This is a genomic window from Nonomuraea sp. NPDC050451, from assembly GCF_044458585.1.
Genome location: NZ_JBITHZ010000001.1, coordinates 620325 through 677995 on the forward strand (window position 1 = coordinate 620325; position 57671 = coordinate 677995).

Consider the following 57671-nt stretch of genomic DNA (forward strand, 5'->3'; position numbering starts at 1 on the left):
GGCCAGGAGCGATGCCTCTACGTCTTTCCCGTGGAGGAGTTCCAGCGCATTACCGAGGCTCTCAGCACCGCCCCGGTCACCGCCAAGGCGGTGCGTGACTACAGCCGCGTCTTCTTCGCCAGTGCGTCCGACGAGAAGCCAGACAAGCAAGGGCGCATCACGATCCCGCAGAGCCTGCGTCAATACGCGGGCTTGGAGCGTGACTGCGTCGTCATCGGGGCCAACACCCGGCTGGAGATCTGGGACGCGCAGGCCTGGGACACCTATCTCAGCGCGCAGGAGCAGGCGTTCGCCGATCTGTCGGAGGAGGTGCTGCCAGGGATCTTGTAGTGACCACGGTCGATCCGTCGGTGCTGTCGTTCGGCGAGGTCTCCACCCGCAACCACTGCCGGTCAGCTGATGCACCTTCCCCGGTGTCAGATGGCAGGCGTCCACGAAGAGGGTGCGGATGGGGACCTGGCCGGGCGGCGCCGGGTGGGGACTCAGAGGTGGCCGACGATCGATCTATACGCGTCATCCGCGGGCAAGGGCGCGAGAGGGGGGTTGGAGATGCAGGACAACGCTGGCACAGGCGGTCACGTTCCGGTGATGCTCGAGCGCGTTCTGGAGCTGCTCGGGCCTGCGCTGGCCGGCAGCGAGCCGGTCGTCGTCGACGCCAACCTCGGCCTCGGTGGCCACTCGGAGGCCCTGCTCGCCGCCTATCCATCACTGCATCTGATCGGGATCGACCGCGACCCTTTCGCGATCGACTTCTCGACTCGCCGGCTGAGCCCGTACGCGGACCGGATCACCCTGGTCCACGCCTCCTCCGGTGACCTGGCCGAGGTGCTCGCCCGCGCGGGCCGCACCACGGTCAACGGAGCCCTGTTCGACCTGGGGGTCTCCTCGCCGCAGCTCGACGAGGCGGAGCGCGGGTTCGCCTATTCCTACGACGCGCCGCTCGACATGCGGATGGACACCGACCAGGAGCTGACGGCGGAGCAGGTGGTCAACACCTACTCCGCCGCGGAGCTGACCCGCATTCTGCGCGACTACGGAGAAGAACGATTCGCTCCGCGTGTCGCGGGCCTGATCATCAAGGAACGGGCCAAAGAGGCCATAACCTCGACTAAGCGGCTTGCGGACATCGTGCGTGAGGCGATTCCCGCCGCGACCCGGCGCACTGGGGGAAACCCCGCCAAGAGGACTTTCCAAGCGCTGCGCATCGAGGTGAACGCGGAGCTGTCCGCCCTGGAGGCGGCGCTGCCCGCGGCGCTCGACGCGCTGGCGCTGGGTGGGCGAGTCGTCGTGCTCTCCTACCACTCGCTCGAGGACCGGCTCACCAAGCAGGCCCTCACGGCGCGAACCAGGGACACCAGCCCCCCCGGGCTGCCCGTCCCGCTGCCGGCTCACCAGCCGAGGTTCCGCCTCCTGACGAGGGGAGCTGAGCTCCCAAGCGAAGAAGAGCTCGCCCGCAACCCGCGGGCGGCCTCGGCCCGGCTACGGGCGGCAGAGAGGATCCGTGTTGACGACTGAGCAGGAGACCGGCCGGGGAGCGCCCGTCCGCCGCGCGACCCCGAAGACGGGCACGCGCCGGCTCGGGGCGCCGCACCAGTCCAAGCCGCGGCCCCGTCCTGACGTCGAGAGCAAGCTGTCGGCGGCCGAGCGGGCGCGCCTCGACCTCGACGGCAAGCGGCCCGGCGCCGAGCGGGAGCGCGCCGACGGCGCCACCCGCGTGCGCCCGGACAGCCGCCCGGGGACCCGCACGGGCGCCGGCACCGTCGGCAGGCGGATCAGCTCGGTGGGTGCGCAGATCAGGCGGCCGGTGCAGCGGCGCCGGCCCGCACGCAGGCAGCGCGCGCCGTTCGTGCTGCTCGTCGTCGGGCTGCTCTGCGGCGGCCTGGTGAGCCTGCTGCTGCTCAACACCATGCTCGCCAAGGACGCCATCACCGACGCCAACCTGCGCGACGAGATCGCGGTGGCGCGTCAGGAGAAGGAGAAGATCGAGCTGGAATACCAGCTCAAGACGCAGCCCGACGTCCTCGCCACGATGGCCGAGAACCAGGGCGAGCACCGTAACTGGGACAACGTCGACAGCTGGAGCGGTGCGGGCGCCGACGGCCAGAGCGGGCAGGCGGACAGGGAACGGTGAGCAACTCAGGCGGCAGGGGACAGGGTCCCGGCCGCGGCGCTGGCGGCGCCGGCTCTCAAGGAGGGCCCGGCGCCGCTCGTCGTACGCCGGGCGGTCCTGGACGGGCGGGGCGGCAGGGCGGCTCCGCTCGTTCTGATGGGGGCCGTACCGAGGGGACGGGCCGCCCGGCGTCGCCGGAGAACCCGCCACGCCAGCCGCGCAAGCGCCCGCCGGACCCTCTCGACCTGCCGTTCGGCCCCGAGGACCCGCCTCGGGGGCGTCCGCCGCGCGAGTCAGGCGACGAGCCGCGCGGCCGTTCCCGCCGCGGCGACGACGCCGACCGCGCCGACCCGGGTGAGTCCGGCCGTCCCCGCTCCGGCGGCAGCCGCCAGAGCGGTCCCGACCGTGCCCGCCGCGACGGCACCCGCCAGAGCGGCCCGTACCGCGCCCGTCCGGGCACCTCGGGGCGCGGCCGCTCGCGCGGCGACGCCGCTGACGGCACCCGCAGGCGCCCCCGCGACGATGACGACCGCCCAAGGGGCGGCGCAGGCCGCAGCCGCGACGAGGACGACCGGCCCAGGAGCGGCTCGGGGCGAGGCCGCGACGAGGACGACCGGCCCAGGAGCGGCGCAGGCCGCAGCCGTGACGATGACGACCGCCCGAGGGGTTCCACGGGACGCAGCCGTGACGATGACGAGCGCCCGAGGAACAGCGCGGGGCGGAGCCGTGACGAGGGCGACCGGCCCAGAGGGCGCGCTCCCCAGGGGCGCGATGACGCCGACCGGCTCCGCGGGCGCGTCCAGGGAGGCGACGAGCGGGCACGCGGCAGGCAGGATGACGACGCGCCGCGCCGCGGCCGGCCGGAGGACGATCTCCGGAGCCGGGCCAGGGAGGACGGCGCGCTGCGGCGTCCCCAGGCGGGCGGCCCCAGGCCGCAGGCCCCCAGGCCGGAGGCGGCCCGTGGCCGTGAGCGGGTGGCCGCGCGCCGCGGCGGGGAGGTGCCCCCGCCCCGAGGGCCGCGCCGTCCGCCGCCGCGCCCGCCCAGGCCGCCGCTGGTGCTGCGGCTGGGCAACCCGCGCAGGCGCATCAACATCGGCCTGATCGGCATGACGTTCGTGCTGTCGATCTTCGCCGGGCGGCTGATCCAGATGCAGGGCCTCGACTCCAAGGTGTACGAGGCCGCGGCGGTGGGCCAGCGCACGCACACCGAGGAGATCCCCGCCAAGCGCGGCTCGATCACCGACGTCAACGGCCACGGCCTGGCCATCACCGTCGAGGCGCGCGAGCTGTCCATCGACCCGTCCAAGGTCACCCCCCAGACCCGGGCCAAGTGGTCCGCCCTGCTGGCCCAGCAGCTCGGCAAGAGCGAGCAGGAGATCGCCGCCAAGCTGGCCAGGACGAACACCCGCTACCAGCGCCTGGCCACGGACGTCGACCCGGTCGTGGCCACCCGCCTGCAGCAGGCCGGCGTGCCCGCGCTGGCGGCGAAGAAGACCTACCGCAGGCTCTACCCGGCGGGCGACCTGGCGGGCAGCCTCATCGGGTTCGTCGGCGACGAGGGCGCCGGGCTGGGCGGCATCGAGCAGGCCAGGAACACCCTGCTGGCCGGCCAGGACGGCGAGCAGCGCGTCGAGACGGGCCGCGACGGCCTGCGCATCCCGATGACCAGCAGCCAGCACACCGCCCCCGTCAACGGCCAGGACGTGCGGCTGACGATCGACCGCGACATCCAGTGGGCCGCCCAGGAGTCGATCGCCGAGCAGGTCGAGAAGGCCGGCGCCGACAGCGGCACCGTGATCGTCATGGACGTGCAGACCGCCCAGATCATCGCCATGGCCAACGCCCCCGAGCTCGACCTGAACAACTGGCGCAAGGCCCCCGCGTCCACGTACGTCAACAAGGCCGCCGCCGACGTGTTCGAGCCCGGCAGCACCAACAAGGTGATCACGGCCGCCGCCGCGATCGAGGCCGGCGCGGTGACGCCCGACACGGTGTTCCAGGTCCCCGACCGGATCAGGTGCGCCGACCAGGTGCTGCGCGACGCGCACGCGCACAAGGCGGAGTCGATGACGTTCCGCCAGGCCGTGGCCGAGTCCAGCAACGTGGCCACGATCATGGCCGCCCGCAAGGTCGGCAGCGAGCGCCTCTACCGGATGCTGAAGGCGTTCGGGTTCGGCACGCGGCCGGGCGGAGGCGTGCCGAGCGCGGAGGCGGGCCTGCTGCCCGACTACAAGAACTGGTCGGGCAGCCAGAGCTGCACCGTCGCCTACGGGCAGGGCGTTTCGGTGACCGCGCTGCAGATGGCCAGCGTCTACCAGACCATCGCCAACGGCGGCGTCAAGATCGAGCCGCGGATCGTGGCCGGCACGACGGACACGTCGGGCAGGTTCGTTCCCGCTCCCGCAGGTAAGCAGACCAGAGTGGTGAGCGCGACGACTGCCAAGGAGATCACGACGATGCTGGAGAGCGCGGTGAGCGCGGAGGGCACGGGACTGCTCGCGGCCATCCCCGGCTACCGGGTGGCGGGCAAGACGGGCACGGCCAACCGCTACGATGCGAAGCTCGGCCGGTACGAGGGCTACACAGCCTCGTTCGTCGGGTTCGCGCCCGCCGACAAGCCCCGGCTGGTGGTGCTGTCGGTGCTGCAGAACCCGAAGAACGGCCACTTCGGCGGGCAGTTGGCGGCCCCCGTGTTCAAGGATGTGATGACGTTCGCCATCAAGAGCAAGAAGATTCCTCCCACAGGCTCCGCCGCGCCGCCGGTGCGGATGCGCGCGGGACAGTGACCAGGGAAGGTACGCTCTCGCCGTGCGTCCCCCGTCGTCTATGCGTCCTACGACCAGCCCGCCCCGCCCGCTGACCGGGCTCGCGACCATGCTCGACGCCGACTCAGGCACGTCGCGGTCGCCTCATGCCGCCCTGACCGGCGTCACCATCGACTCCCGCAACGTCAGGCGCGGAGATCTCTACGTGGCCTTGCCCGGCAACCAGGCCCACGGCGCCGCCTTCGCCGCCGAGGCGATGGCCAAGGGAGCCGTGGCGGTGCTCACCGACCGCGCCGGCCGCGACGAGGCCGTCGCGACCGGGCTGCCGGTGCTGATCGTGCCCGACCCGCGCGCCCTGCTCGGGCAGATCTCCTCCTGGGTGTACGGGCAGCCGGCCCACGACATCCAGGTCCTCGGAGTCACCGGCACCAGCGGCAAGTCCACCACCACGTTCATGATCGAGGCCGGCCTGCGGGCCGCCGGCCACCGGGCCGGCCTGGTGGGCGGCGTCGAGATCCGCGCGGGCGAGGCGCGTTTCCAGCCCACGCTCACCACGCCCGAGGCGCCGCAGCTGCACGGCCTGTTCGCCCTGATGCGGGAGGAAGGCGTCAGCGCGGCCGTCATGGAGGTCTCCAGCCACGCCCTGGCGCTCGGCAGGGTCGACGGGATCTTCTACGACGTCGCCCTGTTCACCAACCTCTCCCAGGACCACCTCGACTTCCACAAGGACTTCGAGGACTACTTCGCGACCAAGGTGCGGCTGTTCCAGCCGGAGCTGAGCCGGGTCGGCGTGACCAACATCGACGACCGCTACGGGCGGGAGCTGCTCGACCTGGCGAAGGTGCCGATGACCACGTACTCGGCGCTGGGCGACCCGGAGGCCGAGTGGCGGGCGCTGGACGCCAGGCTGGGCGCCGACGGCAGCGCGTTCAGGGTCGTGGGGCCCGGCGGGGTCGAGGCGGACGCCCAGATCTCGCTGCCGGGGCCGTTCAACGTCGCCAACGCGCTCGGCGCCATCGTCACGCTCGTCGAGGCCGGGGTGCCGCTGCACACCGCCGTGCACGGCGTGGGCTCGCTCACCGGGGTTCCCGGGCGCATGCAGCGGATCACGGCCGCGGGAGACGAGTTCCAGGCCGTCGTGGACTACTCCCACAAGCCCGGTGCCGTGGAGTCGGTGCTGCGCTCGCTGCGGTCCGTCACGGCGGGCACGCTGACGATCGTGCTCGGCTGCGGCGGCGACCGCGACAAGGGCAAACGGCCTATCATGGGCGAGCTCGCCGCCCAGCTGGCGGATGTGGCCATTTTCACGAGCGACAATCCGCGCTCGGAGGATCCGCTGGCCATTCTCGTGACGATGATGGAGGGAGCGCTCCGCGTTCCGCAGCACGACCGCGCTCATGTGATCATTGAGCCCGACCGCGCGGCCGCCATCGGCCTGGCGATCGCCCGGGCCGGGCAGGGCGACGTGATCGTCGTGGCCGGCAAGGGTCATGAGCAGGGTCAGTACATTTCAGGCGAAGTGATCCCCTTCGACGACCGTGAGGTGGTCGCGGAGGCGATCGCCGCACGCAAGGAAAGCACGGAAAGCAGGAAGCACTGATGATCCCCTTGCCTCTGGCCAGGATCGCCGAGATAACCTCGGGCGCCCTGACGGGCATGGCCGATCCCCGCGCGGTCGTGCGCGGGCCCGTCGTGATCGACTCGCGGGCCGTAGAACCGGGATCGCTGTTCGTGGCCATCAAGGGCGCCCGCGTCGACGGCCACGACTACGCCGCGCAGGCGATCAGGGCCGGAGCCGTCGCCGTGCTGGCCACCAGGCCGGTCGAGGGACCCGCGGTGATCGTGCCCGACGCCGCCGCCGCGCTGGCCGAGCTGGCCACCGCCCAGGCGGCCGCGCTGCCCAAGGTCACCGTGATCGGCGTGACCGGCTCGGCGGGCAAGACCAGCACCAAGGACCTGCTGGCGCGGCTCACCGCCCGTGTCGGGCCCACGATCGCCCCCGTCGGCAGCTTCAACAACGAGCTCGGACACCCGCTGACCGTGCTGCGGGCCGACCTCGACACCCGCTTCATGGTGCTGGAGCTGGCCGCGCGCAACATCGGCCACATCAAGGACCTGACCCGCATCGCGCCGCCGCAGATCGGCGTGGTGCTCAACGTCGGCACCGCGCACCTCGGCGTCTTCGGCGGCAAGGAGGCCATCGCCAAGGCCAAGGGCGAGCTGGTCGAGGCGCTGCCGCGCACCGGCGTGGCCGTGCTGAACGCCGACGACCCGCTGGTGCGGGCCATGGCCTCGCGCACTGACGCGCGGGTCACGTTCTTCGGCCGGGGTGAGTCGGCCTCCATCCGCGCCGAGGGCGTCACGGTCGACGCCCGCGGGCGGGCCTCCTTCACGCTGCGCACGCCCTCGGGGTCCGCGCCCGTGTCGCTCCAGCTGTACGGCGAGCACGCCGTCGACAACGCCCTCGCCGCCGCCGCGGCCGGTTACGAGCTGGGCCTGCCGGTGGCGACCATCGCCGCCGAGCTGTCGCAGGCCACGCCGCTCAGCCGGTGGCGGATGGAGGTCACCGACCGGGCCGACGGGGTGACGGTCGTCAACGACGCGTACAACGCCAATCCCGACTCGATGCGGGCGGCGTTCGCGGCGTTCGAGGTGCTGGGCCGGGGGCGGCGGCGCTTCGCCGTCATCGCGGCGCTGCGCGAGCTGGGCGAGGAAGGGCCCGCGCTCAACGCGGAGCTGGGCCGGCTGGCCGGCGGCTCAGGGCTGGCCGGGCTCATCGTGGCCGGCCCTGACGCGGGTCCGGTGCTGGAAGGGGCGCGCGCCGCCGCGGCGGAGGCCCAGGCGGCCGCTCAGGCGGCCCTGGACGCCCAGGCGGCGGCCCACGCCGCGGCCGGGGTCCCGCAGGCGCCCGTCTCCCACCAGGGCGCGCCTCAGGGCTGGCACGGGCCTTCCCCGGACCAGGGCTGGCACGGGCCGTCTCCCGACCAGGGCCGGCACGGGCCCTCCCCGGACCAGGGCTGGCACGGGCCGTCCCCCGAGCAGGGGGCGCCGCAGCCGGGCTGGCAGGCGCCGGACGCCGGTGGCGTGCCGCCGCAGGGGTGGCAGGCGCCCCCGGTGGGTGGACCTGTGCCCGGACAGCCGCCGGTGGCCGGGCCTCCCATGGGTGGGCCTCCCTTCGGCGGTGCTCCCGCCGGGCCGCACGCGGGCGGTCCTCACATGGGCGGGCCGGTGGCCGGGGCGCCTCCCGGTGGCGGGGCCGCGTATCCTGCGCAGGCGATGCGAATTGTGCACGTGCCCGATGCCGAGGCGGCCGCGGCCGAGCTGGCCGGATGGCTGCGGCCGGGCGACGCGGTGCTGGTGAAGGGACCGAGAGCCATGGGGCTGGAACGGACGGCCGAGCTCGTGCTCGGAGGTGCCGCCCAGTGACCGACATCATCATCGCCGGTGCGGTGGGCCTGATCCTCTCGATGCTGGGCACCCCGCTGGCGATCCGGCTGTTGTCGCGGCGCCGCTACGGCCAGCAGATCCGCGAGGAAGGCCCGTCGGGACACCACGGCAAGCGGGGCACCCCCACCATGGGCGGCATCGTGTTCGTGCTGGCCGCGCTGCTCGCCTACGGCGCCTCCCACCTGGCCACCCTGGCTCCCCCCACCGTGTCGGGCATGCTGGTGCTGTTCCTGATGACGGGGCTCGGCGCGGTCGGCTTCCTCGACGACTTCATCAAGATCTACAAGCAGCGCAGCCTCGGCCTCCGCAGCGGCGCCAAGGCGCTCGGCCAGCTCATCGTCGGCGCCGTCTTCGCGTTCCTGGTGGTCCGCCAGCCCAACGTCTACGGCATCACCCCCGCCGAGACCCGGGTGTCGTTCCTGCGGGACATCGGCCCGTCGATCGGCATCGTCGGGTTCACCATCTGGGTGCTCTTCATGATCGTCGGGTTCTCCAACGCGGTGAACCTCACCGACGGCCTCGACGGCCTGGCCAGCGGCGCGACCGGCGTCGTGCTCGCCGCGTACGTGCTGATCGGCAACTGGCAGCTGCGCAACAACTGCATCGACCAGCTCGGCCCCAACTGCTACTGGGTGCGCGACCCGCTCGACCTGGCCGTGGTGGCCGCGGCCGTGCTCGGGGCGCTGATCGGGTTCCTGTGGTGGAACGCCCCGCCCGCCCGCATCTTCATGGGCGACACCGGCTCGCTGGCCCTGGGCGGCGTGCTGGCCGGCCTGGCCATCGCCACCCGCACCCAGCTTCTCCTGATCATCCTGGCCGGCCTGTGTGTGATCATCACCCTCTCGGTCATCATCCAGGTCGGGTTCTTCAAGATGACCGGGAAACGGGTGTTCAGGATGGCGCCGTTGCAGCACCACTTCGAGCTGAAGGGCTGGGCCGAGACCACGATCGTGGTCAGGTTCTGGCTGATCGCGATGCTCTGCTCGGCCCTCGGGCTCGGGCTGTTCTACGTCGAGTGGATGCCGAAGGCATGAGCGTGACGTGTGTGGCCGGGCTCGGCGTGTCCGGCACCGCCGTGGCGCGGGTGCTGGCCGAGCGCGGCGAGCGCGTCGTGGTCGTGGAGGCGGTGGAGGGCGAGCGCCAGCTCGCCGCCGCGGCCGAGCTGGCCGCGGTCGGCGTGGAGACCCGCTTCGGCGCGATGGAGCTCCCGCAGGGCGCGACCCGCCTGGTCACCACCGGCTGGGCGCCGCACCATCCGCTGATCGCCGCCGCGCTCGAGGCGGGCGTCGAGGTCGTGGGGGAGGTGGAGCTGGCCTGGCGGCTGCGCCCGGCGCAGGCGGCCCCCTGGCTCGCGCTGACCGGCACCAACGGCAAGACCACCGCCGTGCGCATGCTGACCTCGATCCTGCTGGCCGCCGGGCACAAGGCCCTGGCCGTCGGGAACGTGGGCGTCCCCGTGGTGCGGGCCGTCGCCGAGCCGTACGACGCGCTGGCCGTCGAGCTGTCCAGCTTCCAGCTCCACTGGTCCAGCACGCTGGCCCCGCACGCCGCGGCCATCCTCAACGTGGCCCCCGACCACCTCGACTGGCACGGCTCGATGGAGGAGTACGCCGCCGCCAAGGGCCGCATCTTCGAGCGGGCCGCGCACGTGATCTACAACGCCGACGATCCCGAGGCCACGAGGCTGGCCGCCCCCTATCCGGGAGCGGTCGGGTTCACGTTGCGGGTGCCCAAGCGCGGCGAGATCGGCGTCGTGGAGGACCTGCTGGTCGACCGGGCGTTCGTGGCCGATCCCGTGGAGGCGGCCGAGGAGCTGGCGACGCTGGAGGACGTACGGCCCTTCGCGCCCCACAACGTCGCCAACGCGCTGGCCGCCGCCGCCCTGGCCCGCTCGCTCGGCGTCCCGTCGGAGGCGGTGCGCCAGGGGCTGCGCGACTTCGTGCCCGACCCCCACCGGCTCGCCCACGTCGACCGGGTCGGCGAGGTCGACTACATCGACGACTCCAAGGCGACCAACCCGCACGCCGCCGCCGCGGCGCTGGCCTCGTACCCGTCGATCGTGTGGGTCGCGGGCGGGCAGCTCAAGGGAGCGGACGTCGACGACCTGGTGCGCCAGGCGGCCCCCAGACTGCGCGGAGCGGTGCTGCTCGGGGCCGATCGGGCCAGGATCGCCGAAGCCATCGCGCGACACGCGCCGAATGTCCCCGTCGTGGACATCGCCGATCGGGACACTGGTGCGATGGAAAGAGTCGTCACCGAAGCCGCCCGGCTGGCCTCGCCCGGGGACACCGTGCTGCTCTCCCCGGCGGGGGCCTCGCTCGACATGTTCGCCAACTACCCGGCGCGGGGGGAGGCCTTCGCGCGCGCCGTGCGCGAGCTGAGGCTGCGACGTGAGCGCGAGCGCTGAGGAGCCGCGCGCCGTTGAGGGGCCGGGCGGCTGGGCGCGCGAGCAGCTCGGCGCGCTGAAGGAGCTGCTCGACAAGCCGCTGACGACGTACTACCTGATCATCATGTGCAGCGCGCTGCTGCTCGCGCTCGGCCTGATGATGGTGCTGTCGGCCTCCAGCGTCGAGGCGCTGCAGAAGACCGGCAGCCCGTTCTCGTGGTTCTTCAAGCAGTCGCTGTCGGCCGCGGTGGGCCTGCCGGTGATGTGGGCCTGCTCGCGGCTGCCGGTCAAGTTCTTCCGCTGGGCCGGCTACCCCATGATGGCGCTGTCGATCCTGGCGCTGGTCATGGTGCTGTTCATCGGCTCGTCCGAGCTGGGCGCGCAGCGGTGGATCTACATCGGCCCGTTCACTCTCCAGCCGTCCGAGCCGGCCAAGCTCGGGCTCGTGCTGTGGGGGGCCGACCTGCTGGCCCGGCGGGCGCGGCAGGGCCGCATCGAGTGGCGTCAGCTGCTGATCCCGCTCATGCCCGGCACCGCGATCCTGGCCGTCATGGTCATGCTCGGCCGCGACCTGGGCACCACGCTGGTGCTGTTCATGATCTTCCTGGCGCTGCTGTGGGTGGTGGGGGCGCCGATCAAGCTGTTCGGCGGCATCCTGTCGCTGGCGGTGCTCGCCGCGGTCATCATGATCAAGGTGGAGCCGTACCGGATGGCGCGCATCGGGGCCTACCTCAACCCGTGGGCCGACGCGCAGGGCGACGGCTACCAGGCCGTGCAGGGGCAGATCGCGATGGGGTCGGGCAGCTGGTTCGGGCTCGGGCTCGGCAGCAGCCGCCAGAAGTGGAACTGGCTGCCCCACGGCGAGAGCGACTTCATCTTCGCCATCCTCGGCGAGGAGCTCGGGCTGATGGGCACGCTGATGGTGGTGGCGCTGTTCGGACTGCTCGGGTACGCGGGGCTGCGCGTCGCCGTCCGCGTCAACGACGCCTTCACCCGGCTCGCCGCCGCCGCCATGGTGGCCTGGATCGTCGGGCAGGCGACCGTCAACATGGGCGCCGTGCTCGGCGTGCTGCCGATCACCGGCATCCCCCTGCCGCTGGTCTCGTACGGCGGATCCTCGTTGCTGCCCACCCTCGCCGCGCTCGGCATGCTGCTGTCGTTCGCCAAACGAGAGCCGGGTGCGAGGGAGGCCTTGAAAGCTCGTGGCCCCGGACCGGCCGCCCGGGCCCTAAGCTGGCTTGGCCTGGGGGGTACGTCCAGAGGCCGAGTGACACGTTAGGGAGTGACCGAGATGAGGGTGGTCCTCGCCGGTGGGGGGACGGCCGGGCACATCGAGCCCGCGCTCGCCCTTGCGGACGCGCTGCGTCATCTTGACCGGAGCGTCGGCATCACCTGCATGGGCACCGAGCGCGGTTTGGAGACGAGGCTCGTGCCCGCCAGGGGTTACGAGCTGGAGCTGGTGCCGGCCGTGCCGCTGCCAAGGGCGATCACTCCGAGCCTGCTCACCGTGCCGGGCCGGCTGGCCGGGGCGATCAACGCCGCGGCCGGCATACTCGACCGGGTCAAGGCCGATGTCCTCGTGGGCTTCGGCGGCTACGTCGCGACCCCCGCCTACCTGGCGGCCAAGCGGCGCGGCGTGCCGATCGTCGTGCACGAGGCCAACCCCCGCCCCGGGCTGGCCAACCGGCTGGGCGCCCGGCTCACCGATCACGTCTTCACCGGCTTCCCCGACGCCGCGATGCCCAAGGCCGAATACATCGGCACCCCGCTGCGCCGCGAGATCGTCACGCTCGACCGGCTGTCGGCGGGCGACAAGGCGCGCTCCTGGTTCGGGCTGGAGAACGACCGGCCGACGCTGCTGGTCTTCGGCGGCTCGCAGGGCGCCAGGTCGCTCAACCAGGCCGCGCTCGCCGCCGCGCCCGTGCTGCGCAGCGCGGGAGTGCAGGTGCTCCACGTGCTCGGCCCGAACAACACCGTCGACCACGAGCCCCCGCCGGGCGACCCGCAGTACGTGCTGCTGCCCTACGTCGACCGCATGGACGTCGCCTACGCGGCCGCCGACTTCGCGCTGTGCCGCGCCGGCGCGCTGTCGTGCGCGGAGCTGACCGCGGTGGGGCTGCCGGCCGCGTACGTGCCGCTGCCGCACGGCAACGGCGAGCAGGCCATCAACGCCGGGCGCATCGCCCGGGGCGGCGGCGGCCTGATGGTCGACGACGCCCAACTGTCACCCGAATGGATCATCCACAACGTGCTGCCCATCCTGCGTGACCCCGAGCGGGTCGCCGCCATGTCGGAGGCCGCCTCCAGACTTGGCCGGAAGGACGCCGATATCATGCTTGCCCGGAAAGTGTTGGAGATAGCCCGATGAGTCTCGTCAAGCTGGTCGATCCCGTCGCCGTAGCGGAGCTGGGGCGGGTGCACTTCATCGGCATCGGCGGCGCGGGCATGTCGGGCATCGCCCGCATCCTCCTCAAGCGCGGCGTGCGGGTGTCGGGCAGCGACGCCCGCAGCTCCGAGCTGGTCACCGAGCTGCGCGAGCTGGGCGCCACGGTCCACATCGGCCACGCCGCCTCGCACATCAAGGACGTCGACACCGTGGTCGTCTCGACCGCCATCCGCGACTCCAACCCCGAGCTGGGCGAGGCGCTCAAGCAGGGGCTGCGGATCATCCCGCGGGCCGCCGCGCTGGCCTCCGTCATGGCCGGGCGCACCGGCGTGGCCATCGCGGGCACCCACGGCAAGACCACCACCACCTCGATGCTGACCGTGGCCCTGCAGAAGTGCGGCGCCGACCCGTCCTACTGCGTGGGCGGGCAGCTCGTCACCACCGGGCTCGGCGCCGACGAGGGGCAGGGCCAGGTGTTCGTGGCCGAGGCCGACGAGAGCGACGGCTCCTTCCTCATGCTCGCGCCCGACATCGCCGTGGTGACCAACGTCGAGGCCGACCACCTCGACAACTACGGCGACCCGGACGCCGTGCACGCCAGCTTCGCCCGCTTCGCCGAGCGGGTGGGCTCGCTGATGATCGCGTGCGCCGACGACCCGGGCGCGGCCGAGCTGGCGCGCCGGGCGCGCGAGCGGGGGCTGCGGGTCAAGACGTACGGGCTCGAGGGCGAGGACTACCGCGTGAGCGGCGTCAGGCCCGACGGGTTCGGCACGGTCTTCGGCATCGAGGGCAGGGGCGAGGTCCGGCTGGCCGTCCCCGGGGCGCACAACGCGCTCAACGCCACCGCGGTGATCGCCGTGGCCGACGAGCTGGGGCTGCCCTTCGAGGAGATCAGAGAGGGGCTGGGGGCCTTCACGGGGGCCAAGCGGCGCTTCGAGGCCAAGGGCGAGGCCGGTGGCATCGCGGTCTTCGACAGCTACGCGCACCACCCGACCGAGCTCACCGCCGACCTGAAGGCCGCCCGCGACGTGGTCGCCTCCTACTCCGGCGACGGCCGGGTCATCGCGATCTTCCAGCCGCACCTCTACTCGCGCACCCGGTTCTTCGCCGACGAGTTCGGCGCGGCGCTCGGGCTGGCCGACGAGGCCATCGTGCTCGACGTCTACGGGGCCCGCGAGGATCCCGAGCCGGGCGTCTCGGGCGCGATGGTGGCCGGGAAGGTGCCGCTGCCTCCGGAGCGGGTCGCGTACGCGCCCGACCGGGCCCTGGTGCCCGCGATGGTGGCCGAGCGGGCGCGGCCCGGCGACATCGTGCTCACCATGGGCGCGGGCGACGTCACGGAGCTCGGCCCCCAGATCGTGGCCCGCCTCGCCTGAGATCCCGGACGGCGGGCGAGTGGAGGACGTCCGTCCCCGTTGGGGGGCGTTTGGGCGTGGCGCGCGGGTGCCGGGGCGCGCGTCGGCGTAGGTTCTGTGCCGACGCTCCGGGGCCGAGACCCCGGGGCCGGCATGGGGAGGGCGATGAAGGCGAGGACGGCGTTCCTGGGGCTGCTGACGGCCGGAGTGGTGGGCACGGCCGCCTGGCTGGTGTTCTTCTCGCCCGTGCTGGGCGTGCGCTCGATCGAGATCGTGGGAAATCTCACAGTGCCGAGCGAGCGCATCAAGCAGCAGGCCGGCGTGCCGGACCTCCATCCTCTCGCCACCGTCAACCTCGCCGACGTCGAAAGCCGCGTCCTGGGCATCAGACAGCTCGCCAAGGCGAAGGTCGACCGGATCTGGCCGGGCACCCTCAAGATCGAAGTGGTCGAGCGCGAGCCCGTCGCGGCGATCCCCGCGGGCGGCAAGGTGGCGATCGTCGACAAGCAGGGCGTCGTGATCGAGGTCAAGTCCGCGGCGCCGCCCATGCTGCCGCTGCTCAAGGTCGACAACCCCGCCGTCGGCGACCCGGCCATGATGGCGGCGCTGCAGGTCATCCAGGCGGTCCCGGCCGTACTGGCGCCCAAGGTCAGGGAAGTGCGCGCGGGGACGGCCGAGGGCGTGACCCTGCTGCTGTCCGACGGGCGCACGGTCATCTGGGGCGGGGCCGACCGGCCCAAGGAGAAGGCCCGCATTCTCACATCGCTGCTCAAACGCGAAAAAGCCACGGTGTACGACGTCAGCTCCCCGGACGTGGTGACGCTCAAGTGATCAAGACTGGGCAAGTGCGCGGCAACGGCATCGCCCAGCTTGTGCGAGGTGGGGGTCGCGCCGTGAGAGCCTTAAGTCGTACGTCGGGCAGAGGAGCCCCCGACCAGGCGCGACTTCGGAGCGAAACGGACAGCCCGCGACACGCCGGACGTGCTTGCGGCGCGGTTAGTTGACCCGCCAGGTAGGGGACTCCTACTGTCCGTATCAATCCTCAGGTTGACATAAATCTAAATCTCAACCTGAGGTTGAGAGTTACCCGAAGTGACAAAAAGCGGAGACAATCCGCACCGAAATGGCAAGTCAACGAGCGGAAAGGCCCCTCGTCGTGGCAGCACCGCAGAACTACCTCGCGGTCATCAAGGTCGTCGGCATCGGCGGCGGCGGAGTCAACGCCGTCAACCGGATGATCGAGGAGGGACTCAAGGGCGTCGAGTTCATCGCCATCAACACCGACGCCCAGGCGCTGCTGATGAGTGACGCCGATGTGAAACTCGACGTGGGCCGTGAGCTCACGCGCGGACTGGGCGCGGGCGCCAACCCCGACGTGGGGCGCAAGGCGGCCGAGGACCACCGCGAGGAGATCGAGGAGGTCCTCAAGGGGGCCGACATGGTCTTCGTCACGGCCGGCGAGGGTGGCGGCACCGGCACGGGTGGCGCGCCCGTCGTGGCCAACATCGCCCGGTCGCTCGGCGCGCTCACCATCGGCGTCGTGACCAGGCCGTTCAGCTTCGAGGGCCGGCGCAGGGCCATGCAGGCCGAGGCCGGCATCGAGACGCTGCGCGACGAGGTCGACACGCTGATCGTGATCCCCAACGACCGCCTGCTTTCGATCTCCGACCGGCAGGTGAGCGTGCTCGACGCCTTCAAGGCGGCGGACCAGGTGCTGCTGTCCGGTGTCCAGGGCATCACCGACCTGATCACCACCCCAGGTCTGATCAACCTCGACTTCGCCGACGTCAAGTCGGTCATGTCGGGCGCCGGCTCGGCCCTCATGGGCATCGGCCACGCGCGCGGCGACGACCGTTCGGTGGCGGCGGCCGAGATGGCGGTCTCCAGCCCGCTGCTGGAGGCCAGCATCGACGGCGCCCACGGCGTGCTGCTGTCGATCGCGGGCGGCTCCGACCTCGGTCTGTTCGAGATCAACGAGGCCGCGCAGCTCGTGTCCATGGCGGCCGCGCCCGACGCCAACATCATCTTCGGTACGGTCATCGACGACGCGCTCGGCGACGAGGTCCGCGTGACGGTGATCGCGGCCGGATTCGACGACGTACCGCCCCCGGTGGAGAAGCCGTTGCCCCGTCCGGCGAGCCGTCCCGCCGCCCCGCCGGCGCCGCCCGCGTCGTCCCCTGTGCGGCCGAGCGTCGCGTCCCCCAGCGTGAAGTCGGAGCAGCCCGCGCTGCGCCCTGAGCCGCGCGCTGAGGTGCGTCCGGAGCCGCGTGCGGACTTCCGGCCCGATCCGCGCCCCGAATTCCGTCCTGAGCCCCGTCCGGAGCCGCGGGCCGAGTTCAGGGCCGACCCCCGTCCGGAGCCGCGCGCGGAGTTCAGGGCGGATCCCCGCCCGGAGCCCCGTCCCGAGCCGCCGCGCCCGGAGCCGGTGCGCCCGGTGGAGTCGGCGCAGATCCCCGGGCCCGTCGACGACGAGCCGCCGGCCGACGAGCCGTCCGGCCCCGTCTCCATCCCCCGGCCCACGCCCGAGCCCGCCAACCCTCCCACGCCCATCACCTCCCGCATGTCGGAGCCCGCCAAACGTCCTCGGGTGATCTTCGAGGAACAGGAAGAGGAGCTCGACGTCCCCGACTTCCTCAAATAGCCCGGTAGCCTGACGCCGCTCCCCGGCAGGGATCCGGGAGCGGCGCCGTCGTGCGTGAGAGGCGTACCGCACGGGCGTGTAGTGAAAGGGAGAGCCACGTGAGAAGGGACGAGATCGCGGCCGGGCTCGCCGAGGTCGACACGCGCATCGCGGCGGCCTGTCGCGCGGTGGGGCGCGACCGCGGCGAGGTCACGCTGATCGCCGTCACCAAGACCCGCCCGGCCGAGGACGTGCGGATCCTCGCCGAGCTGGGCGTGCGCGACGTCGGCGAAAACCGGGACCAGGAGGCCGCGCCCAAGGCGCACGAGCTCGCGGACCTGCCGCTGACGTGGCATTTCGTCGGCCAGCTCCAGACCAACAAGGTCCGTTCCGTCGTCGAGTACGCCGATGTGATCCACTCCGTCGACCGGCTGCGGCTGGTGGAGGCGATCAGCAAGGAGGCGGTGCGCCAGGGTCGCAGGGTCGGCTGCCTCATCCAGGTCGCGCTCGACGACGACCCCGACAGGGGCGGCGCCCGCGGCGCGGAGGTGCTGGAGCTGGCCGACGAGGTGGCGCTGGCCGAGGGTCTGTGGCTGGGCGGCGTCATGGCGGTGGCGCCGCTGGGGGAGGAGCCCGCCAAGGCTTTCGCCAGGTTGCGCGACGTGGCCACGCGCCTGGAGGAGCAGCACCCGCGGGCCACGATGATTTCGGCCGGTATGAGCGAGGACCTCACCGAAGCCATCGCGTACGGCGCGACACACGTGCGGGTCGGTACGGCGTTGCTCGGTCGTCGCAAGCCCTTCGTCAGGTAATGTCCCCTCAAGTGGGTCTTCAGGCCCATGACCAAGTAGAGGTCGATCAGCGGTGAGCTCCAAGGGGGTACGGCTACCGCCTCGGGATCCGGCGACGGGCTCGAGCGAGTGCGACCGTGAGCAGGAGGACGACGTAGCGATGGCCGGCGCGATGCGCAAGATGGCGGTCTACCTCGGTCTCGTGGAGGACGACCGCTACGAGAGGTACGAAACCTACCCGGACGAGTACGCCTACGAGGACGAGGTGCAGCGGACCGGCGACGAGCGGCCCGTAGCGGTCCAGGACCGCGACGACGAGCCCGAGGCAGGGGTGCCCGCGCCCAGGCCCGCCACGACGATCCTGGAGCGCCGCACGACCGATCTGGCCCGCATCACGACGCTCCACCCCCGGACGTACAACGAGGCGCGTACCATCGGAGAGCACTTCCGAGACGGCACCCCGGTCATCATGAATCTGACCGAGATGGTCGACAGCGACGCCAAGCGTCTTGTCGATTTCGCGGCAGGTCTGGTCTTTGGCCTACATGGCAGCATTGAACGTGTTACCAACAAGGTGTTCCTGTTGTCCCCTGCCAATGTCGAGGTGACCGCCGAGGACAAGGCTCGAATCGCGGAACGCGGGTTCTTCAACCAGAGTTAGAGTCTCTGTATGTCTATCGCACCCAACCGGGTCTCGCCGAGACCGGGAAGGCGCATCAGGAGTGGAGGCGCGGCCGGGCCGTGGGGATCGTCAGTCAGATCTTGGTCGTAGTCCTGTCTCTCTACCTGGTGCTGCTCATCGGCAGAATGATCTTCGAGACGGTCCAGGCTTTCGCCCGTCAGTGGCGCCCGTCCGGCATCGTCCTGGTGCTGGCCGAGGCCACTTACACCGCAACTGACCCACCTCTCAAGTTCCTCCGCCGTTTCATTCCCCCGCTCCGGTTGGGTACGGTGGCCTTTGACCTAAGCTTCACTGTCCTGTTCATCGCCGTGCTGCTGCTGATCCAGATCGTGGGGATGCTGCGATGACGGGGGCAGTGTGGCGCAGGTCGTGATCCAACTCGTGTCCGCGCTGAAGTGATTCGGGTTACCGTCCCTCCGGACAGACTCCAAAGCGCGCCAAGGAGACCAAAAAATGCCGCTGACGCCCGCTGATGTGCGGAACAAGCAGTTCAGTACCACCCGGCTGCGGCCGGGCTACGACGAGGAAGAGGTCGACGCCTTCCTCGACGAGGTGGAGGCTGAGCTCGACCGTCTGATCCAAGAGAACGAAGAGCTCCGCGCCAAGCTGGCCGAGTGCCTGCGGGGGAAGGTGCCTGGCGGCATGAACATGCCCATGGCCTCCGCCCCGGTCCAGGAGCAGCCCAAGCCCGAGATGATGGCTCCGCCGCCCCAGCCGGAGCCCATGCGCGCCCCCGAGCCGCCGCCTGTGCAGCAGCCGGTCCCCGTCGCCATGAACATGCCTCCCGCCGAGGACAACATGGACACCGCGGCCCGCGTGCTCGCCCTCGCCCAGCAGACCGCCGACCAGGCGATCTCCGACGCCCGCCGGGAGGCGGACGAGACGGTCACCCGCGCCCGCCGCGAGGCCGACGAGATCCTCACCAAGGCCCGCCGCCAGGCCGAGCAGGTCATCGGCGACGCCCGCGCCCGCGCCGAGACGCTCGAGCGCGACGCGCAGGAGCGCCACCGCCAGGCGATGGGCTCGCTGGTGCAGACCCGCGACGAGCTCGAGCGCAAGGTCGAGGAGCTGCGCAGCTTCGAGCGCGAATACCGCAGCAGGCTCAAGCTCTACCTGGAAAACCAGCTCGCCGAGCTCAACGTCTCCGCTGAGGGCAGCGGTGGGTTCCCGGTGATGTCCGGTGGTCCGACGGGTCAGGCTCCCGCCATGTCGCACGCCGTGTCGCAGGGCCAGCCGCCTCTTCCCGGTGGTCCCAGCCCGTTCGGCGGCGAGGCCCCGCAGGGTGCCTTCCCCGGCGGTGACGGTCCTCACAACGACCGCCGGTAAAGTAGCGGGTCACTAGGACCTGTCACTCGAAAGAGCCCCCTGTGATCCTTATCAGTGCTGGTTTGGTGCTCGCGGCGGTCGTGTTGCTGATCGCGGGCTTCGTACTGGCTAAGCCGTTCCTGATCATGTGGTCCATCGTGGTCAGCGTGCTGTCCGCGCTGTTCCTCGTGATCGGGGCGTTCCTGCGGCGAAACGAGCTTTTTCCCGGTGGTGGGCAGGCCGCTGCGCCGGCCACCCCCCCGAAAGGGCTCATGCCGCCGGGCCCAGGCTCGCCGTACAACCAGACCGGCCCCGTGGGTCACCAGCCCCCACCGCGACCCCATCCGCATTCGCAGGCGCCACAGCGGACGGCGACCGTTCCCGCCGCCGCACCCCGCCGCCCCGCGGCGAGCGGCATCTCGCCGGATGCGATCGTGTTGGTGATCCCCGGACGCAAGCGCTACCACGTGTCCGGCTGCCGGCAGCTGAGCGGCCGGGACAGCGAGGAGCTCACGTACGAGGAGGCACGCGAGGAGGGCTTCACGCCCTGCACGACGTGCCTGCCTGACGCCGCGCTCGGCGGACGGCAGCTGCCGCCTGCCGCCGACCCCGAGCCCGTCGTCCCCCCCGGCGCCGCCGTCACGGCGGCGAGCCGGGCGGAAGACTCCGCAGAGACCCGCGACGTACGTCCGCCGGTCGCCCCGCCGAAGCCTGCCGCGAAGGCTTCCACCCCCGACCCGGAGCCCGCCTCCCGCGAGGAAGGCGCCACCGCGTGGTTCGGCCGCCCCTCCACCTCCGCCGCCGAATCGGATGACGACCAGGCGGACGCGGAGACCTCATATTTCCGGCCGCCGCCTTCCGCGCGCAGGCCCGGCTCGCCCTCCGCCTCCCCGGAAGGCCCCGCCATGGGCGCCTCGGGCAAGGCCGGAGCACCCGCGGCCAAGCCTTCGCAGCGCACCGGCTCGCCGGAACAGCCCGGCACCAAGCCCGGCCAGTCCACCACCTCGCCCGAGAAGTCCGGCACCAGGCCCGGCCAGTCCACGGGCACACCCCGGCCGTCCGGCACCAAGCCCGGCCAGCCGAGTGGCACGTCCGAGCAGCCCGGCCGATCTGGCGAAAAGCCGGGGCAGGCGGGCGGCCCGTCGTCGAAGCCGGGGCAGGCCGGTGGCCCGTCGTCGGGCGCGAAGCCGGGATCGACCGGTGCCCGGCCGGGACAGCCCGCCGGTGGGTCGTCTTCGGGCGTGACCGACGACGATTCCTCGGGGCCTGCCACGGCGCCGCAGCCGCGCGTGTCCTCTTCCGGGGCGCCTGCTCGCCCAGGACCCTCGGGTGGGGCTTCGGGGCCGTCACAGCGTCCTTCTGGGGCCGCCAAGACGCCTGCCACGGCGGGGGAGAGCGCGACGGTGCCGGAGCGGCCCGCGTCCTCCGCCGAGTCGGAAGCCAAGCCCAAGGGCCCGCTGCCTCCTGGCCCCGGCACGACCGCCGGCCGCCCTGCCAGCACGGGCCCAGCAGCCACCAAGCCTTCGAAGACGGGAAAGTCCACTCCCGACCGTCCCTCCGGCTCCGATCGCCCGTCCGGCTCCGACCGGCCGTCTGCCTCTGAGCGGCCGTCTGCCGCGAGTGCCCCGGCCAAGCCGGGCGCGCCCGGCGGCGCGAGCCCCAAGCCCGGGACCTCCGGCACCGGCGGGCCTGCCGCCTCGGGGGCGAAGTCCGGTACGGCGACGGGTTCGACGTCCGGATCCTCGGGCTCGGGCTCCAAGGGCGACGCCACTTCCACCAAGCCTGATGCCCCCAAGGGCGAGGGGAGCGGCTCGGCGCCCAAGCCCGGTGCCCCGGCCAAGCCTGAGGCTTCCGGCTCGGCCAAGGCCGGCGACAAGCCCACCGGCTCCTCGGGTGGCGCTGAGGGCAAGGGCGAGGGTTCTGGCACGGTGAAGGTCATCATCGGCACCCGCCGCTACCACAGCACCGCCTGCCCGTTGATCAGGGGGGCGGGGGATTCGGGTGTGGAGACGATGACGCTCGCCGCGGCCGAGGCGGCCGGGCTGACGAGCTGCTCGGTGTGCCAGCACGACCGCGAAACGGTGAGCTGAGCGCACGCCTTCCGGCCTGACCCGAGCAAGGCCCTGTACGCCTGCGACGGCACCCATCCGAAGCAGGCAGCGACTCTACGCACCTGCGGCGGCCGCCGGTTTCACGCAGAGGGCGACTCTGTGTACCTGCGGCGGCTGCTGGTCTCATAAGGGTGGCTCTGCGTGCCCGCGACGGCGCCGGTCCCGCGTGGGCGGTGGCTCTGCGTGCCTGTGACGGCTGCTGGTCCTGCGTGGGTCCGCTCCAGGTGCTCGGCGGCGCCGGTCGCGCCTGGGTAACGCGCCATGCAGCCGTGAAGGGCTGGCAGTTCGCGGGTGGGGCGGGCAGGTCGCCATACCGCACCAGGGGCTGGGCGGCACGCTCCCTGCGGGTGGCACGCTCCCCGTGGGTGGCGCGATCCCTGTGGGCGGTCCGCTCCGCCACGCCAGGCGCTGGGAAGCGCGGTGAAGCCGTACTCCGGAGGAGGCGGTGGAGCGGGCCGTAAGGCGCGGCCCGCCGTGGGAGTGGGCGGTGGGGCGGCCCGCCGCGGGAGTGGGCGGTGGGGCGGGCCGTGAGGGCGCGCCCCACCGCGGGGATGGTGCGTCAGGCGCGGCGGAGGTGGAAGGTCAGGGACAGGTCCTCGTCCGTGTGGGACGGGAGGTCCGGTGCCGTGCCCTCCGTGACCGTCGTCGCCAGGACCTCCTCCGCCACCACGTGCCCCTCGGTGCGCAGGGCCGCGGCGAGCTCGGGGGAGGACGTGGACCACCACAGGTCGATGCGGTCCGTGATCGACAGGCCGGTCGACTTGCGGGCGTCCTGGACCAGGCGGATGACCTCGCGCAGGAGGCCGGCGCGGCGCAGCTCGTCGGTGAGCTCCAGGTCCAGGGCCACCGTCTCGCCGGTGCCGGTGCCGATGGCGCCCGTCTCCACCGCCCAGCCCGAGCGGGGCTGCTCGTTGACGATCACGTCGTCCGGGCCGAGCATGATCTCGCCCAGCTCGTCCGCCTCCACCATGACCGTGGATCCCGAGCGCAGGGCCCGGGCCACGCGGGTGGCATCGGCGGCGGCCACCGCGGCCGCGACGAGCTTGGTCTGGGAGCCGAAGCGCTTGCCCAGGGCCCGGAAGTTGGGCTTGACCGAGTAAGTCACGAGATCGGCGCTAAATCCGGACATGTCTTCCAGGGAGTGGACGTTCAGCTCGTCCGCCACCAGACCCCGGAGCTCTCCGGGCAGCGACGGCCAGCCGTGCGCCCCGACCAGGGCCCGGCGCAGCGGCTGGCGGGTCTTGACGCCCGACGAGGCGCGGGCCGAGCGGCCCAGCTCCACCAGGCGGCGCACGAGGGCCATCTGGTCGGACAGCACCGGGTCCAGCAGGTCCTCGCGCACCTCCGGCCAGGCGGCCAGGTGCACCGAGGAGGGCGCCTCGGGGGAGCGCAGGACGTCCCAGAGGTAGTCGGTGATGAACGGCGTGACGGGGGCCATCAGCCGCGTCACCGTCTCCAGGCACTCGTAGAGCGTCGCGAACGCCTCCGGCGACCCCTGCCAGAACCGGCGGCGCGAGCGGCGCACGTACCAGTTGGACAGGTCGTCGAGGAAGTCCGCCAGGCGGCGGCCCGCGCGCTGGGTGTCGTACTCGTCCAGCGACGCCGTGACCTCGGTCACCGTCCGGTGCAGCTCGGCCAGCACCCAGCGGTCGAGCAGCGGGCGCTCGGCGGCGGGCGTGGCCTGCGCGAGCATGGACGGCGACCAGGACTCGGCGTTGGCGTAGAGGGTGAAGAACGACGAGGTGTTCCAGAGCGTCAGCAGGACCTTGCGGACGATCTCCTCGAGCGTGTTGTGACCCACCCGGCGGGACGCCCAGGGCGAGCCCGAGCAGGCCATGAACCACCGCAGGGCGTCGGCCCCGTGCTGGTCCATCAGCGGGATCGGCTCGAGGATGTTGCCCAGGTGCTTGCTCATCTTGCGGCCGTCCTCGGCGAGGATGAGGCCGAGGCAGAGCACGTTCTCGTAGGAGGACTGGCCGAAGACCAGCGTGCCGACGGCCATCAGCGAGTAGAACCAGCCGCGCGTCTGGTCGGTGGCCTCGCAGATGAACTGCGCCGGGTAGACGCCCTCCGGCTTGCCGCGCTCGCCCCACTGGGCGAACGGCATGGAGCCGGAGTCGTACCAGGCGTCGATGACGTCCGGCACGCGGCGCGCGAGGGCGCCGCACGACGGGCAGTCGAAGCTCACGTCGTCCACGTACGGGCGGTGCGGGTCGAGCGCCGAGACGTCCTGGCCCGCCAGCCCGCTCAGCTCCTCCAGCGAGCCGACGCACGTCACGTGGGACTCGTCCGCCGAGCACACCCACAGCGGCAGCGGCGTGCCCCAGTAGCGCGAGCGCGACAGCGACCAGTCGACGTTGTTGCGCAGCCACTCGCCGAACCGGCCCCACTTGATCGTCTCGGGGAACCAGCTGGTGCCGGCGTTCTCGGCCAGCATCTTGTCCTTGACCGCGGTGGTGCGGATGTACCAGGAGGGGAGCGCGTAGTAGAGCAGCGGGGTGTGGCAGCGCCAGCAGTGCGGGTAGCTGTGCTCGAAGTGGCCGCCGCGGTACAGCAGCCCGCGGGCGCGCAGGTCCTCGGTCAGCTCCTCGTCGGCGTCCTTGAAGAACCGGCCGCCGACCATGGGCACGTCGTCGAGGAAGCGGCCGTCGGGGCCGATCGGGTTGACGACGGGCATGTCGTACTGCCTGATCACGGCCATGTCGTCGGCGCCGAAGGCCGGGGCCTGGTGGACCAGGCCGGTGCCGTCCTCGACCGTGACGTACTCGCCGAGCACGACGTAGTGGGCGCCGGGGATGTCGACCAGGTCGAACGGGCGGGAGTACGCGGTGTGCTCCAGCTCGCGGCCCGTGTAGCGGGCCACCTCGGTCGCGCCCTCGCCGAGGACCGACAGCAGCGGCTCGGCGACCACCAGGACCTCGCCGTCCGCTGTGCGGGCCGCGACGTACGTCACGTCGGGGTGCACGGCGACGGCCGTGTTGGACACGAGGGTCCACGGCGTGGTCGTCCACACCAGCAGCGAGGCGCCCAGCTCGGCCGGCGGCCCGGAGGTCACCGGCATGCGGACGTAGACCGACGGGCTGGATACGGTCTCGTAGCCGCCGGGCTGGCCCAGCTCGTGGTCGGACAGCCCCGTGCCGCAGCGCGGGCAGTACGGCGTGATGCGGAAGTCGCGGAACAGCAGTCCCTTGTCCCAGATGACCTTCAGCGACCACCAGACCGACTCGATGTAGGACGGGTCCATGGTCCGGTACGCCTGGGACAGGTCGATCCAGTAGCCCATGCGCTCGGTCAGCTGCTCGAAGGCGTCGACGTGGCGCAGCACCGACTCGCGGCACTTGGCGTTGAACTCGGCGATGCCGTATTCCTCGATGTCCTTCTTGCCGGTCAGGCCCAGCTCGCGCTCCACGCCGACCTCGACGGGCAGGCCGTGGCAGTCCCAGCCGGCCTTGCGCGGGACGCTGAATCCGCGCATGGACTTGTAGCGCGGGAACAGGTCCTTGAACACCCGCGCCTCGACGTGGTGCACGCCGGGCAGGCCGTTCGCGGTGGGCGGGCCCTCGTAGAAGACCCAGGACGGGTTTCCGGAGTTCTGCTCCACGGAGCGCTCGAAGATCTTCCCGTCCCGCCAGCGGTCGAGGACCTCGCGCTCGAGCGCGGGCAGGTCGACCTGCGCGGGAAGAGAGCGGAAAGATGGGGAAGACATTTCGGGCGTGACCTCCACGCTTCGTCGGCCGGTAGGGCGAGCGTGAAGGGACGAAGCCACGCGGCTCCGCGGTACCACCCTTCTTGACCCCGCACGCGGGCGAGGCCCTCTTCGTTTGATCTGCAGCCGGGTCTAATGAGCTCTGGCGAGCCGTTCTTCCGGCGGCTCCGGGGTGATATCCCTCACAGTCGGGCCCCATCAACGCCTTGCAGTCTCAAACCATAACGCAGAGTGGAGCCGAAGGCTTCCTGGTTTCCCAAGGCGAGCCGCCCGCGGGGCCGTCGGTACGCAACCGACAAAGTTGCGGGAATGGACGCCCCTGTGGAGGAGTTTAATGCGCGAGGCGGGATAGTACGGGGGAGGTAAACCGTCCGGCGGGTCGTTTGCCGTTCCGTTATGTGGATCCTAAGCTGCCCGCACCATTTACGGCCTTGATCAGCAATGGAGGCAGCCATGGCGGCAGTCACGCAGACCGCTACACCTTCGATGTGGTCGCAAGAGGAGCTGGCCGAGGTACGCGGCAGGCTTCAGAGCGAGATCGACCAGCTCAACGCGGACATCCTCCGCCACGAGACGGAGATAGCCTCTGGAGACGTCACCCAGGGGGCGGGCGACGACCAGGCGGACGCCGGCGCGAAGACGTACGAGCGCGAACGCGAGATCGCCCTTACCCTGAATGCGCGCGATCTGGTCGCGCAGAACGAACGTGCGATCGCCAGGATCGACGCAGGGACCTATGGAGTGTGCGAATCGTGCCACAAGCCGATCGGCAAGGAACGCCTTCAGGCGTTCCCGAGGGCGACGCTGTGCGTGGCCTGCAAGCAGAAGGAGGAGCGTCGGTAGGCCGCCCCCGCGGGCGCCTGTTCGCCGTCCTCGTCGTGCTGGCGGCCGTGATCTACACGGCCGACCTCGTCACCAAGACGGTGGTGTTGCGCACACTCGAGGGCCAGGCGCCGCTCGTCGTCATCCAGGACGTGCTGCAGTTCCGGGTGATCTTCAATTCCGGTGCCGCGTTCAGCATCGGCACCGGAATGACCTTCGTCTTCACCTTGATCGCCGCGGGTGTGGTCGTCGCCATCGTGCGCACCGCCCGCAAGCTCGGCAGCCGGGCCTGGGCGGTCACGCTGGGGCTGCTGCTCGGCGGCGCGCTCGGCAACCTCACCGACCGGCTGCTGCGCTATCCCTCGGGGATCGGGCGCTCCACGCAGCTCCAGGGGCACGTCGTCGACTTCATCGAGGTGCTTCCCGGGCATTTCCCCGTCATTGACTACTTCCCCGTGTTCAACATCGCCGACTCGGCCATCGTCTGCGGCGGCATCCTGGCGGTGCTCCTGGCCTGGCGCAACGTGCAGATCGACGGGTCCAAGGAGCCGAAGGAGGTCGAGAAGGGTGAGTGAGCAGCGCAGCCTGCCCGTCCCCGACGGGCTGGAGGGCGAGCGGCTCGACGCCGCGATCTCGCGGTTGTTCGGCTTCTCCCGCACCCGCGCGGCCGAGCTGATCGGCGCGGGCGAGGTGCTGGTGGACGGCCGCCAGCCGGCCAAGTCCGACCGGGTGCACGCGGGCGCGTGGCTCGACGTGACGATGCCGCCGCCGGTCACCACGCCGATGCCGGTCGCCGAGCCGGTGCCGGGCATGACGGTCGTGTACGAGGACGACGACGTCATCGTGATCAACAAGCCGATCGGCGTGGCCGCCCACCCGACCGTCGGCTGGACGGGGCCGACCGTGATCGGCGGGCTGCTCGGGGCCGGTCACACGATCGCCACCAGCGGGGCCGCCGAGCGCCAGGGCATCGTGCACCGGCTCGACGCCAACACCACGGGGGCGATGGTGGTGGCCAAGAGCGAGGTCGCGTACTCGCGGCTCAAGCGGGCCTTCAAGGAGCGCACGGTCGACAAGCGCTACCACGCGCTGGTGCAGGGGCATCCCGACCCGTTCAGGGGCACGGTGGACGCGCCCATCGACCGCCACCCGTCCGGGGACGGGCGCTTCGCGGTGGTGGCCGGGGGCAAGCCGTCGATCACCCACTACGACACCGTCGAGGCGTTCCGCGCGGCCTCGCTGCTGGACATCAAGCTGGAGACCGGGCGCACGCACCAGATCAGGGTGCACATGGCGGCGCTGCGGCACCCCTGCGTCGGGGACCTGCTCTACGGGGCGGATCCGACGCTGGCGGCCCGGCTGGGGGTCACGCGGCAGTGGCTGCACGCGGTGGCGCTCGGGTTCGAGCACCCCACCACGGGCGACTGGATGTCGTTCAGCACGGACTATCCGCAGGACCTGCAGAAGGCACTGGACACCGTCCGCGCCGAGTCCTGACCGCCCCGGGGGCTACTCGTCGTTCTCGCTCCCCGGCTCCGACGGCTCGACCGAGTCCGGGCTCCGGGAAGGCGTGGTGTTGTCCCGGTCCTTCTTGCCGCTCGCGCTCGGCGTCGGCGTCCGGCTGGGGTTCTTCCGCTCGCCGGTCGGCGTGGGCTCCCGGGTGGGGTCCTTCCGCTCGCCGGTCGGCGTGCTGTGCCGGCCATCGACGACCGGCGGGGAGCTCTCGGGCGTGGAGGGCGCCGGAGCGAGCCGGGGGCCGGTGGACGAGGGGGCGGGATCCCCGGTGGAGGGCCCGGCGGTCACGACGGCCGGGGCGGGGCCCGGGCTGCGGGGCAGGTCCCGCGGCTGGCCGGACCACCAGGCCGCACCGCCCGTGACCGCCGCGACGACCAGGGCGCCGCCCGCGATCAGGGCCAGCGGCAGCGGGCGCCGCCCCCGCGGGGCAGCCGCGCCCGGCTCGGTGACGGGGCCCGTCCGCTCGGGGGCGCTGCCGGTCAGGATCGCGGCCAGCCGCTGCTCGGCCTCCTCCATCGACATGCGCTCGGCCGGGTTCTTGCGCAGCAGCCCGAGCAGTACGGGGCCGAGCACGCCCGAGCGGGCCAGCGGCTCCGGTTCAGCGTGCAGGACCGCGCCCAGCGTGGCCAGGGGGTTGTCCCGCTGGAAGGGTGAGCGCCCCTCGACCGCCATGTAGAGCGTCACGCCCAGCGACCACAGGTCGGAGGAGGGCTTGGCCTTGCCGCCCGCCGCGCGTTCCGGCGCCATGAACGCGGGGGTGCCGATCAGGACGCCCGTGCTCGTCACGGGTGCCTCGTCCTCCGTCGTGGCGATGCCGAAGTCGGTGAGCACCGCCCGGCCGTCCTCGGCCAGCAGCACGTTGTCCGGTTTGACGTCCCGGTGCAGCACGCCCGCCGCGTGCGCCGCGCGCAGCGCCTCGAGGAGCTGCAGCCCGATGTCCGCGGCCGTCATCGGGGACATGGGGCCGTCCTCGCGGATCAGCTCGCCCAGGGTACGGGAGCGGACGAGCTGCATGACGATCCACGGGTGACCGTGCTCCTCCAGGACGTCGTACACGGTGGCCACGCCCGGATGCGCCACCCGGCCGGCCGCCCTGGCCTCTCTGAACGTGCGTACGGCGAACACCTCGCGCTCGGGATCCGTCAGGTCGGGTGGCGGCAGGACCTCCTTGACCGCCACGTCCCGGCCCAGCACCTCGTCATGAGCCTGCCACACCGTGCCCATCCCGCCCCGACCGATCGTCCTGAGCAGCCGGTAACGCCCACCGACCATCTCTGTTGAATCGGACATGCACGGCGACTACCCCAGAAAGAACCGGACAAGCGCGGTGACGAGGGCCGCGGCGGCCAGGATGACCAGGAACGGCGCCCGCAGCAGCAGCGCGACGACCGCGGCGCCCAGCCCTGCCGTGCGCGCCGGGTCGAAGCGCAGCCCGCCCTCCTCGGTGAACAATTGCACCGCGATCAGGGCCGCCAGCAGCGCCACCGGCACCAGTTCTGCGAACCTGCGGATCGACGGATGCTCCAGCACCCGGCGCGGCGCCGCCAGCCCGGCCAGCTTGAGGGCGTAGCAGCCCGCGCAGAGCGCGGCTATGGCCCACCACAGCGTCATCGCGCCATCACCACCAGCACCGCGGCCGCCGACAGCAGCACGGGCACGCCGGGCGGCAGGAACGGGGTGGCGCACAGGGCGATCGCCGCCGCGGCGCCGGCCAGCAGGCGCAGCTCGGCGCTGGCCGTCAGGCGGGGCCACAGGATGGCCAGGAACGCGGCCGGGCCCACCACGTCCAGCCCCAGCACGCCGGGGTCGCCCAGGAACGACGCGCCGTAGGCGCCCGCCAGCGTGGTCAGGTTCCAGGTGAGGTAGAGGCTGGCGAACGTGGTGACGAAGCCCGTGCGGGCCGCCTCCCGGGTCGGCTGGGCCAGCGTGACGGCCGTCGTCTCGTCGATCACGCCCTGCGCCGCCAGCAGCCTCCGCGGCCCACGTACCCGGAGCAGGTCGGCCAGGCGCAGGCCGTAGAACGTGTTGCGGCCGCCCAGCAGCAGCGCGCCGAGGGTGGCGGTCACCAGGTCGCCGCCCGCGCCCACCGCGCCGGTCAGCGCGAACTGCGAGGCGCCGGTGAAGGCCAGCAGGCTCAGCACGCACGCCTGCGGCACGCTCAGGCCCGCGGTGATCGCGGCGGCGCCGAAGGCGATCCCCGACAGCCCCACGGCCACGCCCACGCCGAGGCCGTCCCGCACGGCGGCGGAACGGTGAGTTGTCTGTTCCATGCCGCAAGAGGCTAGGAGGTGGGGGAACCACCGGTCTTGTACGTTCCTGCAGCACGCTGGTACGCCGCGGGCGGCACGCCCACGATGCGCTTGAAATGCCGGTTGAGGTGGGCCTGGTCGGTGAAGCCCACCTCGGCGGCCACCTGCGCCGGGCGTACCCCGGACTGCAGGAGGCGGCGCGCGTGGCGTACCCGCAGCGAGGTGAGGTACGCGTGCGGCGGCAGGCCCGTCTCGGCCTTGAACGCCCGCAGCAGCGCGAACGGCCGCGCGCCCACCGCGCCCGCCAGGTCGTCCAGCGTCGGCGGGTCCACGAGGCTGTCGTGCAGCAGGTCGAGCGCCTCCCGCACGGCCTGCCGGCCCTCGGCGGGCAGGACCGCCGCCGGCCTGGGCGTGGCGTGGCGGGTCACCAGCCGCGCGAACAGCGTGCGGCTCAGCGTGGAGGCCGCCAGCGCGTCGCCGCGCTCGGCCGCCTGGTGCGCCCTGCCGAGCAGCAGCGCCACCTCGTCGTCGCGCACCACCTGCCTGGGGAAGTGCGGCGTCGCGTACGGCACGCCCAGCTCGGCGGCGATGCCCGCCAGCGTGTCGATCGACGGGTAGAGCATGCGGTAGGACCAGCCGTCCGGCGTGCCCGCCTGGCCGGTGTGCACCGACTCGGGGTTGACCAGCACCACCTCGCCCGCGCCCGCCCGGTGCAGGGTGCCGCGGTAGTCGAACTCCTCCACGCCCCTGACGATCAGGCCGATGGCGTAGCCGTCGTGCACGTGCCGGGTGAAGCGGTGGGTGACGTAGCGCGCCTTGAGCAGGTCGGTGCCCGGCACCGCCGGGTGCCGCCAGAAGTACGCCTGCTCTTTCATTGAGGTCTGAAGGTCTTCGCGAACGTCTCGAAGTAGTGCCGGTCCGCGGCCCAGCGGGCGTCCGTGGTCTCCCAGTAGAGGGCGAACGGGCGGCCGTCGGCGGTGCGGAAGCCCCGGTTGATCACGTGGATCCGCTGCCCGTTGCGGATCCTGGTGAACTCCCAGTCGGCGGCCTTGCGGCCGAGGTAGGTGGTGGAGACGATGCCGATCCGGCTGTAGCCCTCGAACTCGCCCTTCGCCCGGATCTCTTTCTCCAGGCTGGCCCACTGCCTCGCCGGGTCCGCCCAGGCGAACTCGGGCACGGTCCACTCCACGATCATCGCCCCGGGGGTGTCGGGGCCCCTGAAGGTGATGCTGTCCCTGGTGGTGTGCTTCACGGCCCGCCATCCCTCGGGCACGGCGATCCCGAAGCCGCCCGGCGTGCTCCTGAACGCCCGCCATCCCGCGGGCACCGGCTGCGCCGTCGTGGTGGGCGCACGCGTGGGCTCGGGCGTGGCGGTGGGCGTGCCCGGCGTGGTCGGCTCGGCGGTGGTCGTGGGGGTGGGGGTGGCTGTGGGGCCCGTGGGAGCGGGGCTGGTGGTCGCGGCGGTGCTCGTCCAGTGGTTGGAGACCAGGAAGCCGCCCGCGCCCAGCACCGCCACGGCGGCGGGCAGGCCGATCCACAGCGCCTTGCCGCGCCTGGGCCGCGTCGAGAGCGTGGGTCCCTCGGCCGTGTTCGCGGTGCCGGCCGTCGGCCGCCAGCCCCCTGGGGGCGTCGGGTGGAGTGAGGGGCTCGTGGCGGCCTCGTACAGCAGCCTGGCGGCCTCCGCGGCGGGCAGGCGTTCGGCCGGGCTCCTGCGCAGCAGCCCCATGATGACCGGCTGCAGCGCGCCGGCCCGCGCCGGCGGCTCGGGCTCGTCGCGCAGCACCGCCGCGACCGTCGCGGCCCACGAGTCGCGCTTGAACGGCGGCTCGCCCTCGACGGCCGCGTACAGCGTCGCCCCCAGCGACCACAGATCCGACTCGGGACGCGCGGGCTCGCCGTTGAGGCGCTCGGGAGGCATGTACGCGGGCGTGCCCACCAGGCCACCGGTCGCCGTCAGCCCCGCCTCGGCCTCCAGCGAGGCGATGCCGAAGTCGGTCAGCACCACCCGGCCGTCGTCGGCCAGCAGCACGTTCTCGGGCTTCACGTCACGGTGGAGCACCCCGGTGGCGTGCGCGGCGCGCAGCGCGTCGAGCACCCGCCCGCCGATCACCGCGACCTGCCCCACCGTGAGCGGGCCGCGCTCGCGCACCACCTCGGCCAGCGACCGCGAGCGTACGAGCTGCATCACGATCCACGGGCGGCCGTCCTCCTCGACGACGTCGTGGATGACGATCACCGACGGGTGGTCGAGGCGGCCGGCCGCCCTGGCCTCCCTGATGGTCCTGCCGTTGAGCTCGGCCCGCTTGGCGTCGCCGACGCCCGTGTAGCGGACCTCCTTGATCGCCACCGTGCGGTCGAGCAGCTCGTCGTAGGCACGCCAGACCACGCCCATGCCGCCCTCGCCGAGAGGCTCGACGAGGCGATAACGGTTGCTGACCCGCCTTTCCACGCAGTGCAGCCTACTTGGCCGGTTTGAAGGTGGCGCAGAACCCTTCAAAGAAGTCGTAGTCGGCCTTCCAGTGGCTCTTCAGGGTGTGCCAGTAGATCGCGTACGCCCGGCCGTTGTCGGTGATGAAGCCCCGGTTGCGCACGCGCGTCTTGCCGGTGTTGGTGTTCCAGGTGAAGTCCCAGTCCGCGGCGGCCTTCTGGAAGCCGTCGACCCGCTTGATGTCGATCTTCTTGTAGCCGCCGAAGTTGTCCTTGAGACGCGGCTCCTGCTTCTTCCAGTCCTTGTACGGGTCGCTGCTGGACTTCCCGCCGTCCTCGATCATGAGGTACGCGTTGGAGGCCGCGCCGGGGCCCCGGAACCTGACCCGCGGGCCCTCGCGGGTCAGCACGTCCCACCCCTTGGGCAGGCCGATGGAGAAGCCGAGCTTCTTGTCCTTGTACATCTTCCAGCCGGCCGGCAGCGGGTTCTCCTCCTTCTCCTTCTCGGGAGTCGGGGTGGCCGGGGGCGTGGCCGTCGGCGACGGCGGCTGGGAGGCGCTCGGCTCGGCGGAGCCCGACGGCGATGTGCTCGCCGATGCCTGCGAGGGAGTCCCCGTGGGGACGGTGGCCTGGGACGCGCCCTTCTTCGGATCGCGCTGCTCGGGGGCCGAGCTCAGGCCGAGGTAGCCGCCGATCACGGCCACGAGCAAGACGGCCACGGCCGCCGCGATGACCGGCCCGGCCCGGCGCTGGTCCGTCCTGGCCGCGTCCATCGTGGACTCGGCGGCGGCCGCGGGGGCCGGGTCCGCAGTCGGTGCGGGCGTGATCCGCGACCCGGTCTCGGGGACGGCGGGTGCCCGGGTCGAGATCGGGGTGGCGACCAGGTCCGGGTCGGTCGGGGTGTCGTCGACGACGGGCGGCGCCTGGCGCAGCTTGCCCAGAGCGCGGAACCTGTTCTGGACGGCGGCCTTGCCCTGCGCCGAGGCCTCGCTCTGCGACGGCGGCTCGGCCGGGGCGGGGGCCTTGCGCGGCGGCGGCGGCGTGGTGGGCCGCGGCACGCGGACCGTCTGGGCCGCGGGGAACTGAGCGGTCGGCGGCGGGCTCGCCTGGGCGATGACCTGCCGCAGCATCCGCTGCGCTTCCTCGTACGTGAGCCGCTGGACCGGTTCCTTGGACAGCAGGCCCATGATCACATCGGTGAGCGGGCCGGCGTGCGGAGCCGGATCGGGCTCGTCGGTCAGCACGGCGTGCATGGTCGCCAGGGCCATCCCCCGCTCGTGCGGGGAGCGGCCCTCAACGGCCGTGTACAGCGTAGCCCCTAACGACCACAGGTCCGACTCGCGCCGCGCGGGCAGCCCTTTGAGCCGCTCGGGCGCGATGAACGCCGGCGTCCCGGCCAGCCCGGTCACGGTGAGCTGCGTCTCGGTCTCCAGCGTGGCGATGCCGAAGTCGGTGAGCACGACCCGGCCGTCGTCGGCCAGCAGCACGTTCTCGGGTTTGACGTCGCGGTGCAGCACGCCTGCCTCGTGGGCGCGGTGCAGCGCGTCCAGCACGGCCAGGCCGATCTCGGCCACCCGCTTGGGCCGCAGCGGCCCGTCCTGCTTGATCACGGCGCCCAGCGAGCGCGACTGGACGAGCTGCATGACGATCCAGGGCCGGTCATCCTCCTCGATCACGTCGTGCACGACGATCACGTTGGGATGCTCGAACCTCGCCGCCGCCCTCGCCTCGCGCATTGTGCGCCGGTTCAGCAGCTGCACTTCCTCGCCCAGGGCGGCGGCGTACCTGACCTCCTTGACCGCGACCGTGCGGTCCAGGAGCTCGTCGTAGGCGCGCCAGACGATGCCCATCCCGCCCCTGCCGATGGGTTCCTGCAGCTGGTAGCGGCCGGCGATGCGGCGTCCCTCCTGCTTGCGATCCGACATCAACGGCCTCAAACCCTCCTCTAGGCCAAGAAATACTCCCATAGCGAGGGATCAACGGCGACTCGCCTGAAGGACAGTCCGTCATGTGAGAAGCGTCGTCCAGCAGGTGAAGCCATGGGTGTAGTGTTTCAGACATGACTTGTCGCTACGCGTTTATCGAGCCGGCTCCGGGAGAGCCGGTCGTCAGCTAGCGACCACCTGGAGCCGGCACGAGGCAGAGACAACCCCGTCTCTGCCTTTTTGGTTTTCCCGCCGGCTGCGCAGGGGCCGGCCCGAGTTGGGGGAGTCGAGGATGTCATCGACCTTGGAACGGCGCGCCGTGGCGGTGGGCGGAACGCTCGTGGGCGAAGGGCCCGCCGTGGTGATCGGCGGCCGGGTCGACCTGCGGGCGTACCGCGGGGAGGCCGACGCGTACGAGGTGCTGGGCGAGCACGCCACGCTGGTGGAGCCGTACTCGGCCGCCGATCTGCCGGCCATCGCCGAGCGGGCGGACGCGGTCGTGGTGGGCTCGTCGTGGACGCGCGACATCCCGCTGGTGCGGTCGGCCGCCGGGCTGGGGCTGCCGGTCGTCGTGGAGCGGCGGCCCGCCGCCTCGCTGGAGGAGTGGCTGGAGCTGGCCGACTACTGCGCGCGGGAGGGGGACGGGCGGGTGCTCCTGTGCGAGGGCGGCCGGCTGGACCTGGGGCTCATGTTGGCGGCCCGCGCGGTCTCGGGGCGTCCCGTGCTCGCCGACGTCTCGCGGGACGCGGCGCTGTCCGCGGCGGCGGTGGCGGCGGGCGCCGACGGGCTCGTCGTCGACTCGGCCGAACGGAGTGCTCCGGCCGCCAGGCTCGGGACCTATGCGGGAGCCAGGACGGCTGCGTCCTCCAAGAGCGGGGCGCTGGAGTTCGTGGGCCCCGGGAGCCTCGCCGAGGCGCGTCAGGAGCTCTCCCCGGCGACGGCCTTGCGCGCGGCCGAGGAGGCCGTGACGGTCGTGGGCGCCCTGGTGCGGCCCGAGGCGCCCGACACGCTGCCGGAGTGCCGCGAGGCCATCGATCGGGTGGACGCGGCCCTGGCCACGCTGCTCGAACGGCGGGCGGCGCTGGCGGGCATCGTGCAGCGGATCAAGCCGGTGGGCGGGTTCGCGGGGCGCGACCTGGCGCGGGAGCGCGCGCTCGTGGCGCGGATGGCGCTGCGCGCGCCGTCGCTGGGGGAGGCCCGGCTCGCGCCCATCATGAACGCCGTCATCGAGGCGGGCCTCCACCTGGCCGAGGAGCGCTCGGCCGAGTGAGCGGGCCTCAGGGGGCGTCGAGGCGGAAGTTGTTCATGGTGCGGCCCGGTCCGGCGGTGATCTGCTTGGTGATGAGCTCGGCGAAGCGGCGGTAGCCGTCGCCCGTCGGGTGGTAGCTGCGGGCGTTGACCTTGAGCTCCTCCATGTTCACGGCCAGCCCGTTCAGGTACGGCTGCGGCCGGCCCACCTCGTGCCCCGTGAACGCCTCGTAGGCGTCCACGTACTCCACGCTCCCCGGCACGCCGAACGCCGCGATCGCGCGGTCGAAGTCGGACACCACCGAGGCCACCGTGTCGTTGAGCCGGCGCGTCATCCCGTTCAGCCAGGTCTGGTCCTCGGCGCTCAGGTTGTCGACGCTCGCCACGGGGTCCTTGGGGAAGGGCCGAGGGTAGCCGAGGACGATGATGCGGGCGTTCGGCGCCCGCGTCCGCAGCTCGCGCAGCACCTTGGTCAGGTTGGGGCGCAACTCGTCGATGCGGCGGGCGACGGCGGCGTCCTGCTCCACGCAGGCCGACGACCACGGCAGCTTGACGATGCAGCCCGTGAGCACCTTCGTGAATCCGGCGTCGTTGCCGCCGATGCTCAGCGTCACCAGGCTGGCGTTCGGGCCGACCCGGGTGATCTGGGGTTTCTGGCCGTACTGGCCCGACAGGATCTGGGTGGTGGTGGCGCCGCTGCAGGCGTAGAAGGCGGTGCCGCCCCCGAAGCGGTAGGCCTGCGCGACCAGCGGCACGTACGAGCCCGTCGCCCGGTGGCAGCGGTCGGCGCCGTCGTTGAGCGGTTTCTTGTCCAGGTCCCAGACGCCCTCGCCGGAGGAGTAGGAGTCGCCGAGCGCCACGTACATGCCGCTCTGCGCCACCTGCACAGGTGTCAGGCGGGTCGCCTGCGGCAGCCTCCCGTGCGGCTCCTGACCGGCCGGGCAGCCCGCGTCGAGCACGGCGCAGGCCAGCCTGGGTAAGACGCCCAAGGGCACGCATGCCACGGCCAGCGCGACGCCGACGGCGGCGGCCGCCACGGTCTGGATCGTCGCCCGTCTCGTCCACCTCGGCGCCTGTCGTGTCGCCTGTTGTGGCGTCTGTCGTGTCGCCTCGTCCAGTGCGGCCTCCCCCCGTGCGGCGGCTCTGTGCCGGCACATCGAGAGTACTCAGTCAGGGGCGGTCGCCGTTGACGATCCGGCGGCGGCTGACCACCCGCCAGCCGACGGCGATGGCCGCGGCCATCGCCGGGATGAGGAAGAACGCCACCCGCTGGTCGGCGTCGGCGAAGGGCATCAGCAGGACGACGAGCACCAGGAACGCCAGCGTGAGCCAGTTCGTGTACGGCGCGCCGGGCATCGGGAACACCGACAGGTGACCCGACCGGCGCAGCCGCAGCTGGCACCAGACGAGGACGCCCCAGGTCGTGACCACGCCGAGGGAGGCGACGGCGGTGGCGATGTTGAAGGCGCGCTCGGGCAGGAAGTAGAACAGCGCCACCCCGGCCAGGAACATGACCGCCGTGAACAGGATGCCGCCCATCGGGACGAACCTGGAGCTGAGCGTGCCCGTGAACCCGGGCGCCTCCTGCTTCATGGCCATCGAGCGCAGGATGCGGCCCGTGGCGTACAGGCCGGAGTTGCAGGACGAGAGCGCGGCGGTGATGACGACGAGGTTCATCGCGTCGGCGGCCCACGGGACGCCGAGGCCCGAGAAGACCGTCACGAACGGCGAGATCCCCGCGTGGTACGCGGTCCACGGCAGGACCATCGCCAGCAGCGCCACCGAGCCCACGTAGAAGATCGCGATGCGCCACACCACGCCGTTGATCGCCTTCGGCATGACCTCGTGCGGCCTGGCCGTCTCGCCCGCCGTGATGCCGACCAGCTCGATCGACGCGTACGCGAACACCACCGACTGCAGGCTCATCAGCACCATCGGGAAGCCCTTGGGGAAGAAGCCGCCGTGGGAGACGAGGTTGTGCGGGGTCGCCTGGCCGATCGTGAAGACCACCAGGACCAGGCCGACCACCAGGAAGACCGTGATCGCCAGCACCTTCAGCATGGCGAACCAGAACTCCAGCTCGCCGAACAGCCGGACCGACACCAGGTTGACCGACAGGACGAAGCCCAGGGCGATGAGCGCCGTCAGCCACTGCGGGAAGGCCGGGGCCCAGTAATGGATGTAGGCGGCGATGGCGGTCAGCTCGGCGATGCCGGTGAACGCCCAGTTGATCCAGTACATCCAGCCGCTGGCGAACGCCGCCCATGGGCCGATGAACTCGCCCGCGTACTCGACGAACGAGCCCGCCACCGGGCGGTAGAGCACGAGCTCGCCGAGGGCCCGCATGACGAAGAACGCGGCCAACCCGGCGGCGGCGTACGAGAGCACCAGGGCGGGCCCCGCGGCGGCCAGCCGGCCGCCCGAACCGAGGAACAGGCCGACCCCGATCGCCCCGCCGATCGCGATCATCTGGACCTGGCGGTTGCCGAGCGCGTGCCGGTATCCTTCGTCCGTCTGCGTGCGCACCGAGTGTCTCCTCAACTACTTACAGTGAATAAGACGATATCGGTGCTGATGGCCACGGGGCTCCCGGCGCGCCGGTCCGGACGGAGGCGCGGCGCGGGCATCAGGATGTCGGTCCGGACCACTAGAGTCGGAGCGCACAACCCCACCGAGACCGGGAGGCGCCGCTCCATGTCGTCCAGCGACTCGTTCGTCCATCTGCACGTACACACCGAATACTCGATGCTGGACGGGGCCGCCCGGCTCAAGCAGATGTTCAAACAGGTCGGCGACCTGGGCATGCCGGCGATCGCGATCACCGACCACGGCAACATGCACGGCGCCTACGACTTCTACAAGCAGGCCACGGGCGCCGGGATCAAGCCGATCATCGGCATCGAGGCCTACGTCGCGCCGGAGCTGCGCCACAACAAGAAGCCGGTGCTGTGGGGCGAGCCGCACCAGAAGCGGGACGACGTCTCGGCGGGTGGCTACTACACCCACATGACGATCTGGGCGCGCAACAAGGCGGGCCTGCACAACCTGATGCGCCTGTCCTCGCGCGCCTACACCGAGGGGTTCGTGCGCAAGTGGGCGCGGATGGACGCCGAGATCCTCGCCGAGCACTCCGAGGGACTCATGGCGACCACCGGGTGCCCGTCGGGCGAGGTGCAGACGAGGCTGCGGCTCAACCAGTACGACGAGGCGCTCAAGGCCGCGGCGAAGTTCCAGGACATCTTCGGCAAGGACAACTTCTACCTGGAGATCATGGACCACGGGCTCGACATCGAGCGCCGCGTCCGCGACGGGCTGACCAGGATCAGCAAGGAGCTGAACATCCCGCCGCTGGTCACCAACGACTCCCACTACACCTACGAGTCCGACGCGCCCTCCCACGACGCCCTCCTGTGCATCCAGACGGGCAAGCAGCTGTCCGACCCCGACCGGTTCCGCTTCGACGGCAGCGGCTACTACATCAAGACCGCCGACGAGATGCGCGCGGTCGACTCCTCCGACCTGTGGGCCGAGGGCTGCCGCAACACGCTGCTGGTGGCCGAGAAGGTCGACCCCGAGGGGTTCTTCCAGCACAAGAACCTCATGCCGACCTTCCCCATCCCCGACGGCATGACCGAGGAGCAGTTCTTCCGCCAGGAGGTCTGGAAGGGCCTCGAGTGGCGCTTCCCCGAGGGCGTCGACGAGGAGCACCGCGCCTGGGCGGAAAACGAGCTGGGCGTCATCATCCAGATGGGCTTCCCGAGCTACTTCCTCGTGGTCGCCGACTTCATCATGTGGGCCAAGAGCAACGGCATCCGCGTCGGCCCCGGCCGTGGCTCGGCAGCCGGGTCGCTGGTGGCGTACGCGCTGGGCATCACCGACCTCGACCCGATCCCGCACGGCCTGATCTTCGAGCGCTTCCTCAACCCCGAGCGCGTGTCCATGCCCGACGTCGACATCGACTTCGACGAGCGTAGGCGCGGCGACGTGATCCGCTACGTGACCGAGAAGTGGGGCGCCGACAAGGTCGCCATGATCGCCACGTTCGGCACCATCAAGGCGAAGGCCGCCATCAAGGACGCGGGCCGCGTCCTGGGCTACCCCTACGCGCTGGGCGACCGGGTCTCCAAGGCGTTCCCGCCCGCCGTCATGGGCAAGGACATCCCGCTGTCGGGCATCTTCGACAAGGACCACCCGCGCTTCGCCGAGGCCGGTGAGCTGCGCAGGCTCTACGAGGAAGACGTCGACGTCAAGGCGACGATGGACCTCGGCAAGGGCCTGGAGGGCCTGATCAGGCAGACCGGCGTGCACGCCGCCGGCGTGATCATGTCGGCCGAGGTGCTGACCGACTACATCCCGGTCATGCGCCGCGACTCCGACGGCGCGATCATCACGCAGTTCGACTACCCGACCTGCGAGACGCTCGGCCTGCTGAAGATGGACTTTCTGGGCCTGCGCAACCTCACGATCATCGACGACTGCGTGAAGATGATCGAGTCCACCACCGGCGAGCAGATCGACCTGCTGAAGCTGCCGCTCGACGACCGCAAGTCCTACGAGCTGCTGGCCCGCGGCGACACGCTCGGCATCTTCCAGCTCGACGGCGGCGGCATGCGCTCGCTGCTGCGGCTCATGCGCCCCGACAACTTCGAGGACATCTCCGCCGCCCTCGCGCTCTACCGGCCCGGCCCGATGGGCGCCAACTCCCACACCAACTACGCGCTGCGTAAAAACGGCCAGCAGGAGATCACCCCGATCCACCCCGAGCTCGAGGAGCCGCTGAAGGACATCCTCGACACGACCTACGGCCTGATCGTCTATCAGGAGCAGGTCATGGCCATCGCGCAGCGGGTCGCCGGCTACTCGCTGGGCGGCGCCGACCTGCTGCGCCGCGCGATGGGCAAGAAGAAGAAGTCCGAGCTGGACAAGCAGTTCGAGTTCTTCGAGAAGGGCATGCAGGACAACGGCTTCTCGGCCGCGGCCATCAAGGCGCTGTGGGACATCCTGCTGCCGTTCTCCGACTACGCCTTCAACAAGGCGCACACCGCCGGCTACGGCCTGGTCTCCTACTGGACCGCCTACCTCAAGGCCAACTACCCGGCCGCCTACATGGCCGCGCTGCTGTCCTCGGTGAAGGACGACAAGGACAAGTCGGCCCTCTACCTCAACGAGTGCCGCCGCATGGGCATCAAGGTCTACCCGCCGGACGTCAACGACTCCGACTTCGACTTCACGCCGCGCGGCACCGACATCCGCTTCGGCCTGTCCGCCGTCCGCAACGTCGGCGCCAACGTCGTCGACGGCATCCTCAAGGCGCGCAAGGAGAAGGGCCGCTTCGCCGAGTTCAAGGACTTCCTGCGCAAGGTGCCGGCCATTGTCTGCAACAAGCGCGTGATCGAGTCGCTGATCAAGGCGGGCGCGTTCGACTCGGTCGGCCACGTCCGCAAGGGCCTGGTCATGGTTCACGAGCAGGCCGTCGACGCGATCATCGACATCAAGAAGAACGAGGCCATCGGCCAGGACTCCCTGTTCGGAGCCATCGACGGGGGCGAGGACCAGACCTTCGACGTCCAGATCCCGGTGGGGGAGTGGGACAAGAACACCCTCCTGCAGTTCGAACGGGAGATGCTCGGCCTCTACGTCTCCGACCACCCGCTGTTCGGCGTCGAGCACATCCTGTCGGCGGGGGCCGACTGCTCGATCGCGGCCGTCCAGGACGAGAGCCGGGCCGACGGCCAGGTGGTGACCGTGGGCGGCATCCTGAGCGGGGTGCAGCGCAAGGTCACCAAGAAGGGCGACACCTGGGTGCTGACCCAGCTGGAGGACCTCGAAGGCTCGATCGAGGTGATGATCTTCCCGTCGGCGTACCAGCTGTGCTCGACGATCCTGGCCGAGGACGCGATCGTCTTCGTCAAGGGACGCATCGACAAGCGCGAAGACGTCGCCAAGATCATCGCCATGGAAGTGACGGCGCCCGACCTGACCCAGGAGGCGGGCGGGCCGCTGCTGGTGAGCCTGCCGCTGACCCGCTGCACGCCGCCGGTGGTGGGACGGCTGAAGGAGATCCTCACGACGCATCCGGGCACGTCGGAGGTCCACCTGCAGGTCCACAACGGCCCCAAGACCACGGTGATGCGCGTCGACGACCGGCTCCGCGTCAGCCCCTCACCCGCCCTCATGGGCGACCTCAAACAACTCCTCGGCCCGGCGTGCCTGGGCGCGTGACTTCTCTCTGACCCCTGGTCGCTCGCGAAGGTCCACCCCTCTCCCGCCGCCGCCTTTGAGCTCCCGGGGGCGGTCCTTTACGGCCGCACACGGGAGGGCCCACCCACCGCACGTGGCGACGGCCCTAGCGTCCTTTACGGCCACGCACGGGAAGGCCCACCTGCACGTGGTGGCTGTCCTGGCGTCCTTTACGGCTGCGCACGGGAAGGTCCACCCGCCGCACGTGGCCGGGCTCTGTCCAGGAGGACGCTCACCGGGCGGGCGGTGCGGGCCGCCGCGACGCGCGCACATAGGGCCGTCTGGGTGGCGAGTCGTCCCCCGTCTGAGCCACGCACCCGCAGCGGCCAACCAGGCACCCCGCTCGGGTACCCACGGCGGTCAGCCAGGCACCCACGGTGGCCAGCCAGTCGCCCCGCTCGGGCGCGCCAACGGTGGTCGGCGAGGCACGCCGGTCGGCCAGGCACCCACGGCGGCCACCCGGCGGGTCAGGCACCTACGGTGATCGGCGAGAAAGCCGCTGCTGTCACGCCGTGATCCGGCCCGCATCCTGACAGCGGTCGCCGCGCGCTCCGGTGGCGTCGCGATCCGCTCGGGGGCCTGACAACGGTCGTCGCGCCTTCCGGAGGGGTTGCGATCCGCTCGGGGGCCTGACAACGGTCGTTGCGGCCTCCGGAGGGGTCGCGATCCGTCCGAGGGCGTGACGGCGGTCGCCGTCCTCGTGGGCCAGGTCACTTGGGCGGCCGCTGACGGCGGGCGTCGCCGCTGTTGGTCAGGTCGTGATGCGGCCCGCGCCCTACGGCGGTCATCGTGGCCCCGAGGAGGGCGCGATCCGCTCGAGGGCGTGATGGCGGTTGTCGCGGTCCCCGAGGAAGGCGAGATCGGGGCGCGTGGCGGTGGTCGTTGTCGGCTTGGGGCAGGGCGTGAGTGGGGTGGGGGTCAGGGGGCTGGGGTGGTTTTGAGGTGGAGGGCGAGGCGGGTGCGGTCGCGGAGGCCGTATTTGCGGAGCAGGCTGGAGACGTGGTTCTTCACCGTGCCCTCGGTGATGCGCAGCCGGGCCGCGATCTCGCGGTTGGAGGCCCCCGCGGCGATCAGGGCGGCCACCTGCGTCTCCCGGGCCGACAACCGCCCCCGGTCCCGCGGCGCGGCCGGCACAGTCGGCGGGGGCGGTGCGGGCGGGGTGCGCCGGAGCTCGGCGACCAGGCGGGCGGCCACCGGTGAGGCGAGCACCGTCTCCCCGCGACCGGCCCGGCGGACGGAGTCGACCAGCTCCTCCGGCGTGCAGTCCTTGAGCAGGTAGCCGACGGCGCCGCCGCGCAGCGCGCCGAAGATGTAGTCGTCCTCGTCGAACGTGCTGAGCACGATCGCGGCCACCCCGGGGTGCCGGGCCGACAGGTGGGAGATGAGCTCGACGCCGTTCATCCTGGGCATCCTGGCGTCCACCAGCGCCACGTCCGGACGGCACTCCGCGGCCGCCAGCAGAGCCTCCTCGCCGTCGGCGGCCTCGCCGACCACCTCGATGCCGTCCTCGATCTCCAGCATCTTGCGCAGGCCCTGCCGCATCAGCTCCTGGTCGTCGACCAGCAGCACCTTGATCGCCCTCACGTCGCCACCTTCGCACGGACCGGCAGCTCCGCCCGCACCTCGAAGCCGCCGCCCGGCCGGTCGCCCGCGACCAGGGTGCCGCCCACGGCGCGGGCGCGCTCGGCGAGCGAGCTCAGGCCGAACCCGCCGCGTGCCCCGCTGTCGCGGCCCTTGCCGTCGTCGGCGACGGCCAGGACGACGGCCTCGCCGGAGAAGGTGAGCGTGCCGTCGACGTGGTGGGCCCCGGCGTGCCGGACGGCGTTGGTGAGCCCCTCCTGCAGCACGCGGTAGAGCACCAGCTCCACGTCGGGCTCAAGGGGCACCTCGCCGCCCACCACCTCGAAGGACACCGTGAGCCCCGTGCCGTCGAACGACGCCGCCAGCCGCTCGAGCGCGGCGCTGCCGACGCGGCCCTCGAGCGCGAGCGGGCGCAGCGCGCGGACCCACCGGCGGGCGTCGGCCAGCGCCTCCACGGTCAGCTCCTTCGCCTGGCGCACCTCGTCCCAGGCGGCCTCGGGGCGGCGCGAGCGGAACCGCTCGGCGTTCTCCAGGCTCAGCTTGATCACCGTCAGGTGGTGGCCGATGGAGTCGTGCATCTCGGCGCCCATCCGCGCCCGCTCCTGGGCGACCGTCAGCTCCCTGATCCGGGCCAGCAGCCGCTGCGCCTCCTCCCGCCTGCGCCGCGCCTCCAGCACGGCCGACGTCATGCCCAGCACGAACGTGGCGTAGACGATGACGGGCACGGTCTGCGTGGTGGCCTCGGCCAGGCCGCGGCCGAACACCGCCAGGACCGTGACGAACAGCGTGCCCGCCAGGCCGCCGACGATGACGGTCGCGGTCCGCATGCCGTGGACGAACGCCACATTGGCGATCGCCAGGAGCGTCAGCAACTGGTGGATCTCGGCCGACCCGGTGAAGCCCAGCGCGAACGTCGCCAGCAGGAACGCCACCGGCAGGGGCCGCCGCCACCCTTCGCAGCGCCGCCAGGGCAGCAGCAGCCAGAGCACGGCCACGAGCACCAGGTTGGCCCCGAAGGGCCCGGCCCAGGGCGGCGTCGTGGGCTCGATCGCGTACGCGACGGCCCCGGTGGCGATGAGCACCACCCAGAACACGACGGTGAACAGGACGGGCCGGTCGGGGACGCGCAGCCGGACCAGAGGACGCTGCATGGCTTCGACCATAGTTTCCCGCGAGGGCGTTGTGATCCTCCTTGAGGACCCATGACGAAGGTCATGACGGGTTCAGACCGCGGGCCGATGTGCGGCGCCGCAGGGCTTCCTAGCGTGGCTGTCCATGAAAGCCACTCATCCAGTCTGGGCCGTGCTGATCGCCGTCGCCGCGATGTTCGCGCAGGTGTACGGCGGCGCCCTCCCGGCGATGCTGCTCCTGGACCCGGGCGACGCCCTCTACCGGCCGGTGGGCGTGGCCGGGATCACGCTGGCCTCGCTCGGCGTCGTCTACCTGATCCGCCGCTTCCTCGGCCGCCAGTCGTGGCGGGGCGTGGGGCTCACGAGGACCTGGCGGGCCGTGCCGCACCTGCTGGCGGGTGTGCTGGCCGGCGCGGCCGCGGTGATCGCCTCCAGCGCCCTGTCGGTGGCGCTCGGCGTGGCCACCTGGGCGCCGTGGGACGTGGTACGCGTCCAGCTCCCCTACCTGCCGCTCTACGTCGCCATCGCCCTGCTCGGCCAGGCGTTCCCCGAGGAGCTGCTGTGGCGGGGCCACCTGTTCGACACGCTGTCGGGCCGGCTGTCCCCGAGGGCCGTGCTGATCGTGGTGTCCGTGACCTTCGGCGCGCTGCACATCATCTCCCAGAGTGCGGCGGACACCCCCGCCGAGCGCCTGCTCTACGTGCTCCAGGCGATCGGCCTCGGCTTCGCCTGCGCGGCCGCGCGGGCGCGCACCGGGGCGGTGTGGATGGCGGTCGGCGTGCACACCGGCTTCCACGCCGGCAACATCGTGCTCCCGACCGAGGACATCCAGTACGGCGCGCAGCTCGTCATCCTGGCCTGCACGCTCACCGTCACCGGCCTGCTCGTCCTGGCCAGGAGGAGGGACGGCCGCACCGAACCCGCGGAGCGGGGGATGTTGAGGGCCTGATCCGACGAGCGGGCGTGGCCGGGGTGGGCAACCCTCGCCGTCGTCGCGCCGCGGCCCGTGGGGCAGGATCCAAGGGTGAGCGAACTGCACTACTTGACCGCGACCGAGCTGGCGCACCTGATCAGGACCAGGCAGGTGAGCGCCGTCGAGGTCGTCCAGGCCCACCTCGACCGCGTCGAGCAGGTCAACCCGCGCGTCAACGCCATCGTGACCCTGGTCGCCGAGCAGGCGCTCGACGCGGCCAAGGCGGCCGACGCGCGCGAGCCGGCCGGTCCGCTGCACGGCCTGCCCGTCGCGCACAAGGACCTCGTCGACACGGCCGGCATCCGCACCACCTACGGATCACCGCTCTTCGCCGACAACGTCCCGGCCCAGGACGACGTGATCGTCCAGCGGCTGCGCGCCGCCGGGGCCATCACCATGGGCAAGACCAACACGCCGGAGTTCGGCACCGGCTCCCACACCGTCAACGAGGTGTTCGGCGCCACCAGAAACCCCTACGACCTGTCCAAGTCCGCCGGCGGCAGCAGCGGGGGCGCCGCCGCGGCCCTGGCCACCGGCATGGTCCCGCTGGCCGACGGGTCCGACATGGGCGGCTCGCTGCGCAACCCGGCCTCCTTCTGCAACGTCGTGGGCCTGCGCCCCACCCCGGGCCGCGTCCCCGATCCGTCCGACGCCAACGCCTGGTACACGCTGTCCGTGCAGGGGCCGATGGCCAGGACGGTCGAGGACGTGACGCTGATGTTCGGGGCGATCGCCGGGTTCGACCGGCGATCGCCATACTCGATCAAGGAGGTCTTCGCCCCCGAGCCGGAGGAGGGCGTGCGGGGGCTGCGCGTGGCATGGAGCCCGGATCTCGGCGGCCTGCCGGTGGACCCGAGGACGGCGGAGGTCACCGCGACGGCGCCGCCGGTGTTCGAGCGGCTGGGGGCCCTGGTGGAGCAGGTCGAGCTGGACCTGTCGGAGGCCGAGGACGCGTTCAGGACCTACCGGGCGTGGAACTACGTGCAGTCCTTCGGCGACCTGACCGGGCTCGGCCCCAACACCGCGTGGAACGTCGAGCAGGGCCGCAAGGTCACGGGCGCCGACCTGGCCCGGGCCGAGCAGGGCCGCAGCCGCCTCTACCAGCGGATGGCCGCGTTCTTCGACACCTACGACGTGCTGATCGCGCCCGTCAGCCAGGTGCCGCCGTTCCCGGTGGAGCAGCCGCACGTCAGCGAGATCAACGGGGAGCCGATGCCCGACTACCTCGCCTGGATGCGCTCCGCGTACTGGATCAGCGTGCTGCACGCCCCGGCCGCGTCCGTGCCCGCCGGGTTCACGGCGGACGGGCTCCCGGTGGGGCTGCAGATCGTGGGCCGGCCGTTCGAGGACGCCAGGGTCCTGCGCGTGGCGCGCGCGTTCGAGCAGGCGACCCGGCACGGCGAGCGCCGACCGCCCCTGTAGCCGCGCGGGCGGGTCAGAGGGGTTCGGACGCGTCGCCGTACGGATGGCGCAGCGGCGACTCGCGATAGCCGTGCATGCCCTCCAGGAACCCGAACAGCCCCACCGCCAGCAGCGGCCAGGACACCAGCACGCCGGAGGCCGTCAGCTTCAGCGCGCCCGGGACGACCTTCACCCCGGGCGTGGCGGCGGCCTCGACCACGACCGCCCCGATCGTGAACGTGGACCCGACCCACAGCGTCAGCATCGCCCCCAGGACGCCACCCGCGCAGAGTCCGAGCAGCACCGGCAGCATCCACCGCCGCGCGGCGAACCACGCGACCCCGCCGCACAGCAGCCCCAGCCCGCCGGTGATCACCGCGAACCACCCGTCGGCCGCGATCAGCGCCTGCGTGGACGGGTCGGCCAGCACCGTCCCCTGATCGGTGACCTGGTACGGCGCCCGTGGCGTGATCCCTGACCAGACCAGCCCGGCAGCCGCTCCGAGAGTGGCAAGTGCGAGGACAGTTACCGCGAAAGCGCGCACTTCCCTCGTCACGCCACTCCCCCTCACATGTGTGTCCGAATCAGCTCGATGGTATCCCCCGGCTAGGCTCGCTTCGTGATTGCAGAAGAGGTCTGGTTGATAGAACCCTCCGGCCCGCTCAGGGGGGACGTCGAAGTACGCGGCTCCAAGAACGGAGTCTCCAAGCACATGGTCGCCGCCATGCTGGGCGGCGGGGAGAGCAGCATCCACAACGCCCCCGAGGTGGGCGAGGTGGAGATCACCGCCGCCATGCTGCGGGCGCTCGGCATCAATGTCGAGATCTCCCGCACGGAGATCAGGATCGCGCGGGGGCAGGCGATCGAGCCGAGGGTGCCGGACGCGTTCACGGGACTGAACCGCATCCCCATCCTCATGCTCGGCCCGCTCCTGCACCTGGCGGGGGAGGCGTTCGTCCCGCTGGTGGGCGGCGACCCGATCGGGCGGCGGCCGGTCAACTTCCACGTCGAGGCCCTGCGGGCGATGGGCGCCGAGGTGGAGGTGGGAGACACCGGCATCTTCGCCAAGGCCGGCCGGCTCCACGGCACCCGGATCGAGCTGCCGTACCCGAGCGTGGGCGCCACGGAGACGATCCTGATGTCGGCGGTCCTGGCCGAGGGCAAGACGGTGCTGAAGAACGCCGCGATGGAGCCCGAGGTGGTGGAGCTGGCGCTGTTCCTGCAGCGGATGGGGGCCAGGATCGAGCTCTCGCCCGACCGCAGGATCGTCATCGAGGGCGTCGAACGGCTGCGCGGCGCCTCCACCTGGCTGACCGGAGACCGCATCGAGGCGTTCTCGTACCTGGCGGCCGGCCTGGTCACCGGGGGAGAGGTGCGGGTGCACGGCTGCCCGCAGGACCGCCTGGTCACCGCGATCACCACGCTGGCCAGGATGGGCGCCCAGTTCGACATCAACGACGAGTACCTGTGCGCCACCGCGCCGCCCGAGGGGCTGCGCGCGGCGGCCGTGCAGACCGACACCCACCCCGGGTTCATGACGGACTGGCAGACGCCGCTGATGGTGCTGTTCACGCAGAGCCAGGGCATGTCGGTGCTGCACGAGACGGTCTTCGAGAACCGCCTGGTGTACGTGCCGGCGCTGCAGAAGATGGGATGCGAGATCGAGGTGTTCGACCAGTGCCTGGGCGGACCGGCCTGCCGCTACCACGACACCAACGCCAGGCACTCGGCCGTCGTGCGCGGCGTGTCCAAGCTCAAGGGCGCCGACGTGACGCTGCCCGACATCCGGGCGGGGTTCTCGGCCGTGCTGGCGGCCGCGGTGGCCGACGGGCCGTCCACGCTGCGCGGCGTGCACCACATCGAACGCGGTTACCACCGGCCGTTCGAACAGTTCGCCTCGCTCGGTCTGCACATCCGCAGGCAACGGTAAACAGGTGACAAGCGGGCGTTTGGCGCGGATCCGGACGTCGCAGATCATGTGACGTGACCGTACTCAGATCCGTCGGTGCGCTCGGGCTGGCGGGGGCGCTCGGAGGGGTGCTGACCGCGGCACTGGCCGCGCCCGTGGTGAGCGGGGGCGGCATCGCCGCCAAGAACGTCGCGAACACCTTCGTCGACCTGCCGCCCGCCCCGCGCGAGGAGCCTTTGGACCAGGTGACCAGACTGCTGGACAAGGACGGCAGGACGTTCGCCCAGTTCTACGAGGCCAACCGGACGGCCGTGCCGCTGCGCGCCGTCGCCCCGGTGATGCGCAAGGCGATCGTGGCCATCGAGGACGCCCGCTTCTACGAGCACGGCGGCCTCGACATCCGGGGCACCTTCCGGGCGCTGCTCACCAACACGCAGGCCGGCGGCATCAGGCAGGGCGGCTCGTCCCTGACGCAGCAGCTCGTCAAGAACATCCTGGTCGAGGCCGCCCGCAACGAGGCCGAGCGCGACCGCGCCCGCGCCCCGAACCTGGCCCGCAAGATCACCGAGCTGCGGCTCGCGCTGGCGCTGGAGAAGAAGTACCGCAAGGACGAGATCCTGGAGCGCTACCTCAACATCGCCTACTTCGGCGCCGGGGCCCACGGCGTGGAGGCGGCGGCCAGGCGCTTCTTCTCCACGTCGGCCTCCCGGCTGACCCTGGGCCAGGCGGCCACGCTGGCGGGGGCGGTGCGCATGCCGTACTCGACCGACCCCTCGCTCGGCCGGGACCATCGCGAGCGCCTGAAGACGCGGCGGGACCTCGTGCTCGACCGCATGGCCGGGCTGAAGCTGATCGGCCAGCAGGAGGCGGCGAGCGCCAAGGCCGCGCCGCTGGCCATCAGGCTCAGGCCCGAGCCCGGCGGATGCGAGCAGAGCGCCTATCCCTTCTACTGCCTTTACGTCCAGCGCGAGCTGCTGTCGAACCCCGTCTTCGGCAACACCGACGCCGAGCGGCGGGCCCGGATGGCCAGGGGCGGCCTGACGATCAGGACCAGCCTCGACCCGATCGCGCAGCGCGCCGCCGAACAGGCCATCCGCCGCCACGTCTGGCCGGAGGACACCGAGGTGGCCGCCGAGGCCATGGTCGAGCCGCGCACCGGACGGATCAGGGCGATGGCGGCCAGCAAACGCTTCGGCCGCAACCCCGGCAACCGGAAGAACGGCCCCAAGACCACCTTCAACCTGGCCGCCGACGTGGCGCACGGAGGCGGTCAGGGGTTCCAGGCCGGGTCGACGTTCAAGGTGTTCACGCTGGCCACGGCGCTCCAGCAGGGGTGGCGCTTCGGCGACGGCTTCAACACGCCGGGCGAGCTCGTGCCCGGCCAGGGCTACCGCGACTGCGCGGGCCGCGCCGTGAACGACCCGGACACCCGCATACTCAACGCCACCGGCGAGGGCTCCGGCGGCCCGCACAGCATCGAGACCGGCACCTGGAAGTCGGTGAACATCTTCTACATGATGCTGGAGCGCAAGGTCGGGCTCTGCAACGTGGTGCGGACGGCCAAGGCGCTCGGGATCGCCAGGGCGGACGGGGAGCAGCTGAAGGAGGTGCCGACGTTCACGCTGGGCGTGAACGAGATGGATCCGGTGACGGTGGCGGCGTCGTTCGCGACGTTCGCGGCCAGGGGGATCTACTGCCGGCCGCTGGCCATCGTCGAGATCGTCGGCAGGGACGGGCGGCGCACCCACGTGCCGCCCTCGTGCGAGCGGGCCATCGAGGAGGAGGTCGCGGACGCGGTCAACCACGTGCTGGAGGGCGTCTTCTCCAAGGGCACCATGCAGGGCCAGAGCATCGGCCGGCCGGCCGCCGGCAAGACGGGCACCAACAACGGGTACACCTCGGCCTGGTTCGCCGGCTACACGCCCTCGCTGGCGGCGGCGGTCAGCGTGGGGGACATCCGCGGGTCGTATCGCTTCCCGCTGCAAGGGGTGCAGATCGGGGACGACTACTACGGAGCGGTGCAGGGGGCGTCGCTGCCCGGGCCGATCTGGGTGGAGTCGATGGAATCCGCGCTGCGGGGCGTCGAGCCCAAGGGCTTCTCCGGGCCGGACATGGCCCGCTTCGGCGGCGGCAACACGCCGGGGCTGGAGCAGGCGCTCGCCGAGGAGGAGCGGAAGAGGCGCGAGGCCGAGCGCGGGCGGGGGCGCGGCGACCACCCGTTCTTCCGGCGGCACCGTCGGCTCTTCGAGTGGCTCCTCGGCCAGTCGCCCCTGGAGACGCCGGAGCCCAGACGGCCGCGATGAGCGCGCGGCTTAGGAGGGCTTCCCGATGGGGGCGGTGACGGCTCTGGTGAGCGTGATGAGGTTGTCGGGCGCGGTCTCGATCTGGAGACCGCGCTTCCCGGCCGAGAAGTAGATCGTCTCGAAGTCGAGCGCCGAGGAGTCGACCACCGTCGGGAGCTGCTTGCGCTGGCCCAGGGGGCTGATGCCGCCCACGACGTAGCCGGTGACGCGCTCCACCTTGGCGGCGTCGGCCATGGCGGCGCGCTTGCTGTTGAGAGCACTGGCCAGGGCCTTGAGGTCGAGCTTGCCCGCCACGGGCACGACCGCCACCGCCAGCCCGCTCTCCACCTCGGCCACCAGCGTCTTGAAGATCCGCTCGTACGGGACGCCGAGCGCGTCCGCGGCCTCCTCGCCGTAGGCCTGGGCCGAGGCGTCGTGCTCGTACGGGTGGAGCGTGAACTCGGCCTTGGCCTTGGTCAGCGCCATGGTGGCCGGGGTGCCGCCCTTGCCCTTCGATTTGCTCACGGGATCCCATTGTAGCGAATCTACAATGTAAAGGCCTTGCCGGGCGTGTACCCGAACGCCCTCCTGAACACGTCGATGAACGCGCTCGCGGAGGCCCACCCGCACCGGTGGGCGACGGTGGTCACGGCGACGCCGTCGGCCAGCAGGAGCAGCGCGTGGTGCAGACGGAGCTGGGTGCGCCACTGCGGGAAGCTCATGCCCAGCTCGCGCCGGCACAGCCTGGCCAGCGTACGGTCGCTGGTGCCGGCTTGGGCGGCCAACTGGGCCAGGGTCCTGCTGTCGGCGGGGTCGCGGTGCAGGATCGCGCAGACGGCGGCCAGCCTGGGGTCGCGGGCGGTGGGCAGGTGAAGCGGCTGCTCGGGGGCGCGCTTGAGCTGATCGACGAGCACGGCCCACAACCGCTCCCGCTCCCCGCCGTCCCCGGTGTCGCCCACGCCGCCGCGCCCGCCGCCGTCTTCACCGCTGCGCTCACTGGAGCCTCCCGCGCCACCGCGCCCACCGCTGCGCTCTCCGGTGCCGCCGTCGCCGCCTCGGCCGGCGCCAGTGCCAGGGACGGTGCTGGGGCTGCGGTCGTCGCGCAGGGCGTCGTGGAAGGCGTGGTCGTGGTCGGTGCTGCCGGGTGATTCGGCGCGGCCGGGGGTGGCCGGCGGGCGGCGGGTGTCGGCGGGGTCGAGGGGACCGTCTTCCGGGGCGCCGGCGTTCCTCGCGTGGCCGTCGCCGCGGTGCGGTGGTGGGGGGCCGAGACCGTCACGGTGGTGGGGCGGTGAGGGGTGGGTGTCGGTCGTGTAGGCGATGATCAGCTCGCGGAGCAGGGGGCCGACGACGAGGACGGTGGGGTGGTCGAGGCCGAGGGGGTTGTCCGCGAGGCCCACCAGGCGGAGGTCGGTGTCGCCGTGGGCGCGGTGTTCGTGGACGGTGCCGGCCGGGATCCAGATGGCCCGGTTGGCCGGAGCGACCCAGGTGCCCGCGCTGGTGGTGACCGAGAGCACGCCGCGGCAGGCGTAGACGATCTGGTGGGTGTCGTGCCGGTGCGCGTCGATGCCCGCGCCCGGCGCCAGCGGCCGCCGCCCCGTCGGCGCCTCGGGGAGATGGCGGATTGGCGTCATGGATTGGCATTTTATCGGAAGCGGGCCAGCCGCCATCGGGAAAGGATCGGGGGGTGAACAGGACCCCGATGCTCGCCGCCGGCCACGCGGCCGTGGACTTCTACCAGGGCGCCGTCCCCGCGCTCGTGCCCTTCCTGGTGGCCGGCCGCGGTTACGGGTACGTCGCCGTGTCCGGCATCGTGCTGGCCGCGACGCTGCTGTCGTCGGTCGTGCAGCCGGTGTTCGGCGTGCTGACGGACAAGTGGCGGATGCCGTGGCTGATCCCGGTGAGCACGCTCGTCGCGGGCGCCGGGGTGGCGCTCGGCGGGGTGACGGACTCCTACGTGCTGACCTGGCTGGCCGTGGCGCTGTCCGGCCTCGGCGTGGCGGCCTACCATCCGGAGTCCGCGCGGCTGGCCAGGATCGCGAGCGAGGGCAGCCACGTCCGCATGAGCTGGTTCTCGCTGGGCGGGACGCTGGGGTTCGCGTCGGCTCCCGTGCTGGTGACGCCGTTGCTGGCGGGGTGGGGGCTGGGCGCCTCGCCGTTCCTGGCCGCGCCGGCGGTGCTGGGGGCGGTGGCGACGCTCCCGGCGGTCCGGGCGCTGGCCGGGGGAGGGCGGGCGGCGCGGGCCGCGGCGCCGGTGTCCGGCCGGGACGACTGGCCGTCGTTCGTCAGGCTGACGCTGGTGATCGTGTTCCGCTCGGTCGTGTACGTCGGGTTGAGCGCCTTCGTGGCCCTCTACATGGGAGGCGGGGCGGCGGGCGCGGTGGCGTTGTTCGTGCTGTTCGCGGGCGGGGCGGTCGGGACCGTGCTGGGCGGCAGGGCGGCGGCCCGGTGGGGACGGATGCGGACGATGCGCCTGGCCTACGCGCTGGCGGTGCCGGCGGTCGCGGGGGTGGTGCTGGCGCCGGGACCGGTCGCGTACGTCTTCGTCGCGGCCTCGTCGATCGCCCTGTATGCGCCGTTCTCCTTGCATGTCACGCTGGGCCAGGACTTCCTGCCCACCCGGGTGGGCACGGCCGGCGGCGTGACCCTGGGGCTCGCGGTGAGCGTGGGCGGCCTGGCCAGCCCGCTGGTGGGCGCGCTCGCCGAGGCCACCACGTTGCGGACGGCGCTGGCGTGCCTGATCGTCTTCCCGGCCCTGGCCTGGTTGCTGGCCCGGACGCTGAAGGAGCCGGTGCTGGAGCCCGCCGCCTGACCTTCCGTCGCCGCCGGTCAACCATGGCCCACGGAGACGGGCAAGTCGGCGACGTCACGGTCCGCGCCCGTGCGGCCGAGGGGCGTTGAAGTGAGGGCCGGTCGTGACGGCGGCGGGCGGTGGTCGCCCGTGCTCCGCCGTAAAGGCTGGGTGTGGTTCAGCGGCGGTAGGTGGAGAGGGCGACGGTGCTGGTGTTGTCGCGCGGGTTCGGGTCGAGGCGGGAGGAGTCCACGTGCGTGGTGACGCGCGGGTGGAGGGCGGCCCGGCGGTTCACGCGGACGCGGGCCGTCAGCTGGACCGGGCTCCCGGGGTGGATGGAGGCGATCGTGCAGGTGGCCTGCCTGCCCGAGCGCTTGCACGAGGCGCCGTTCACCGAGGACAGGCTCGTACCGGCCGGCACGGTGAACGTGACGGGCACCTGGGCGGCGCCCATCAGCCCGCGCATGGTCACGGTGGCCCTGACGATCGCGGTGCCGCCGCCGCGCCTGATCGGGCGGCGCGGGCCGGAGGTGCTGATGGACAGCGCGTCGTACACCCCCTGCGGGTCGGCCTGCTTGATGATCGCGCCGTAGCTCTCGGTGTTGAGGGCGTTCGCGACGGAGTAGCCGTCCGCACCCCCGTCCTCCGTGCCCGCCGACAGCACGCCGATCAGGTCGTCGGTGCCTCTGAGCAGCCACGGGCCGCCGCTGTGGCCCTTGAACAGGTGGCAGTTGCGCGTCTCCATGCGCCCGCCGTCGGAGGTGGCGGTGATGCGGGAGACGAAGAGGGTGCCGGTGTCGGCGATGCCGCCGGTCGGCTCGGCCTTGGCCAGGCACCAGAGCTGGTCCCTGCCGTCGTACGGCTTCCTGCCGGTCACGCCGGGGTAGCCCGTCGTGGCGACGGTGTACTCGCCGCCCTGGTTGCGGATCGGGGTGAAGGCGCCGACGGCGTCCTGGAGCGTGCGGTTCTTCCTGCCGACCTCGATGAGGGCGATGTCGTATTGCGAGTTCCAGTCGCCGCCGCTCATGCCGGTGTAGGCGTCGGGCTTCCACGCCCGCCGGGCGCCCCACCGCCCGTACGGCTCGCGACCCCGCACGTCGGCGGCCTGCCCGTCGTACGCGGGCACGAACGCGAAGTTCGTGTGCCACTGGCCGGCCGACGCGCCCAGCGGCACGCTGTACACGCAGTGGGCGGCGGTGACGATGAGCAGCCCGACCGCCGAACGCACGACGGACGCGGTGCAGGAGTCGTCGAGCCCGCTGGAGTTGACGTAGAACAGCCGGCCGGTGACGCGGCTCTGGGACGCGGCGGTGTACGGGCGGGGCATCGGGGCGTAGCCGTTGGTGTCCCCGGCCGGGGTGATCCGTTTGCCCTCCGGCACGCTGCGCCGCTGGATCGGGGCCTCCAGGCTCTTCGGCAGCCCCGTGGCGCCCTGGGCTCGGGTTTTCAGGCTCTTCGGCAGCTCCGTGGCGTTGGCCCGGGCCTGCTTGCCGGCGGTCCAGTAACGCACGGCGCGGGCGGGTTGCATCAGCGGGGACGACGCGGCGCCCCAGGCGCGGTCCTGGACGGGGGTCAAGGGGGGCTGCTGCCCGGCGGCCGCGGGCACCGCGAGGGCGACGCCGGCCAGCGTGGTGAGCGTGGTGACCAGGACCTTCGGCACGGTGTCCCCTTTAAGTGAAATCGACGACGTCTCGATCACTCTAGGTTACGAAATACAGACGAAGCGTAGTTAGGCGCCCCGTGTCGCCATACCGCCCCGGGGCGTTCAGCCGGCTTCGCGGCCCGGCGGCAGGAACTCGGCGGTGCTGGTCTCGGAGGGCTCGCGATCGGGCCGCAGCCCCCGCCACGACGGGTGGCGCAGGCGGCCGTCGCCGGTGACCTCGGTGTACTGCACCTCCCCGACCACGCGCGGCTCCACCCACCGCGCGTCCTTGGCGTGCTCGCGCGGGACCGGCTCGTCGAACGGCGGGTCGGGGCGTTCCAGAGGCGCCAGGCGTTCGCCCAGGTCGAGCAGCATGGCCTCGGTGAACCCGGTCCCGACGTGCCCCACGAACCGCAGCCGCCCCCGCTGGTCGTAGGCGCCCAGCAGCAGCGACCCGATCATCCCGGAACGCCGCCCGCCCCCCGGCTTCCAGCCGCCGATCACGACCTCGGTGGCGCGTACGTTCTTGACCTTCGTCCAGTCGCTGCTGCGCCTGCCTGGCCGGTACGGCGAGCCCACCCGCTTGCACACGACCCCTTCGAGCCCGAGCTGCCGGGAGGAGTCGAACGCGAGCCCGGCGTGGTCGGCGAACCACACGGGCACCTCCCAGCGGTAGCCGGGCGTGAACGTGGTCTCGAGCAGCTCCCTGCGGGCGCTGTAGGGACGGGAGACGGTGCTGTCCTCGTCGAGGTGCAGGATGTCGAACGCCATGAACGTCACCGGCACCGACCTGGCCAGTTCGGCCACCGCCGCCGGGTTGCGCTGGTGCATCCGGGGCTGCAGTGCCTCGAAGCTGGGCCGCCCGGTCTCGTCGAATGCCACGATCTCCCCGTCGATCACGGTCGCGTGCCCACCGGCGGCGCCGGCCATGAGCTGGAGCTCGGGGTAGGCGGGGGTGATGTCCTTGGCGTTGCGCGACATCAGCCGGACGGAGCCGCCCTGGAGGTAGGCGAGGGCGCGCACGCCGTCCCATTTCATCTCCACGGCCCAGTCCGCACCCTGGACGGAGGTCAGGGTGCCGAGCTGCGCCAGCATCGGCGCGTAGGCCGGCAGCCGCACCATGGTGCATGCCGTACCCCGCGGGACTGATCGACAGTGGCGGAGCGGGGTCTACAGATGGTCAAGCGCGCTGTCTTCGACGAGCTCGGCCAGGTCCACGCCGTGGGCGGCGAGCTCGGCGACGGTGGCGCAGTAGCCCTGCAGGTACGTCGTGCCGTTGACCCGGTGCGAGACACGCAGCAGCGGGCGATCGTCCAGGATGATCGCCTCCACCACGATGCCGCCAGGGCCCCGCCACTGTCCCACCCGCGTAACTGTAAGGGCGCGGACATAATGGACACGTAATGGGAAAGTACGCACCTGGCCTCGACGGGTGGGGCGACGGCTTTTCCGGGACATGGGCTCTCGACCTCTGGGTAAAGAGAAATTGGCGCCTTTTTAGGCGTTCGGCGTTATCGGGGGGCTTGGGGCGGGCAGTGGTGACGGCTCAGCTTTCCCGGCCGTGGCCGTGCCCCCGCGACGGCCACGGCAGTGCCCCGGCGGGCCCGGTCCGGGGCTGTGGCGGCCGTGGGCTGCGACGTCGGCGAGCGCCGCCCACGGCCACCCGCCATCCTCCGTTCCGGTGAGGGCGGCACGCCGTCCCGGATGGTGGACAGAACCTGATTCAGGGGCCGGACTCCGTAGACTGTGATGGTGATTTCCCGTATTGACATGCGTGGTTCTCTGCCGGAGGACCTGCGCGACGTGCTGCCCCGCGCCGAGCTCGACGTCGAGGCCGCCCTGGAGAAGGTGCGGCCCATCTGCGACGACGTGCGC

46 protein-coding genes (2 of these 46 cut by a window edge) are annotated in these 57671 nt (G+C 72.0%); 29 read left to right on the top strand and 17 right to left on the bottom strand.

Going from position 1 to position 57671, the window contains the following annotated elements; genetic code table 11:
• The 18 genes from mraZ to ACIBI9_RS02880 form a co-directional block, all read left to right on the top strand.
• Nucleotides 1-330, top strand: the 3' portion of a protein-coding gene (gene mraZ / locus ACIBI9_RS02795) for a division/cell wall cluster transcriptional repressor MraZ (RefSeq protein WP_090930667.1). 102 nt of this gene lie to the left of the window's left edge; 330 of the gene's 432 nt are visible here — the last part of the coding sequence; its start codon lies off the left edge, out of view; its stop codon occupies nt 328-330.
• A gap of 219 nt (nt 331-549) precedes the next feature.
• Nucleotides 550-1515: a 16S rRNA (cytosine(1402)-N(4))-methyltransferase RsmH gene (rsmH, locus tag ACIBI9_RS02800; RefSeq protein WP_397220202.1), complete on the top strand. Its 966-nt coding sequence runs from the start codon at nt 550-552 to the stop codon at nt 1513-1515.
• Entirely contained in the window at nt 1505-2131 is a 627-nt protein-coding gene (locus ACIBI9_RS02805; protein ID WP_397220203.1) for a hypothetical protein, read from the top strand. Before rsmH ends, ACIBI9_RS02805 begins: the two co-directional genes overlap by 11 nt.
• Complete coding sequence (locus ACIBI9_RS02810) at nt 2128-4896, top strand: penicillin-binding transpeptidase domain-containing protein (protein ID WP_397220204.1); 2769 nt, start codon at nt 2128-2130, stop codon at nt 4894-4896. The genes ACIBI9_RS02805 and ACIBI9_RS02810 overlap by 4 nt, the downstream gene beginning before the upstream one ends.
• Nucleotides 4897-4936: 40 nt before the next feature.
• Entirely contained in the window at nt 4937-6475 is a 1539-nt protein-coding gene (locus tag ACIBI9_RS02815) for a UDP-N-acetylmuramoyl-L-alanyl-D-glutamate--2,6-diaminopimelate ligase (protein ID WP_397220205.1), read from the top strand.
• Entirely contained in the window at nt 6475-8301 is a 1827-nt protein-coding gene (gene murF, locus ACIBI9_RS02820; protein WP_397220206.1) for a UDP-N-acetylmuramoyl-tripeptide--D-alanyl-D-alanine ligase, read from the top strand. The genes ACIBI9_RS02815 and murF overlap by 1 nt, the downstream gene beginning before the upstream one ends.
• Nucleotides 8298-9356 (top strand): phospho-N-acetylmuramoyl-pentapeptide-transferase, encoded by a 1059-nt coding sequence (gene mraY, locus ACIBI9_RS02825; protein WP_394494287.1) that lies wholly within the window; start codon nt 8298-8300, stop codon nt 9354-9356. The genes murF and mraY overlap by 4 nt, the downstream gene beginning before the upstream one ends.
• Nucleotides 9353-10729 carry a UDP-N-acetylmuramoyl-L-alanine--D-glutamate ligase gene (murD, locus tag ACIBI9_RS02830; protein ID WP_397220207.1) on the top strand — a complete coding sequence of 459 codons (1377 nt, stop codon included), beginning with the start codon at nt 9353-9355 and terminating at the stop codon, nt 10727-10729. The genes mraY and murD overlap by 4 nt, the downstream gene beginning before the upstream one ends.
• Nucleotides 10713-11987, top strand: coding sequence for a putative lipid II flippase FtsW (ftsW, locus tag ACIBI9_RS02835; RefSeq protein WP_397220208.1), 1275 nt, complete (start codon nt 10713-10715; stop codon nt 11985-11987). Before murD ends, ftsW begins: the two co-directional genes overlap by 17 nt.
• A 12-nt stretch (nt 11988-11999) precedes the next feature.
• Nucleotides 12000-13076 (top strand): undecaprenyldiphospho-muramoylpentapeptide beta-N-acetylglucosaminyltransferase, encoded by a 1077-nt coding sequence (murG, locus tag ACIBI9_RS02840; protein WP_397220209.1) that lies wholly within the window; start codon nt 12000-12002, stop codon nt 13074-13076.
• Nucleotides 13073-14470 (top strand): UDP-N-acetylmuramate--L-alanine ligase, encoded by a 1398-nt coding sequence (murC, locus tag ACIBI9_RS02845; RefSeq protein WP_397220210.1) that lies wholly within the window; start codon nt 13073-13075, stop codon nt 14468-14470. Before murG ends, murC begins: the two co-directional genes overlap by 4 nt.
• A gap of 144 nt (nt 14471-14614) precedes the next feature.
• Nucleotides 14615-15280: a cell division protein FtsQ/DivIB gene (locus ACIBI9_RS02850; RefSeq protein ID WP_397220211.1), complete on the top strand. Its 666-nt coding sequence runs from the start codon at nt 14615-14617 to the stop codon at nt 15278-15280.
• 325 nt (nt 15281-15605) lie between these two features.
• Nucleotides 15606-17090 carry a cell division protein FtsZ gene (gene ftsZ, locus ACIBI9_RS02855; protein WP_397220212.1) on the top strand — a complete coding sequence of 495 codons (1485 nt, stop codon included), beginning with the start codon at nt 15606-15608 and terminating at the stop codon, nt 17088-17090.
• Nucleotides 17091-17188: 98 nt separating this feature from the next.
• Nucleotides 17189-17881, top strand: coding sequence for a YggS family pyridoxal phosphate-dependent enzyme (locus tag ACIBI9_RS02860; RefSeq protein WP_397220213.1), 693 nt, complete (start codon nt 17189-17191; stop codon nt 17879-17881).
• 139 nt (nt 17882-18020) lie between these two features.
• Nucleotides 18021-18521 (top strand): cell division protein SepF, encoded by a 501-nt coding sequence (locus ACIBI9_RS02865; protein WP_397220214.1) that lies wholly within the window; start codon nt 18021-18023, stop codon nt 18519-18521.
• 80 nt (nt 18522-18601) lie between these two features.
• Nucleotides 18602-18889 (top strand): YggT family protein, encoded by a 288-nt coding sequence (locus ACIBI9_RS02870; protein ID WP_350729181.1) that lies wholly within the window; start codon nt 18602-18604, stop codon nt 18887-18889.
• A 106-nt stretch (nt 18890-18995) separates the two neighbouring features.
• The gene (locus tag ACIBI9_RS02875) at nt 18996-19868 is read left to right on the top strand and encodes a DivIVA domain-containing protein (protein WP_364832558.1); all 873 of its coding nucleotides are present in this window, start codon (nt 18996-18998) and stop codon (nt 19866-19868) included.
• Between the two features lie 41 nt (nt 19869-19909).
• Nucleotides 19910-21937 carry a hypothetical protein gene (locus ACIBI9_RS02880; protein WP_397220215.1) on the top strand — a complete coding sequence of 676 codons (2028 nt, stop codon included), beginning with the start codon at nt 19910-19912 and terminating at the stop codon, nt 21935-21937.
• Between the two features lie 580 nt (nt 21938-22517).
• Here the strand turns inward: ACIBI9_RS02880 and ileS are convergent.
• The gene (gene ileS / locus ACIBI9_RS02885; RefSeq protein ID WP_397220216.1) at nt 22518-25664 is read right to left on the bottom strand and encodes an isoleucine--tRNA ligase; all 3147 of its coding nucleotides are present in this window, start codon (nt 25662-25664) and stop codon (nt 22518-22520) included.
• 453 nt (nt 25665-26117) lie between these two features.
• On the opposite strand from ileS, the gene ACIBI9_RS02890 reads away from it, so the two are divergent.
• From ACIBI9_RS02890 to ACIBI9_RS02900, 3 genes are read left to right on the top strand one after another with little or no spacing between them, the layout of a single operon-like run.
• A complete protein-coding gene (locus tag ACIBI9_RS02890; protein WP_355364900.1) occupies nt 26118-26507 on the top strand; it encodes a TraR/DksA C4-type zinc finger protein in 390 nt (129 codons plus the stop codon).
• Nucleotides 26471-27061 carry a signal peptidase II gene (lspA, locus tag ACIBI9_RS02895; protein ID WP_397220217.1) on the top strand — a complete coding sequence of 197 codons (591 nt, stop codon included), beginning with the start codon at nt 26471-26473 and terminating at the stop codon, nt 27059-27061. The genes ACIBI9_RS02890 and lspA overlap by 37 nt, the downstream gene beginning before the upstream one ends.
• Nucleotides 27054-27983, top strand: a complete 930-nt coding sequence (locus tag ACIBI9_RS02900) for an RluA family pseudouridine synthase (protein WP_397220218.1) — start codon at nt 27054-27056, stop codon at nt 27981-27983. The genes lspA and ACIBI9_RS02900 overlap by 8 nt, the downstream gene beginning before the upstream one ends.
• Nucleotides 27984-27995: 12 nt before the next feature.
• Here the strand turns inward: ACIBI9_RS02900 and ACIBI9_RS02905 are convergent, their stop codons facing one another.
• Genes ACIBI9_RS02905 through ACIBI9_RS02930 form a run of 6 tightly spaced genes read right to left on the bottom strand, consistent with a single transcriptional unit; the run spans nt 27996 to nt 34602 of the window.
• Nucleotides 27996-29291, bottom strand: coding sequence for a protein kinase (locus tag ACIBI9_RS02905; protein WP_397220219.1), 1296 nt, complete (start codon nt 29289-29291; stop codon nt 27996-27998).
• Between the two features lie 9 nt (nt 29292-29300).
• Nucleotides 29301-29612: an AzlD domain-containing protein gene (locus ACIBI9_RS02910; RefSeq protein ID WP_397220220.1), complete on the bottom strand. Its 312-nt coding sequence runs from the start codon at nt 29610-29612 to the stop codon at nt 29301-29303.
• Nucleotides 29609-30271 (bottom strand): AzlC family ABC transporter permease, encoded by a 663-nt coding sequence (locus ACIBI9_RS02915; protein WP_397220221.1) that lies wholly within the window; start codon nt 30269-30271, stop codon nt 29609-29611. Before ACIBI9_RS02915 ends, ACIBI9_RS02910 begins: the two co-directional genes overlap by 4 nt.
• A gap of 11 nt (nt 30272-30282) precedes the next feature.
• Nucleotides 30283-31125 carry an AraC family ligand binding domain-containing protein gene (locus ACIBI9_RS02920; protein ID WP_397220222.1) on the bottom strand — a complete coding sequence of 281 codons (843 nt, stop codon included), beginning with the start codon at nt 31123-31125 and terminating at the stop codon, nt 30283-30285.
• Nucleotides 31122-32699 (bottom strand): serine/threonine-protein kinase, encoded by a 1578-nt coding sequence (locus ACIBI9_RS02925; protein ID WP_397220223.1) that lies wholly within the window; start codon nt 32697-32699, stop codon nt 31122-31124. Before ACIBI9_RS02925 ends, ACIBI9_RS02920 begins: the two co-directional genes overlap by 4 nt.
• A gap of 10 nt (nt 32700-32709) precedes the next feature.
• A complete protein-coding gene (locus ACIBI9_RS02930) occupies nt 32710-34602 on the bottom strand; it encodes a serine/threonine-protein kinase (RefSeq protein WP_397220224.1) in 1893 nt (630 codons plus the stop codon).
• 973 nt (nt 34603-35575) lie between these two features.
• Here ACIBI9_RS02930 and ACIBI9_RS02935 point away from each other — a divergent pair.
• Nucleotides 35576-35872, top strand: a complete 297-nt coding sequence (locus ACIBI9_RS02935) for a chorismate mutase (protein ID WP_397220823.1) — start codon at nt 35576-35578, stop codon at nt 35870-35872.
• Between the two features lie 7 nt (nt 35873-35879).
• On the opposite strand, the gene ACIBI9_RS02940 is transcribed toward ACIBI9_RS02935, so the two are convergent.
• Together ACIBI9_RS02940 and ACIBI9_RS02945 are read right to left on the bottom strand one after the other, a co-directional pair.
• A complete protein-coding gene (locus ACIBI9_RS02940) occupies nt 35880-36887 on the bottom strand; it encodes an SGNH/GDSL hydrolase family protein (RefSeq protein ID WP_397220225.1) in 1008 nt (335 codons plus the stop codon).
• A gap of 133 nt (nt 36888-37020) precedes the next feature.
• On the bottom strand, nt 37021-38376 hold the full coding sequence (locus ACIBI9_RS02945; protein ID WP_397220226.1) for an amino acid permease: 1356 nt from the start codon (nt 38374-38376) through the stop codon (nt 37021-37023).
• A 168-nt stretch (nt 38377-38544) separates the two neighbouring features.
• On the opposite strand from ACIBI9_RS02945, the gene dnaE reads away from it, so the two are divergent.
• Nucleotides 38545-42072: a DNA polymerase III subunit alpha gene (gene dnaE, locus ACIBI9_RS02950; protein ID WP_397220227.1), complete on the top strand. Its 3528-nt coding sequence runs from the start codon at nt 38545-38547 to the stop codon at nt 42070-42072.
• A gap of 936 nt (nt 42073-43008) precedes the next feature.
• Here dnaE and ACIBI9_RS02955 read toward each other — a convergent pair.
• Nucleotides 43009-43674, bottom strand: a complete 666-nt coding sequence (locus ACIBI9_RS02955) for a response regulator (protein ID WP_397220228.1) — start codon at nt 43672-43674, stop codon at nt 43009-43011.
• Complete coding sequence (locus ACIBI9_RS02960) at nt 43671-44822, bottom strand: sensor histidine kinase (RefSeq protein ID WP_397220229.1); 1152 nt, start codon at nt 44820-44822, stop codon at nt 43671-43673. The genes ACIBI9_RS02955 and ACIBI9_RS02960 overlap by 4 nt, the downstream gene beginning before the upstream one ends.
• Nucleotides 44823-44946: 124 nt before the next feature.
• Between ACIBI9_RS02960 and ACIBI9_RS02965 the strand changes: the two genes are divergently transcribed.
• A complete protein-coding gene (locus ACIBI9_RS02965) occupies nt 44947-45750 on the top strand; it encodes a lysostaphin resistance A-like protein (RefSeq protein WP_397220230.1) in 804 nt (267 codons plus the stop codon).
• Nucleotides 45751-45825: 75 nt separating this feature from the next.
• Nucleotides 45826-47196 carry an amidase gene (locus tag ACIBI9_RS02970; RefSeq protein ID WP_397220231.1) on the top strand — a complete coding sequence of 457 codons (1371 nt, stop codon included), beginning with the start codon at nt 45826-45828 and terminating at the stop codon, nt 47194-47196.
• A gap of 13 nt (nt 47197-47209) precedes the next feature.
• Here ACIBI9_RS02970 and ACIBI9_RS02975 read toward each other — a convergent pair whose 3' ends face one another.
• Complete coding sequence (locus ACIBI9_RS02975; RefSeq protein ID WP_397220232.1) at nt 47210-47731, bottom strand: hypothetical protein; 522 nt, start codon at nt 47729-47731, stop codon at nt 47210-47212.
• Between the two features lie 63 nt (nt 47732-47794).
• Between ACIBI9_RS02975 and murA the strand changes: the two genes are divergently transcribed.
• Both murA and ACIBI9_RS02985 read left to right on the top strand, forming a co-directional pair.
• Nucleotides 47795-49105, top strand: a complete 1311-nt coding sequence (gene murA / locus ACIBI9_RS02980; RefSeq protein WP_397220233.1) for a UDP-N-acetylglucosamine 1-carboxyvinyltransferase — start codon at nt 47795-47797, stop codon at nt 49103-49105.
• 53 nt (nt 49106-49158) lie between these two features.
• Complete coding sequence (locus ACIBI9_RS02985) at nt 49159-51387, top strand: transglycosylase domain-containing protein (protein ID WP_397220234.1); 2229 nt, start codon at nt 49159-49161, stop codon at nt 51385-51387.
• 9 nt (nt 51388-51396) lie between these two features.
• Here ACIBI9_RS02985 and ybaK read toward each other — a convergent pair whose 3' ends face one another.
• Both ybaK and ACIBI9_RS02995 read right to left on the bottom strand, forming a co-directional pair.
• Nucleotides 51397-51852 (bottom strand): Cys-tRNA(Pro) deacylase, encoded by a 456-nt coding sequence (gene ybaK / locus ACIBI9_RS02990; protein WP_397220824.1) that lies wholly within the window; start codon nt 51850-51852, stop codon nt 51397-51399.
• 59 nt (nt 51853-51911) lie between these two features.
• Nucleotides 51912-52997, bottom strand: a complete 1086-nt coding sequence (locus ACIBI9_RS02995) for an AraC family transcriptional regulator (protein ID WP_397220235.1) — start codon at nt 52995-52997, stop codon at nt 51912-51914.
• A gap of 53 nt (nt 52998-53050) precedes the next feature.
• Here ACIBI9_RS02995 and ACIBI9_RS03000 point away from each other — a divergent pair, with 53 nt between their 5' ends.
• Entirely contained in the window at nt 53051-54175 is a 1125-nt protein-coding gene (locus tag ACIBI9_RS03000; RefSeq protein WP_394494349.1) for an MFS transporter, read from the top strand.
• A 157-nt stretch (nt 54176-54332) separates the two neighbouring features.
• Here the strand turns inward: ACIBI9_RS03000 and ACIBI9_RS03005 are convergent, their stop codons facing one another.
• From ACIBI9_RS03005 to ACIBI9_RS03015, 3 genes are all read right to left on the bottom strand, one after another.
• On the bottom strand, nt 54333-55814 hold the full coding sequence (locus tag ACIBI9_RS03005) for a trypsin-like peptidase domain-containing protein (RefSeq protein ID WP_397220236.1): 1482 nt from the start codon (nt 55812-55814) through the stop codon (nt 54333-54335).
• A 105-nt stretch (nt 55815-55919) separates the two neighbouring features.
• Complete coding sequence (ligD, locus tag ACIBI9_RS03010) at nt 55920-56918, bottom strand: non-homologous end-joining DNA ligase (protein ID WP_397220237.1); 999 nt, start codon at nt 56916-56918, stop codon at nt 55920-55922.
• 48 nt (nt 56919-56966) lie between these two features.
• A complete protein-coding gene (locus ACIBI9_RS03015) occupies nt 56967-57161 on the bottom strand; it encodes a hypothetical protein (RefSeq protein WP_397220238.1) in 195 nt (64 codons plus the stop codon).
• Between the two features lie 387 nt (nt 57162-57548).
• On the opposite strand from ACIBI9_RS03015, the gene hisD reads away from it, so the two are divergent.
• Nucleotides 57549-57671 carry the 5' portion of a histidinol dehydrogenase gene (gene hisD, locus ACIBI9_RS03020; protein ID WP_397220239.1) on the top strand. 1194 nt of this gene lie beyond the right edge of the window, so only the first 123 of its 1317 coding nucleotides appear in the window; its start codon is at nt 57549-57551; its stop codon lies off the right edge, out of view.

Bases quoted from the DNA above. Each gene is read 5' to 3' on its own strand.
- rsmH (WP_397220202.1), top strand. From the start codon at position 550: ATGCAGGACAACGCTGGCACAGGCGGTCACGTTCCGGTGATGCTCGAG.
- ACIBI9_RS02815 (WP_397220205.1), top strand. From the start codon at position 4,937: ATGCGTCCTACGACCAGCCCGCCCCGCCCGCTGACCGGGCTCGCGACC.
- murF (WP_397220206.1), top strand. From the start codon at position 6,475: ATGATCCCCTTGCCTCTGGCCAGGATCGCCGAGATAACCTCGGGCGCC.
- murD (WP_397220207.1), top strand. From the start codon at position 9,353: ATGAGCGTGACGTGTGTGGCCGGGCTCGGCGTGTCCGGCACCGCCGTG.
- murG (WP_397220209.1), top strand. From the start codon at position 12,000: ATGAGGGTGGTCCTCGCCGGTGGGGGGACGGCCGGGCACATCGAGCCC.
- murC (WP_397220210.1), top strand. From the start codon at position 13,073: ATGAGTCTCGTCAAGCTGGTCGATCCCGTCGCCGTAGCGGAGCTGGGG.
- ACIBI9_RS02850 (WP_397220211.1), top strand. From the start codon at position 14,615: ATGAAGGCGAGGACGGCGTTCCTGGGGCTGCTGACGGCCGGAGTGGTG.
- ACIBI9_RS02865 (WP_397220214.1), top strand. From the start codon at position 18,021: ATGGCCGGCGCGATGCGCAAGATGGCGGTCTACCTCGGTCTCGTGGAG.
- ACIBI9_RS02875 (WP_364832558.1), top strand. From the start codon at position 18,996: ATGCCGCTGACGCCCGCTGATGTGCGGAACAAGCAGTTCAGTACCACC.
- ileS (WP_397220216.1), bottom strand. From the start codon at position 25,664: ATGTCTTCCCCATCTTTCCGCTCTCTTCCCGCGCAGGTCGACCTGCCC.
- ACIBI9_RS02890 (WP_355364900.1), top strand. From the start codon at position 26,118: ATGGCGGCAGTCACGCAGACCGCTACACCTTCGATGTGGTCGCAAGAG.
- ACIBI9_RS02905 (WP_397220219.1), bottom strand. From the start codon at position 29,291: ATGTCCGATTCAACAGAGATGGTCGGTGGGCGTTACCGGCTGCTCAGG.
- ACIBI9_RS02910 (WP_397220220.1), bottom strand. From the start codon at position 29,612: ATGACGCTGTGGTGGGCCATAGCCGCGCTCTGCGCGGGCTGCTACGCC.
- ACIBI9_RS02915 (WP_397220221.1), bottom strand. From the start codon at position 30,271: ATGGAACAGACAACTCACCGTTCCGCCGCCGTGCGGGACGGCCTCGGC.
- ACIBI9_RS02920 (WP_397220222.1), bottom strand. From the start codon at position 31,125: ATGAAAGAGCAGGCGTACTTCTGGCGGCACCCGGCGGTGCCGGGCACC.
- ACIBI9_RS02930 (WP_397220224.1), bottom strand. From the start codon at position 34,602: ATGTCGGATCGCAAGCAGGAGGGACGCCGCATCGCCGGCCGCTACCAG.
- dnaE (WP_397220227.1), top strand. From the start codon at position 38,545: ATGTCGTCCAGCGACTCGTTCGTCCATCTGCACGTACACACCGAATAC.
- ACIBI9_RS02960 (WP_397220229.1), bottom strand. From the start codon at position 44,822: ATGCAGCGTCCTCTGGTCCGGCTGCGCGTCCCCGACCGGCCCGTCCTG.
- ACIBI9_RS02965 (WP_397220230.1), top strand. From the start codon at position 44,947: ATGAAAGCCACTCATCCAGTCTGGGCCGTGCTGATCGCCGTCGCCGCG.
- ybaK (WP_397220824.1), bottom strand. From the start codon at position 51,852: ATGGCGCTGACCAAGGCCAAGGCCGAGTTCACGCTCCACCCGTACGAG.
- ACIBI9_RS02995 (WP_397220235.1), bottom strand. From the start codon at position 52,997: ATGACGCCAATCCGCCATCTCCCCGAGGCGCCGACGGGGCGGCGGCCG.
- ligD (WP_397220237.1), bottom strand. From the start codon at position 56,918: ATGGTGCGGCTGCCGGCCTACGCGCCGATGCTGGCGCAGCTCGGCACC.